Source organism: Novosphingobium sp. CF614 (assembly GCF_900113255.1).
Taxonomy (GTDB): Bacteria; Pseudomonadota; Alphaproteobacteria; order Sphingomonadales; family Sphingomonadaceae; genus Novosphingobium.
The window spans coordinates 57,672-115,342 of sequence record NZ_FOOR01000001.1; the positions used below are offsets into that span (position 1 = coordinate 57,672).

Below are 57,671 nucleotides of genomic sequence, written 5' to 3' on the forward strand. Positions count from 1 at the left end.
GATCCCGTCTCCGGGGCGCAGGAACAACAGCTCCTTAGCCTCGGCCGCCGACTTGGAGACCGTCGCGGTCGAGACGGTCTCGAACACCTTGGCGACGGCGGGCATCGGTCCCTTGGGCATCATCGGCGCCTTGCGGGCGCGATCGAGCATCTCGCCGTTGCCACCCCAGCCGGGGATCAGCCCGACACCGCATTCGACAAGGCCGGTATAAAGCTCGGCATGGGCCTGGATAGCATCGCAGTGGAGCAGGATCTCGCAGCCGCCGCCAACCGCGAGGCCGGCCGGCGCGCCGACCACCGGGAAAGGTGCGTACTTGAGGCCCTTGTAGGCCATCTGCCCGCCCGCCACGAGCTTTTCGATCTCGCCCCAGGCGGCGATGTTGAGCGCGAACAGCGCAAGGCCAAGGTTCGCGCCGGCAGAGAAGCCATCGGCGTCGTTGTAGACGACCAGCGCCTTGTACTGGACCGAGACCAGCGGGATGGCCTGCACGATCAGCTTCATCACCTCGCCGTCAAGCGCGTTCATCTTGCCGGTGAATTCCAGGCAGGCCACCCCGTCCCCGATATCCCAGAGCGCGGCCGAGGCGTTCTTGAGGATCGGCTTGGAGGCGAGCTTGACGTCGCCGAGGCGCAGCACGCCCGCGGGACAAACCATGTCGCGATATTCGCCGTCGAGCCCCAGGAACTGGCGCTTGCCGTTCTCGATCCGGTAGAACGTGCGATCGCCCGCCAGTCTGAGCATTTCGGGCACCGGGCGGCCTTCGGCTTCCAGGCGTTCCGCCAGGTAGCGCGCGCCGAGCCGGTCGATCATCTCGAAAGGCCCGGCCTTCCAGTTGTAGCCGAGCTTCATCGCATCGTCGATGGCCACCACGTCGGCCGCCGCCGCAGGCACCAGCCCGGCGGCATAGGCGAGCGTCTCGCCCATGACCGCCCAGGCATATTCGCCGATCGGCCCCTTGGTCTCGACCAGCGCCCTGAGATCGCCCTTGGCGGCCGGGCCGGTGGGGCCAAGCGGCTTGGCCGCGGCGCGGTATTCGCCGGTGGTAAGCTCGATCGCCTCCTTGCGGCGGCCCATCTCCTTGTTGATGCGATAGAAACCGCCCTTGCCCTTGCGGCCCGTGTACCCCTCGGCAATCATCCTGCGGATCAGCGGGTGGTCGATCGCGATGGCGTGATAGGAATCGTCCTTTGGCAGCGTCGCGGTCAGGCTCACTTGCAAGTGCGGCATGATGTCTATGCCGACAAGGTCGACGAGCCCGAAGATGGCCGTCTTGGGCACCCCCATCGGCGGTCCGGCGATGGCGTCGGCCAGTTCCACGCTCAAGCCCATGTCAAAGGCGGCGTTGAGGCCGAGCTGGATCCAGTAAGTGCCGATGCGATTGGCGATGAAGCCAGGCGTGTCCTTGCCATGGACCACCGATTTGCCCATCGCCACGTCGGCGAAAGCCTCCACCTTCGCGGCGACTTCGGCATCCGTATCGGGGCCGGTGACGATCTCCAGCAGGCGCATGTAGCGCGGCGGATTGAAGAAGTGGGTAATCAGGAAATCGCGCTTGAACGCCTCTGATCGCCCCTCGACGAGATTGACGAGCGGGATCGTCGACGTGTTCGAGGAAACCGCCGTGCCCGGGCGCTTCACCGCTTCGAGCCTGGCGTAGAGGTTCTGCTTGATGTCGAGCCGCTCGATCACCGCCTCGATCACCCAGTCGCATGTCGCGATCTTGTCGAGGTGGTCGTCGATATTGCCGGTTTCGACCAGCTTCGCCGCCGCCTTGCTCATGAAAGGTGCCGGCTCGGTCTTGAGCATCCGCGCGACGGCGCCTTCGGCGATGGCATTGCGGTTCGCCCCGTCCTTCGGAACGATGTCGAGCAGCAGCACCGGCACGCCGGCATTGGCGACTTGCGCGGCGATGCCGGCGCCCATGGTGCCGGCGCCGATCACGCAGACCTTGTTGATGGACTGGCTCATTCCACCGCCTCCAGCACGGTGGCTATGCCCTGCCCGCCGCCGATGCACTGCGTGGCCAGCGCATACTTGCCGCCTTCGCGCTTGAGCAACGCAGCCGCCTTGCCGACGATTCGCGCGCCGGTTGCGCCGAGCGGGTGGCCGATGGCGATCCCTCCCCCGTCGATGTTGGTCTTCGCGGCATCGAGGCCGAGATCCTTCATGCAGGCGAGCGCCTGCGATGCGAAAGCCTCGTTGAGTTCGACGACATCGAGATCGCCGGCAGTGATGCCCGCCCGCGCCATCGCCTTCTGGCTCGAGATGATCGGGCCGAGGCCCATGGTTTCCGGCGCACAGCCGGAAATGCTGACCGCCTTGATCCGGGCGAGGATCGGCAGGCCATGCTTGCGGGCATAGTCCTCGGTGGTGACGAGCACCGCGCTCGCGCCGTCGGTGAGCGGCGAGGACGTGCCGGCGGTGACGGTGCCCCTGGCATCGAAGGCGGGCTTGAGGCCGGCCAGGTCCTGGGCGGTGGTGCCGGGACGGATCGTGCCGTCCTCGCTCACGGTGCCGGCCTTGGTTTCGATCGGCACGATCTCGTCGACGAACTTGCCCGCCTCGCGCGCGGCGGCGGCGCGCCTCTGGCTCTCGACAGCCAGGGCCTCCTGCGCCTCGCGGCCGATCTGGTATTTTTCGGCGACGTTCTCGGCCGTCTCGCCCATCGACATATAGGCGGCGCTCTTCTCCGCCAGGGCGCGGTTGGGAAGCGGGTTGAAGCCCATCATCGGCACCCGGCTCATCGATTCGACACCGGCGCAGATGAAGACTTCACCGGCGCCGACGGCGATCTGGCCCATGGCGATGTGGATCGCGCTCATCGAAGATCCGCAGAACCGGTTCACCGTCATGCCGCCGACCGAGATCGGCAGATCCGCCAGCAGGCCGATCAGGCGCGCGACGTTGAGCCCCTGCTCCCCCTCGGGAAAGGCACAGCCGACGATCACGTCCTCGATGTCCGCCGGCTCGACTCCGGTCTTGCCGATCAGGCCGCGAATCACTTGCGCAGCGAGATCATCCGGCCGGACCCGGGCGAGCGCGCCCTTGCCGGCCAGGTGGAACGGGGAACGGGCGAAACCCGCGATCACGACGCTTTGCATGCATTCTCTCCATCGGACGAAACCGGCCCATAGCAGATCAGGGCGGATCGATCATCTTCCCTAAAGGTGCAATTCTTTCCCTATACGTCAAGCAATTTTTGCGTTAACGAAGGTGCGTCAGTCCCAAACCGGATCCTTCGCCGCGAAGGTTCCGGGCCAGAAAAGGCGGAGGCGACGGAGAAGGATGAAAGGTCGCACATGAAGGTATTGAAACACGCCGGCGTGGCTGCGGTTGCCGCGGTCCTGCTTGCAAATCCGGCGCTCGCGGCGGGACCGGACTCGGTCCTGGGCAAATGGCGGACGCCGTCGCGCCACGGGGTCATCGAAATCGCGCGATGCGGCGAATCGCTCTGCGGTCGCCTGCTCGAATCGGACGGCCTGCGCGCCAACCCGGACCTGCGCGACGTGCACAACAAGGACACGGCCAAGCGTTCCCGCCGCGTCGACGGGCTGCAAATGCTCGGCGGGTTCACCCGCGAGGCGGACAAATGGTCCGGCGGCTGGATCTACAACCCCGAGGACGGGGGCACCTACAAGGCGACGATAACCCCCGCCGGTGCCCAGGCCCTCAAGCTGAAGGGCTGCATCGCGTGGCCCCTGTGCAAGACGCAGACATGGACCCGCCTGCCCTGACCGCGCGTTGCACCAAGTACGAATAAGATGGGAGATACCTGAAAATGAAAAATACATTCGGTCGCATCATCCTTGCCGGAACGGCTTCGGCCGGGGCCCTCGGTCTTGCCGGCGCGGCACAGGCCCAGGCCTTCTACCTCCAGGAACAGTCGGTCCGCGCGCAGGGCCGCGCCTTCTCCGGCGAGGCGGCGGACACCGGCGTCGATTCGATGTGGTGGAACCCGGCGTCGATTGGCGGCATGGAAGGCGGCGAAGCCGCGGTCCATGCCAGCGCCATCCTGCCGCGCGGCAAAGTGACGGACCAGGGCACGGTGATCGTGCGCCCGGCGCAGTCCCCCGCATCGGTGGGCGGCGTCGCCGTCGCGAAGAACCCGATCAGCAACGGCCTGCTGCCCTCCGGCGCCGTCGCCTACGGATTCGGCAAGGTCGCGCTGGGGCTGACGGTAACCGCGCCCTATTCGTTCACCACCAACTACGCCGCCGACAGCTGGGCGCGCTATACCGCCGACAAGACCAAGCTGCGCACGATCGACATCCAGCCCACCGTCGCCGTGGAGCTGACGCCGGGATTGAACCTTGGCGCCGGCCTCAACATCGAGCATGCCGATGCGAGCCTGAGCAATTACCTGCCCAACCTTTCGCCGCTGCTGGCCGATGGCCACCAGAGCCTTTCCGGCAAGGGCTGGGACGTGGGCTGGTCCGTCGGCGCGCAGTACCACACCGGCCCGCTGTCGCTGGGCCTGGCCTACAAGTCCAGCATCAAGCACACGCTCAAGGGCACGGTGACGACCGAGGGGCTGCTCGGCCCGCTGGCCGCGCAGAACGGCACCATCGCCACCACGGCCAGCTTCTCCACTCCGTGGCAGGCGGTCGGCAGCCTGCGCTACCGGGCCACCGACAAGCTGACGCTTAACGCCCAGGTCGTGCGTTACGGCTGGAGCGAGTTCGACACCATCGACCTCGGCGATCCGCTGAACGTCTCGATCCCGGAACACTACCAGGACAGCTGGAGCTACGCGGTCGGCGCGGACTATGCCGTCAGCCCCAAGTGGACCGTGCGCGCCGGCGTGCAGTTCGGCGAAACCCCGACCCAGGACGGCCAGCGCGACGCGCGCGTGCCCGATTCGGATCGCTGGAATTTCTCGGCCGGCACCAGCTACGCCGTGACCGACAAGTTCACCATCGACGCGGCGGCGTCCTACATCGCATTCAAGGACGCCTCGATCGACCGGACCACCGCGGCCTATCCGGGCACCGCGGTGCAAACGCCGATCCTGGTCGATGGCACGCTCACGGACGCCTCCGCCCTCGTGCTTTCCCTCGGCGCGCGGGTGGCGTTCTGATGAGCGGCGCGGCGACGATCGGCGGACCTCCGGCACATCCCTCCTCCCCCCAGCCGGAAGAGATGCCGCCGATCGCGCCGCGTTTGCTCACCGACCTGCTCGACCACGCCGTGCGATTCCACGGCGCGTGGCCGGCGATCGACTTCATGGGCCGGCGCTGGACTTACGCCGAGATCGGCGATCTCGCGCGCAAGGCGGCGCGGGGATTGCAGGATCTGGGCGTATCCAAGGGCACGCGCGTCGGGCTGTGCCTGCCGAACACGCCCTACTACGTGATCTGCTACTTCGCGATCCTGCGGATCGGCGGCGTGGTGGTGAACTTCAACCCGCTCTATACCGAGCGCGAGATGACGCAGCTGGTCGAGGATTCGGGGGCCGAACTGATGATCGCCTCGGACCTGGCGCTCTCGCTGCCGAAGATCACGCCGCTGGTGGGCACCGGGCCGCTCAGGCGGTTAGTCGTCTGCCCCTTCGCGGATGTGCTGCCCGCCTTCAAGCGCCGCGCGTTCCGGTTCTTCAAGCGGCGGGAGATCGCCCACGAACCGCATGACCTGCGCTTCGTGCGCTTCGCCGACCTGATCGCGCGCGACGCCGATCCCGACCCGGTCGAACGCAGCCCGCAGGACCTGGCCGTGCTGCAATATACCGGCGGCACCACCGGCGTGCCCAAGGGCGCGATGCTCAGCCACGCGAACCTGGCCGCGAACTCGGCGCAGATGATCGCCCATGTCGGCCACATGCCCGACCAGCAGGAGCGCACGCTGGGCGTGTTGCCGCTGTTCCATGTCTTCGCGCTTACCACGGTGCTCAACTATTCGGTCGATACCGCGGCCGAGATGATCCTGCTTCCCCGCTTCGACATGAAGTCCTTCCTCGCCACCGCGAAGCGCACCAGGCCCACCCAGTTCTTCGGCGTGCCGACGCTCTACACCGCGCTCAACGGCCAGAGCCTGCACGGCGCGTTCGACCAGGTGCGCGTATGCATCTCGGGCGGCGCGCCGCTGCCGCTGGAAGTGCGCAAGACCTTCGAGGCCAGGACCGGTGTGCGCGTGGTCGAAGGCTACGGCCTGTCGGAAGCCAGCCCGATCATCGCCTGCAACCCGCTGGAAGGCCTGGTCAAGGACAACTCATGCGGCCCCGCCTTCCCCGGCACCGCGCTGGAAATCCGCGATCCCGACCAGCCGAACCGCCTGTGCGCGCCCGGCGAGAAGGGCGAAGTCTGCGCGCGCGGGCCGCAAGTCATGGCCGGCTACTGGAACCGTCCCGAGGAATCGGAACGGACCTTCATCTACGGGGCACTGCGGACGGGGGACATTGGCTATCTCGACGAGGACGGCTATCTGTTCCTGGTCGACAGGATCAAGGACATGATCCTGTGCGGGGGCTACAACGTCTATCCCAGGATCATCGAGGAAGCGATCTACGAGCATCCGATGGTGGCCGAGGCGGCGGTGATCGGCGTGCCCGACGAATACCGGGGCCAATCCCCCAAGGCATTCGTGGCGCTTCACGAGGGGGATATTCTGGATGAAGAGACCTTGCTGACATTCCTGCGCGAGCGGCTGAACAAGATCGAGATGCCCAGCGCGATCGAATTTCGCGCCAGCTTGCCCAAGACCATGGTCGGCAAGCTCTCCAAGAAGGAACTGGTCGCAGAGGAAGCCGCGCGCCGGGCGGCGGGGCAGACGGCGTGAACCACGGCGGCGTGAACCGCGGCGGCGGCGGATCTCGGGATCGTCTCGAAATGCTGGGAATCCAGGAAGCGGCCGGCCTGCTGGGCGTTACCATGCGCACCTTGCGCTTCTACGAGGACAAAGGCCTCATCGCCCCGCAGCGGGTTGGCACCACGCGCATCTATTCCAAGCGCGAGATCGGGCGCATGCAGCTGATCCTGCGCGGCAAGCGGCTCGGCTTTTCGATCCGCGAGATCAAGGAATTCCTGGATCTCTACGATGTCGACCGCCAGCATGTCGAACAAGTGCGCCAACTCCTGGTCAAGGTTGGCGAGCGCGTGGGCGAACTGCGCAAGCAGAAGCGGGCAATCGAGCAGACGCTTGAAGAACTGCTTTCGATCGAACAACAGGCGCACAGTTGGATACGGGCGGCGCGGGCGGTCGAAAGCAAGGACGATGGCGATGAATGATGCACGCGGGGCAGCGGTCGGGGAACTGCTGGAACTGCTCACGATAGAGGAACTCGATACCGATCTCTATCGCGGCGCTCCCGTCGCCGAAGGGCCCAGCCGGGTGTTCGGCGGCCAGGTCGTGGCGCAGGCGCTTGCCGCCGCCGCGCGCTCGATCGCGACGAACCAGCAGGCCCATTCGCTGCATGCCTATTTCCTGCGCGCGGGCGATACCACGCGGCCGATCATCTACCGCGTGCTGCGCGATTTCGATGGCGGCAGCTTCGCCAACCGGCGGGTGGTGGCGATGCAGGGCGGCAAGCCGATCCTGAATCTTGCCGCCTCGTTCCATCGGCCCGAGCAGGGCTTCGCCCATACCGCCGCAATGCCCGATCTGCCGCCGCCAGAGGCCTGCTTCGATCTCGCCAGTGCGTCGGCCGGTTCCGGCCCGTCGGTGCCGCGGGCCATTCTCGACCGCCTCGTCGCCTTCGATCTGCGCGCCGGCCCGCCCTCGCCCCTGGGCACCGCCGGTTCCGGCATGCCCAGCCAGTTCCTGTGGTTTCGCCTGGCCAAACCGCTGGACCTGGACCTGACGATGCAGCGCGTGGTGCTTGCCTATGCCAGCGACTTCGCATTGGTCACCACCGCCGTGCTGCCGCATCCCTACGACTTCTTTTCCCCGCAGCTGCAAGTGGCGAGCCTTGACCACGCAGTGTGGTTCCACGCGACCCCCTCGGTCGACGACTGGCTGCTCTACGTCATGGAAAGTCCATGGTCGGGCCACGCGCGTGGATTTTCCCGCGGCGCGATCTTCGATCGTTCGGGCACGCTCGTCGCCAGCGTCGCCCAGGAAGGCCTGTGCCGCATCCGGGATATCTGATACTCCCGGCCGCGCGTCATACCGGAAGGCCCACGTAATTTTCGGCGATGCTGGTCTGCGCCGCGCGGCTGCCGGCGATGTAGTCTAGTTCAGCCACCTGCATCGCGCGTTCGAAAGCACCGTCCTCGGGAAAGCGGTGCATCAACCGTGTCAGCGACCAACTGAACCGCTCTGACTTCCACACCCGGGCGAGTGCCTTGTCGGAATAGCCGGAGATCCCGTCGGGGTCTTTCGCCTTGAAGAACCGGACCAATGCCTCCGCCGCATAGTGCACGTCGCTGGCGGCAAGGTTGAGCCCCTTGGCGCCGGTCGGAGGCACGATATGCGCGCTGTCGCCGCAGAGCATCAGGCTGCCGTGCCGCATCGGCGCGAAGACGTAGGAACGCAGCGGCGCGATCGACTTCTCGATCGCAGGGCCGCGCGTGATATGCGCCGCCGCTTCGGGGCCGAGGCGGATCGCCAGTTCGTCCCAGATGCGATCGTCGGGCCAATCCTCGATGCGCTCGGCCAGCGGAACGTCCACGTAGTAGCGGCTGCGCGCATGCGAGCGCATCGAGGCCAGGGCGAAACCCCGTTCGTGGTTGGCATAGATCAGTTCGTGGTTGCACGGCGGCACATCGGCCAGGATACCCAGCCAGCCGAACGGATAGACCCGCTCATACTCCCGGCCGGCGCTCGCCGGGATCGCCTTGCGCGAGGGACCATGAAAACCGTCGCAGCCGACGATCAGGCGCGCGTCCAGGCGGCACGCGGCGCCATCCTTGCGAAAGGTGACGAACGGCGCGTCGCTCTCGATGTCATGCAGGGCGACGTCGGCGGCTTCGTGGATCACTTCCAGCCCGCGCCCGGCGGTCGCTTCCATGAGGTCGCGGGTCAACTCGGTCTGGCCGTAGACCATGACCTGCTTGCCGGTCAGCCCGGCAATGTCGATGCGGATGAGCCGCTTGCCGTCGGCAAGATGGAAGCCGTCGTGCGCCAGCCCCTCGGCCTTCATGCGCGCGTCGAGGCCGAGGCGTTCCATCAGGCCGACCGTTACCTGTTCCAGCACGCCGGCGCGGATGCGCGACAGGACATAGGGCCCGGTCTGGCGTTCCAGGACGACGCACTCGATCCCTTCCGCCCGCAGCAAGTGGCCCAGCAGCAACCCGGCCGGGCCCGCGCCGATAATCGCGACTTGTGTTTGCATCTGCGCTCTCCCCGCGCCGCGCCCTCGCGGCGCGTCCACCGGGTAGCAGATTGACAAATGCGGGCTCCGGCCGGAAGGGACGGCAGGACCATATTGCAGGTACTTTCAGGACACACATCGTGCCGTCCAGCCCGATTCCAAGCTTTGTCCTCTATGGCGAGGATTTGACGGAAACTTCCGCGGAATTCGCGCATATCGAAACGATCGCGGCGCGCAGTGCCTTGCACGACTGGGAGATCACGCCGCATCGCCATGCCCGCAGCGTGCAGGTTCTGCTGGTATCAAGCGGACAAGTGGAATTCCGCTGCGATGAACTGGCGCGCCGGCTCGATGCGCCGTGCAGCATCGTCGTTCCGATAGGCAGCGTCCACGGCTTCCGCTTCACGCCCGAAACTTCGGGCCATGTTCTCACGCTCTCGGCCGGGTTCGCGGCACGCGGCGGCGATCCTGCCGACCCCATGCTGCGGATGCTGGCGCATGGCTCCAGCGGATCGATCCCGCCCGGGATCGAAGGACGCGTGGCCTGGCTCTGCGCCGAGATGCTGGCGGTCCAGTCCGACTGGCGCGCACCGCCGCCGCTGTTCCTCGCGCTGGCGGAAGCGCTCGTCAGGTCGCTCCAGGCCGAGCCGCGCGAGGGCGAAGCCCCGCCGCTCGACAGCCGCCAGCTCTCGGGCTTTCGCCACCTCGTCGAACTGCACATGCGCGAACACCGCCCGGTAAGCTGGTATGCGCAAAGGATCGGGACCACCAGCAAGACCCTGACCCGGATCTGCCGCCGCCGGCTGGATTGCACGCCCGCGCAAGTGATCCATGCCAGGCTGGTGCTGGAAGCCCGGCGGCTGCTGCATTTTACCAACGCCAGCATCGTGCAGGTGGCCGACGAGCTGGGGTTTTCCGATCCTTCCTACTTTTCGCGCTTCTACCTGCGAATGACCGGGCACCGGCCGCGCCAGGACAAGGACAATCGCGCCGGTACACGGAAATAGGATCGCACCTTCCACGGGAGGCGCCCGCGACCCAGACTTCGGGCCAGTTTCCGGTTGTCACCAAACGCCGCGCATGGCCTATATGCCGCGATGCAAAACTTGCGGAGAAAGGCCATGCGCCGCCTGTTCCTGACCCTCGGCGCGGCGGCGCTTGCGGTTGCCGCCACACCCGACGCGGCGCCGAACGCAGCCTGGGCTTCGCCGTCCGCCGGGACCGAGACGACCAGCGCCGTCCGCCAGTCCGGCCAGGCCCGTCATGCCATGGTCGCCGCGGCCAATCCGCTGGCGACAAGCGTGGGTGTCGAAGTGCTCAGGGCGGGCGGTTCGGCGGTTGACGCGGCAGTGGCGATCCAGGCGGTGCTGGGCCTGGTCGAGCCGCAGAGCTCCGGCCTGGGGGGCGGGGCCTTCATGGTCTATTACGACGCGAAGACCCGCAAGGTCACTGCCTACGACGGGCGTGAAAAGGCCCCGATGGGTGCGACGGAGCGTCTCTTCATCGATGATGAGGGAAAGCCTCTGCCGTTTTTCGACGCCGTGCTGGGCGGTGTCTCCACCGGCGTGCCGGGCGCCGTCGCCATGCTCGACATGGCGCACCGCGATCACGGCCACCTGCCCTGGGCGAACCTGTTCGAACCCGCCCGGAAACTTGCCGAGGAAGGCTTCATCGTCAGCCCCCGGCTTGCCGGGATGATCGCGCTCAAGCAGGTGCCGCAGCCTTCGGCCCCCGATGCCAAGCGCTATTTCACCAAGCCCGACGGCACGCCCTACGGCGCCGGCGACCGGCTCAGGAATCCCGCCTACGCGCGCACGCTGCAGCGCATCGCAAGATATGGCGCCTCGGGCCTGCTGACCGGGCCGGTGGCCCAGGACATCGTCGACCGCGTGCGGGAAGGGCCGCGCCCCGGCACGCTGACGCTGGCCGATCTCGCCGCCTACCGGCCCACGTCGGGACCGGCGCTGTGCAGGCCTTATCGCATTTATATCGTGTGCACGCCCCAGGCGCCCTCGGGTGGCCCCGGCCTGCAGATCGCGCTCGGCATTCTCGGCCGGACCGACATCGCCAGGCGGGATGCCGGCGACGAGAAAGCCTGGTTCGAATTCGCCCAGGCCAGCCGCCTTGCCTATGCCGACCGGGACCGCTACGTCGGCGACCCGGCCTTCGTGGACGTGCCGATCGAGGGTCTGCTCGCGCCCGAATACTTGCGCAGGCGCGCGGACCTGATCGGCGACAAGGCCGGCCCGGTGACTTTCGGCCTGCCCCGGGGCGCACCGCGATCCGGACCGGATGCCACGGCGGAGCCGGGCGGCACCAGCCACATGGTCATCGTCGATGCCCAGGGAAATGTCGTGTCGATGACGACGACGGTCGAAAGCATCTTCGGCTCGGGCCGCATGGTGGACGGGTTCTTCCTCAACAACCAGCTGACCGACTTCTCCTTCTCGCCCACCGACCGTGACGGCACCCCGGCCGCGAACGCGCCCGCCCCCGGCAAGCGCCCGCGATCGAGCATGGCGCCCGCGATCGTGCTGACCCCGGAAGGGCGCTTCGTCGCGGCGGCGGGCTCCCCGGGCGGCAGTTCGATCCAGGCCTATAACCTCAAGGCACTGGTCGCGGTGCTCGACTGGGAAATGAGCCCGCAGGAGGCCGCCGCCCTGCCCAACCTGGTCGCCAAGGGCGACCAGTTCACCGCCGACCCCTTTCCGGAGGCGATCATGCGGGGGCTGGCGGCGCGCGGCATGTCGCTCTTGACCGCGCGCGGGGAGGCATCGGGCATCCAGGCCATCGTCGCCCGGAACGGCCGCTACGAGGGCGGCGCCGACCCCCGCAGGGAGGGCCGGGCACGCGGTTTCTGAACCAGTATCGGGTTTCGTCCTCCGGAACCCAGAACGTTACCGCCGGGTTCCGAAACAAGTCAGAAACTGACGCCGAGCGTCCCGCGCACCCTGCGCGGGGCGCCGTAGTAGCCCTGGGCCCACTGCAAGCTCGTCCAGTACTTCACATTGGTCACGTTATCGACGTTGACGGCCAGCGAGACGTTTTTCGTCACCTGATACCGCGCCATCAGATCGACGATGGCATAGCCTTTCTGCTCGGTGTAAGCGTTGTAGATGCGGCTCTGGAAGCGCGCCGAAGCCCCGAACCGCAGCGCGTCGAGAGACGGCGGCGAATAGACGGCGCTCACCCGCAGCGTGTGGCGGGGAATGAAAGTACGCGCGGCGTCGCCGTTTTCGTCCTCCACATCGACATAGGCATACCCGCCCGAAACCTGGAGCCCGGGCAGCGGCTCGCCGGCCAGATCCACCTCGACGCCCTGCGACCGGGCATTGACCCCGGTGTAGAGCGTTTGGCCGATCGTCAGATCAAAACCGATCGACTCGGCGACATTGTCTTCCCTGGTCTTGAACACCGCGATCGCGGCCGTCAGGCGGCCCTCGTTCCATTCGCCCTTGAGGCCGGCCTCGAAGGTTTCGCCATCGATCGGCGGCAGGATCGAAAGGTCGGCATCCATTTCCACCTGCGGATTGAAGATCGTGGCATAGCTTGCATAGGCGGTGAGATGGCCGGTCACGTCGAACGTCAGGCCGGCGAAAGGCAGGAACTTGGTCTGCTCGAACGCATAAGGCACGGAATAGGATATTCCCGTCCGCTTGGCCTTGGTCACGTTCCCGCCCAACATCAGCTTGAGGGGATCGGCCAGCGAAAGCCGCACGAGGCCGTAGACGCTGCCGATTTCGGTGTCGAAATCGGCAGCGAGCGCATAGTCGGTGAAGTCGGGATAGGCAAAGCTGCCGTCAAAGGCGCTATTGCCGGCAAGCGAAACACCAGTGTCGCCTGGGGCCGTTGCCTGCCACTCCTTCGTCAGCGCCCTGCCATAGTTGACGCCCAGGACCACGTCGTGTTCACGGCCGGCAACATTGACCTTGCCCTCGACGTGCGCATCGATCGTCGTCTCGCGCAGCTTGTCGAGGTAAGCGCCGGGCCAGGAATAGAGCCCCTCGCCGGTTTCCGGATCCTGGGCGCCGTAGACGTAGAACAGCCGCGAATCCTGATCGCGCGCGCGGCGCAGGATCGAGACCTTTCCGGTCCAGTCGCCGCCGAAATCATGGACGATATCGGCAAAAAGATTGCGGTCGACGGTGTTCCAGCGCGTCCAGGGCTGCGCGGTGGTGGCCGACCGGGCATAGCTTGCGGGAGAACCGTCGGCATAGGCGAACGGCAGCGCCCCCCAGTTCACGCCGCGCGGGTCGCTTTCCTGCCACGAATAGCCCGCGGTCACCACCGTGTCCGGGCCCAGATCGGCGGCGACGACGCCATAGAGCGTCAGGCGCGAGGTGTGGTAGAAATCCAGGTAGGAATCGCCGCCCTCGTAAGCGCCGACGAAGCGGGCGCGGATGCTGCCGTCCCCGGTCAGCGGGGTATTGACGTCGACATCGCCGCGCACCGTATCGAAGGATCCGTAGCTCAGGCTGGCAAAGCCCCCAAGCTCCCTGGCCGGGCGCTTGCGCACGAAGTTGATCGCGGCGGAGGGATTGCCGGTCTGCGAGAGCAGGCCCGTCGAGCCGCGCACGATCTCCACCCGGTCGTACAGCGCGGTATCGATCTGGCCGGTCTGGAGGCCGTAGCTCAAGGGCTGGCCGATGCCGTCGAACTGGAAGTTGACGATGTCGAAGCCGCGCGCGTTGTAATACGTGCGGTCCGTTTCCGGCCGATCGACATTGATGCCGGTCACGCGGGAAAGCAGGTCGTCCACCGTATCCAGGTTGAAGTCCTCGATCTGCGCACGGGTGACCACGCTGACCGCCTGGGGCGTCTCGCGCAGCGAAAGGTTGAGGCGGGTCGATGCCCCCTGGTCGCCAACGACGTAGTCGTCGGGCAACGCGCCGATCACGATGATGTCGTCGGGCCGCTCCGCATCGGCATCGGCGTCCGCCGCGCGGGCTCCGCCGACAAGAAGGCCGTTCGCCGTCAACGCGATCATGGCGACCGACACCCCCCGAATGCCGAACGATGGGAACCGCCGATTGCCAGACTCCGATTTGCTCACTGCTCACCTCATATATTGATAACGACTTGCATTAGCTCGATTCGCCGATAGCAGGTCGAACCGGCATGTCAATCTGGGGAAAGGCGCGGCGGAAGACGGCGAACGCGCGATGGAAATCGCCGTCCGTCATAAAGGACGGGCGATCCTCCCTGTCGCGAAGCGATGGGGAGGATTTGGGCTGATATCGGAACGCTTGTTTCGTCATGCGAGCCGCCGAAGGCGGTGCGGCAATCCAGGGGCTTGGCCAGGGCGGTTTTGCTCTGCCCCGGATTGCTTCAGCGCCTTCGCCGCCTCGCGGGCGGCGAAGGAGGAAGAAAGGGGGAAGACCTGTCTCGCGCCAAGGGACCTGGCCTCAGTCGAAGCTGATCTTGCCGCGTCCGGCCTTGACCGTGCCGCGCAGTTTCTTGCCTTTCAGCCGCTGCTCCTTGCCGACCCGGTTCAGGCGGCTCTTGGCCCGCTTCTCGGGGAGCTTGTGCGCCTCTTCAAGCAAGCTCGCGAGTCGTTCGCGGGCGTCGGCGCGGTTGGCTTCCTGGGTGCGGAACTTGCGCGCGGTCAGGACCAGTTCTCCGCGTGAGGTCATGCGGCTGCCGGCCAGTTCCTTCAGCCGCGCGAAAACCGGCGGCGCCAGGCGCAGGGCATAGACGTCGAGCCGCAGCTGCACCGCCGTCGCCACTTTGTTGACGTTCTGCCCGCCGGGCCCCGAGGAGGCGATGAAGCTCTCCGTCGCAAGGGCCTGAGCGCGGCTGAGGGTGTCTTCAACCGGGGTCATTCATCCGCGAAGCCGAGCGCGGCGAAGTCCGCCGGCAGCGGGCTGGCGGCAACGATCGGCGCCTTTTCCCCGCGCGGCACGACAAGCCCGGCGGCATGGAGCATGGTGCGCGCCGCGCCCCTACCCAAATCATGGACGCCCGAACCATAGACCGGATCGCCCAGCAGCGGCGTGCCGAGGCCGGCGGCGGCGTGGATGCGGATCTGGTGGGTGCGGCCGGTCTCGGGCCGGAATTCCACCAATGTAAGGCCGCCGCGGCTGTCCAGCTTGCGCCAATGCGTGACCGCCGGCTTGCCCTTGCGCGCCGGAATCATGCGCCAGCCGTCCTTCGCGGTGCTGACTTTCGAGAGCGCGAGCGTGATCGTCCCCTCGCCCTCGGCCAGTTCGCCGGTGACGATCCCGAGATAGCGCTTTTCCACCAGCCGCTCCTCGAAAGCGGCGGCGAAGCGCTTGAGCGCCTTGGGATTGCGCGCCAGCAGGAGGCAACCCGAAGTATCGCGGTCGAGCCGGTGGACCGGCACCGGCGCGCGCTGGAAGCCCAGCTTGAGGTGTTCGAGACTATCCTCCAGGCTGGCACCGCCGGCACGCGGCGGGTCGAGCGGCAGGCCGGCCGGCTTGTCGATGACCAGGGCTTCGGCGTCCTCGAAGAGAATCTCCGGTTGCATCACCGCGGCTTGCGTTCGCGTCGAGCGCGTTTCGATTCGGATTTCAGGCGCTTTACTCCAACGCGAGCGGATATCGAGAAAGCGGGGCGCATCACGTCACCGCCCCGGCGATGCGGCGGCACGCTTCCTCCAGCTTCACCTCGTCGGCCGCGAAGCTGATGCGGAAGCCGCCGCTGCCGCCGAAGGCCGATGCCGGCACGATGGCAACGCCATGTTCGAGCAGGTGCAGCGCCAGTTTCCGGTCGTCACCGAAGCGCGCCATCAGCGGGGTGGCATCGACCATGCAGTAAAAGGCGCCGTCGGGCGTCGGCGTCCGCAGGCCGGGGATCGCGTTGATCGCCGCGACCACCAGGTCGCGCCGCGCGCGGAAACGCTCGCACCAGCCGGCCAGGAAATCCTGGGGACCCTCGAACGCGGCGACGGCGGCGGCCTGGCTGATCGAGCAGGGATTGCCCGAGGAATGCGATTGCAGCCGCTCCATCGCCTGGATCAGCCATTCGGGCCCGGCGGCCACGCCGATGCGGAAACCGGTCATCGCATGGCTCTTGGATACGCCCGAGACGGTCAGGATGCGGTCCGCAAGGTCAGGGCACAAGTTGGCCAGCGTCACGTGCGGCGCGCCGGTGTAGTTGATCGGCGCGTAGATATCGTCGGAAAGCACCAGGACGCGCGGATGGCGGCGCAGCACTTCGCCCAGCCCCAGCAGCAGGTCGGCGGGATAGCACGCCCCCGTGGGATTGCCGGGACTGTTGAGCAGCAGCCACTGCGTGCGCGGGCCGATCTGGGCTTCGAGATCGGCGGCGGTGAAGCGGAAATTGTTCTTGGCGTGCGTCAGCAGCGGCACCACTTCGCCGCCGGCGAAGCGGATGATCTCCGGATAGCTCACCCACCACGGCGCCGGTACGATCACTTCCGCACCCTCGCTGACAGTGGCGAGCATGGCGTGGAAGATCGCCTGCTTGCCGCCGGCGCTCACGGTCACCCGCGAGGGCGGCACCGCGATCCCGAGGTCGCGCGCGAAGTGCAGCGCGGCGGCCTGCTTGAGCCGCGAGGTGCCGCCGACCGGCGTGTACTTCGTGTCGCCCGCATCGAGCGCCGCCTTCGCGGCGGCGATGACATGCGGCGGCGTCGCGAAGTCAGGCTCGCCCACCGAGAGCGAGATGATGTCACGCCCCTCCTCGCGCAGCTGGGTGGCGCGGTCGGTCATGGCCGTGGTCTGCGAAGGGGCGATGCGCGAAAGAGCGGCGGATAGGTGCATCACGCGAGCAGTCGGGCGGGCATCAGCCCGCGCAGGGCGTTGCCGATCAGAAAGCCGCCGGCAAGATCATCCAGCGTCAGCTCGGCCTCTACGGCGCGGCCTTGCTCGATCAGCGAACGGCGCAGCACGCCGGGCAGCAGGCCCAGGCGCGCGGGCGGGGTCAGCAGCACGGCGCCGCGTTCGACGAACAGGTTGGTGAAGCAGCCTTCGGTGACGAGGCCATCGTCGCGCAGGAACAAGGCTTCCTGCGCGCCCGCCGCCTTTGCGGCGGCCAGGCCGGTCTCGTAGAAACCGCGGTCGCTGGTCTTGTGGGCAAGCCGCCAGTCACCGGCGTCGACCGGCATGCGCAGGACCGCGACGGTCACGGGCGCGGGCAGGCTTTCGGGCATTTCCGTCAGTTCGAGCGCATAGGCGCCGCTGCGCGCGGCGACCAGGCGCAGCCTGGACGGGCGCTCGGCATCGAAGCACAGCGCCTGGATCGCGTTGCGCACGGCATGGCGATCAAAGCCGAAGCCGAGCGCGGCGGCGCTCGCCCTGATCCGTTCGAGATGGAATTCGAGCAGGGCAATCCCCTCTTCCGGGGTGAAGCGCATGGTTTCGACCAGATCGAAACTGGCGGGCGAGGCGGGCTTTCCCGGCACTCGCGCTTCCGACTCTCGCACGAAACCCCCCTTGACCAGGCATTCCCGCCATTCGGGAAGTGCCTCAGAATCCGCGACGATCGCCGATCCCACCCCCAGGACCGCCCGGCCGCCGTTACCGCCTCCGCCATTCCTGTCGGGCGACAGGCGCAAGGTGCGGATTGCCACATTAAACGCAGCATCGCCAGAGGGTTCGATATGGCCGATCGATCCGCAGTAGATACCGCGCGGCCAGGATTCGATCCCGGCGATCAGTTCCATCGCGCGTATCTTCGGCGCGCCGGTGATCGATCCGCAGGGGAACAAGGCGCGCAGCAGGTCGACCGCGCCCCTGCCGGGCGTGAGCGTGGCGCGAACCGACGAGACCATCTGGTGGACGGTGGGATAGGTTTCGATGCTGAAGGGATTTTCCACCCGCACCGAACCCGTCTCGGCCACGCGCGAGAGATCGTTGCGCATGAGATCGAGGATCATCAGGTTCTCCGCGCGATCCTTGGCGCAAGTCGCGAGTTCCTGACGCAGGAACGCATCCTCGGCCGGGTCGCGTCCGCGCGGGCGGGTGCCCTTCATCGGCCTGACCCGGGCCGAGCGGCCCCGCAGCGCGAAGAACAGCTCGGGCGAGAAGCTGAGGTGCCAGTGCGACCCGTCATGGATCACGCCGCCATGGCCGGCGGCCGCGCTCGGCCGGATCGCCGCATAGAGCGCCAGCGGATCGCCGCGCCACGATCCCGCGAGCGGGAAGGTCAGGTTGGCCTGGTAGATGTCGCCCGCCTCGATCGCGGCGTGCAGCGCATCGAAGGCGCGCACGTAATCGCCCAGGGACACTTGCGGTTCGAGCGGCCCGATTGCCGGCACGCCCGGACCGGCTTCGGCGGCGAGCCATCGCGGCACCTGTGCGGCGGGGATGCGTTCGCAGCCGGGAAAGGCCCCGAACCAGACCAGCGGCCCCGCCGCTCCGGCGCGGGCGGGCAGCAGCCCGGCCAGCCGCGGTTCCAGTGCGAGACCCGCTTCGTAGGCGACATATCCCGCCAGGTGGTGCCCGCCGCGCGCGAGCGCCTCGATCCGTTCCAGCGCGGGCAGCACGTCGCGCGCGCGCGCGGCGGTGACGATCTCTGACGGGTGCCGGTAGAGCCGGGCGTCGGCGGCGCCCTGGACGCGGGCGTCATCAAGAAGGACGAAGGGTTCTGGCATGCGGGGTCGGTTCGAAGCTGTGCTCTCTGGACTTTGTTTGTTCTACTGGACCCTTCCGCCTGTTCGGGGCCCTGGTTCGGGCCCCTGGTTCCGGACGAATGGCGGGTGGTTCCATCTGTTTCGAATGAGCCCTCTAGACGCCCGGGCGGCGGCTGGCAAAAACACTCTCGCGCTGGCGTGCCGCCGGTTCTATCAACGATTGCGACGGCATGCGGCGTGAGCATGGTAGGGGGCTTGATGAGCGAGATTTTCCTGGGGCTTGGCGGCAATGGCGAGAAGCAGGTGCTGCTGCTCGGGCGGGCCAACCGTCACGGGCTGATCGCAGGGGCGACCGGCACCGGCAAGACCGTCACTCTCCAGACCATCGCCGAACAGTTTTCCGCCGCCGGCGTCGCGGTTTTCCTTGCCGACGTGAAGGGCGACCTGTCGGGCATCGCGATGGCGGGCAGCCCGCAGTTCAAGAACGCCGACAAGCTGGAGAGCCGGGCCAGGGAAATCGGCCTCCAGGACTATGCCTATGCCGACAATCCGGCGGTGTTCTGGGATATCTACGGCGAGCAGGGCCATCCGGTGCGCACCACCATCTCCGAGATGGGGCCGCTGCTGCTGGCGCGGCTGATGGATCTGAACGAGACCCAGGAAGGCGTGCTCAACATCGTCTTCCGCCTGGCCGACGAGCAGGGCCTGCTGCTGCTCGACCTGGAGGACCTGCAGGCGATGCTGGCCTACGCGGCCGAGAACGCTTCCGCGCTTTCGGCGAAATACGGCAACGTGACCAAGGCCAGCGTCGGCACCATCCAGCGCCAGCTGCTGACGCTGGACAGCCAGGGCGCCGCGCGGTTCTTCGGCGAACCCGCGCTGGAGATCCAGGACTTCATCAAGTGCGACGATCAAGGGCGCGGCTACATCAACGTGCTCGCCGCCGACCGGCTGATGCGCAGCCCCAAGCTCTACGCCACCTTCCTGCTCTGGCTGCTCTCCGAACTGTTCGAGGCATTGCCCGAAGTCGGCGATCCGGAAAAACCCAGGCTGGTCTTCTTCTTCGACGAGGCGCACCTGCTGTTCGACGATGCCCCCAAGGCCTTGCAGGACAAAGTGGAACAGGTGGTGCGCCTGATCCGTTCCAAGGGCGTGGGCGTCTATTTCGTGACCCAGAACCCGATCGACATTCCGGAGGACATCGCCGGGCAGCTCGGCAACCGCGTCCAGCATGCGCTGCGGGCCTTCACCCCGCGCGACCAGAAGGCGATCAGGGCGGCGGCGGAAACGTTCCGGATCAATCCCGCGCTCGACGTCGCGGCCGCGATCACCGAGCTGAAAGTCGGCGAGGCGCTGGTCTCCACGCTGGACGGGGAAGGCGCGCCGGGCGTGGTCGAACGCACGCTGATCGCGCCGCCACGTTCGCGGCTTGGGCCGGTCACGCCCAAGGAACGGGCGATCATCCAGTCGATCAGCCCGTGCCAGGGCAAGTACGATACGCCGGTCGATCGCGAGAGCGCCGGGGAAGTGCTCGCCGTCAAGGCGGTCGACGCCGCCGCCACGGCCCGGGAAGTGGCCGAAAAGGGCAGCGAGGAAGTCGGCAAGCGCGAACGCAGGAGCCCCAGCCTGTGGGACGGCATCGGCGGCAAGGTCGCCAAGGCGGCGGCCGGCGCGGCGGCAGGCAGCGCCGGCGCGATCCTGGCGCAGACCATCCAGGGCAAGACGAGCCGGGCCAACCCCAAGGCCTCCGCCGCGAGCGCCGCCGCCGGCACCATCGGGGACACGCTGGGCCGCGCCATCGGCATACCCGGACTCGGCCGCTTCGCTCGCAACCTCATCGGGGGGCTGATGCGCTAAGGCCTGTGGGGTTCCTGCGCCGCCTGATCCTCTCGGCCGCAATCGTCGCGGCGCTTCCCGGAATGGCCCGCGCCCAAGCCGGACCGGAGGGCGACGCCGCGCCCGAGACGGTCATTACCGTCTCGCCCGCCGGTTCCGTTCCGCTCGGCCGTCTCGGGGATGAGGTCCGGCCGCTTGCCTATCGCCTGGACGTGACGATCGATCCCGCGCGGCCGCGATTTTCCGGCCATGCCGAGATCGACGTGACGCTCGCCCAGCCGGCCTCGATCATCCACATGCACGGCCGCGACCTGACGGTCGCCCGCGCCGTCGCGATCTTCGCCGGACGCAGGCTCATCGGCCACTGGCGCCAGCGCGATGCCAGCGGCGTCGCCCGGCTTTCCTTCGATGAACCGCTGCCGGCCGGCGCGGTCACCCTGACGTTCGATTACGACGCCGCCTTCGCGAACGGCCCTGCGGGAATGTTCCACGTCGAAGTCGAGCATCAGTGGTACAGCTGGACGCAGTTCCAGTCGATCGATGCCCGCGCGGCCTTCCCGTGCTTCGACCAGCCCGGCTTCAAGACGCCGTTCACCCTCACGCTGCGCACGCCGCCCGGGCTCACGGCGATCGGCAACGCGCCCGAGCAAGGGGTGCCGGCTATCGAGAACGGCCTTGCGGTCCACCGCTTCGCGCCGACGCTGCCGCTGCCGACCTACCTGGTGGCGATGATGGTCGGCCCTTTCGCCAGCCTGGAGGGCCAGGCCCCGCCCAATGCCGCGCGCAAGGATCCGCTGCCGGTGGGAATCCATTCCACCCGCCAGAACGCCGGCCAGCTCGGCTTCGCGCTGGACGGTTCGCGGCAGATCCTGGGCCTGCTCGAAGACTATTTCGGCGAGCCGTTTCCCTTTCCCAAGCTCGATCAGGTGACCACGCCGGTGCTGCCCGGGGCGATGGAGAATGCCGGCGCCGATCTCTATCGCGACGATATCCTCGTGCTCGATGCCCAGTCGCCGGTGGTCCAGCAGCGCGACTTCGGGATGATCGTGGCGCACGAACTGGGGCACCAGTGGTTCGGAGACCTGGTGACGCCGGCCTGGTGGGACGACATCTGGCTGAACGAGAGCTTCGCCAACTGGATCGGCTATCGCATCGGGGACGCCTGGCGTCCGGACCTGGGGATCATGGGCGACGCGCTGAGCAAGGGCTACCAGGCCATGGAGACCGACGCGCTGCTCGCCGGCCGGCCGGTGCACCAGCCGATCGCGGCGAGTACCCAGGTGGATTCCGCTTTTGATTCCATTACTTACGGCAAGGGCGGTCATGTGGTGGGGATGATCGCGGCCTGGCTGGGCGACGAGAAATTCCGTGAGGGGGTGCGCAGCTACATCGCCGCGCACCGTTTCGGCAACGCGACCAGCGAGGACTTCTTCGCCGCGCTGGCGGATGTCGCCGGGGATCCCCGGCTGGTTCCGGCGATGCGCAGCTTCGTGGACCAGCAGGGGGTGCCCCTGCTGGCGATGCGGCAGAAGGGCGACAGGGTGACCGTCACCCAGCTGCGCTACACCACGGCCGGCGTCGCGCCGCCAGAATCGCACTGGGTCATCCCGCTGTGCCTGCGGCGGGAGGCGATCCGCCGATGCTACATGATGGACCAGCATACCCAGGCCTTCACCATCGAGGGAAAGGGGCCGGTGTTCCCGAACGCGGGCGGAACCGGCTATTATCGCTTCGAGCTGACCGCGGGGCACTGGAATGAACTGATCGCGGGCGCGGACCGGCTGTCCGGCGGCGAGGCGCAGGCACTGGTCGATTCGCTATGGGCTTCGATCCGGGGCGGGCGCGGCAACATCGGCGAAATGGCGCGGCTGGAGCGCAAGCTGATCCGGCACCCGGACCCGCATGCGGCCGACGCGCCGGACAAGGCGCTGAGCCGGCTGGTGCGCGAGGGCATCGTCAGCGCGCAGGGCCGGCGCGGTTTCCGCCTGTTTCGCGAACGGCTCTACATGCCGCTGCTCAAGCAATACGGCTTCGATCCGCGCGCCGGCGCCTATGCCCGCGAAGCTCCGGCGCGCGCGCAGCGCCGGGTCCAGATCGTTTCCGCGCTGATCGGCACCGGCGAGGGGAAGGACCTGCGCAAGCGGATGGACCAGGCGACCGGGGCTTACCTGGCCGGAGATTCCACCGCGCTCGATCCGGCCTGGTTCGACTATGCGTTCGACCTCTACCTGTTCGAGGGTGGGCCGGACGCGGCGCGGGGGCTCGTCGAACGGGCACTCGCATCGGAAGATCCGGTGTTCCGCCCGGCCGCGTTGGTGGCGGCCGCGCGCACCGGCGACAAGACGATGGCGACCTGGCTGCTCTCGCTGGACGATCCGCGCCTGCGCGAGACCGAAAAGCGGGAGTTTCTCGACGGCATCATGTCGCGCAGCGCCACGCGGGAGATCGGCTACGACTGGGCCGCCGCGCATGTCGACCGGCTGCTGGCCAGCAATGACGGCCAATTCTTCGCGACCCGTTTGCCGCAAGTGCTCGGCTCGTTCTGCTCGGTCGCCTGGGCCAACCGCATCGCGCGCGATTTCGCCGGCAAGCTGGCGGGCACGTCCGGTGCCCTGGAACTCGATCGCGCGATCGAGCGCGTGCGCAATTGCGGCCTGCTCGACGACATGATGGGCGAGCAGATAGACGCCGAGTTCATCAAGCTGCGGTAGCCGATACCAGGTCTCTCGGACGGAGACTCGTTTTCCCCTTTCGACAATTGCGAGATGGCGAAGGGAAGGGAAACGAGAGTTCCGATCAAAGAGACTTGGTATCAGATCGGTATCTCCAGCCTCGCCGTCAGGCCCTCGACCTCGCCCGTCGCCGAAAGGCGGTTCGCCAGCTTCAGCGCGCCGCCGTGCTGGTCGGCGATCGCGCGGGCCAGCGCCAGGCCGAGGCCGGCGCCGCCGGTGGCCGAATTGCGCGAAGGATCGCCCCGGGTGAAGGGGTTCATCATGTCGTCGATGGTGTCTTCGTGGATGCCCGGTCCGTCGTCGTCGATCAGCACCACGGCGCGCTGGCCTTCGCGCACCAGCGAAACGCGGGCGCGGCAGCCGTAGCGCAAGGCATTGCCGATCAGGTTGCGCAGCGCGCGCCGCAGCCAGGTGGACCGCAGTTCCAGCACGATCCGCACCGTATCCCCCAGCTCGACCGGCTCCTCCATGTCCTCGTATTCCTCGACCACCGAGGCGACCAGGGCGGAAAGCTCGGTGCGTTCGCGCGGATCGCTGGGTCGGCCGACGCGGGCCAGCGAGAGGATGTCGTCCAGCGTGCGCACGATATCCTCGATGGTGGCGGCCATGCGGGCGCGTTCGGTTTCGTCCTGCACCGATTCGATGCGGACCCGCAGCGCCGCCAGCGGCGTCTTGAGATCGTGGCCGATGGCGCCGAGCATGACGTTCTTCTCGTCAAGCATGGCGGTTATGCGGGCCTCCATCGCATTGTGGGCGACGATCAGGCGGTGCATGTCGTCGGGCCCGGAAGGCGTGAGCTGGCCTTCGGCGTCCGGCATGACCGCGAAACGCTCGACCCGCCGGGTCAGCGCCGCCAGCGGCCGGGTGATGCGGCGCAGGATCAGCGCGACGGCGCCGACCAGGACGATGTAGATGAGCAGCGTCTGCAGCACGAGCGGGGTCAGCAGGATGTTCATCGCCCGCGGCGAACGCACGCGCGCGATCAGCCAGCCCGAATCGGGCTGCGGCCGCACGGCCACCACCAGCAGGTGGCCGTTCATCATGTCGTCGATTTCATACGCGTTCAATCCGCGCGCCTTCGCCCGCTGTTCCACCCCCCGCCGCGCGACCGGGTCGGTGCCGACGGCGCGATGGACGATGGCGATTTCCGATTGCGGGAAGTTCTGGTCGGCCAGGATGCCTTTCAGGCGGGCTTCCGCATGGGTATCGCGCCGTTCGCTCTGGCCGACGGGCGACCGGGTGCTGAATTCGAGCGGAAAGGCGCGCGCCGGCGGACCGCCGATCGGGCCTCCCGGCGGGCGGCCCGCCGGGGAGAATGTGCCGGGGCCGCGGGTATCGGTGATAAGCCGGAAGGCCGCGACGTTGAGCATCCCGTTCTCATAGGCCTCGCGCTGGGCCTGGTAGACGAGGAACGAGCCGAGCCCCTGGACGAGCAGGAGCGCCGCCGCCACCGCCAGCAGCATCTGGCCCATCAGGCTGCGGGGTCGCGGTATCCTCATCCGGCGTCGAGCAGGACCCGCTGCACATCCGCGGCCAGCATGTAGCCGCCGCCCCAGACGGTCTGGATGAGCTGCGGATTGCGGCTGTCGACCTCGATCTTGCGGCGCAGGCGGCTGACCTGGTTGTCGACGGCGCGGTCGAACAGGTGCGCCTCGCGGCCCTGCACCATGTCGAGCAGCCGGTCGCGGTTGAGCACCTGGCGCGGGTGTTCGAGAAAGGCCATGAGCAGGCGAAATTCGACCGAGGAGATGGCGATGACCGCGCCTTCGGCGTCGGTCAGGCGCCGCCGCAGCGGATCGAGTTGCCAGCCTTCGAACATGAAAGCCTCGTTTTCGGCCGGAGCGGCGGCGCTGCGCGCGGCGCGGCGCAGCACGCTGCGGATGCGGGCGACCAGTTCGCGGGGCTCGAAGGGCTTCACCACATAGTCGTCGGCGCCGATCTCGAGCCCGACGATGCGATCGGTGGCCTCGCCGCGCGCGGTGAGGAAGATCACCGGCAGCTCCTGCGTCTCGACAAGGTGGCGGCACAGCGACAGGCCGTCCTCGCCCGGCATCATGATGTCGAGCAGCACGAGGTCGAACCGGGTCTCGCGCAAGCGGCTGCGGGCCTCGGCGGCGCTGGACGACTGGACGACGTCGAACCCCTGGCGGGAGAGGTAATCCGCCAGGGGTTCGCGCAGCGCCGCTTCGTCATCGACCAGAAGCAGATGGGGACGCGCGATATCGTTCATTCAGTTCCGTTCCCGCGCCTCTGGTTCGCATGCCATCGCGTCACGCCGTGTCGAGTTACTTGGCCGCCGGCTTGTCGGCCTGCCCCTGCGGCTTCATCTGCGCTTTCATCTGGGCCTTCATCTTTTCGCGCGCGGCCTGGTGCTCTTCCTTGGTGACCTGTCCGTCGTGGTTGGCGTCCATCATGTCGAAGTGCTTCGCCGCCGCCGCCGTGAATTCGGCCTGGGAGACGGCGCCGTCGTTGTTGGTGTCCGCCATCCTGGCCATCATCATCATGCCACCGCCGCGGCCATGCATGCCGTGCCGGCCGGGACCGCCCTTGCCGGGTCGGTCCGGACCAGCCATGTCGGGACCAGCCATGCCGGGACCAGCCATGTCCGGACCGCCCGGGCCATCCATGCCGGGGCCATCCATGCCGGGACCGTCCGGAGCTTCGCCGCCATGCTGGTGGCCGTCGCCCTCGGGACCACCCATACGACCGCCCATGGGACCCTTGCCGGCCATCATGTCTCCGGCCATGAATTCGGTCTTGGAGATCGAGCCGTCCTTGTCGGCATCGAGTTTGTCGAACATCTTGCCGCGCATTTCATTGCGGTGCGCGTCGCGGTCGGCCTGGTCGAGCTTTCCGTCCTTGTTGACGTCGAGCCTGGCGAACATCGCCGAAGCCGATTGCTGCGCTTCGGCGCGGGTAATCACGCCGTTGCCGTCCGCGTCCATGTCCGGCTTGCCGCCGGGCATGCCCGGCATGCCGGCGGGGCCTTGTGCATAGGCGATCCCGCCGATCGCGAGTGCAGCGGCCGAAAGGCCGAGCATCAGTTTTTTCGTTGCAGTCATCATGGTTATCTCCGCTCCCGGAAGAAAGGAATGAGAGCCGCAGGGAACGAGGGAAGGGAGGGGGAAGAACGTGCCCTGCGGCTCTCCGTGATTCGTTCTAGTCTTGTCTTGTCGCTCAGGTATGCCGCAAGACGGCGTTATTGTCGCCAATTGTCACAAGTGGGAGAGGGCATTCATGGCCGTGCAATTTGTATGAACGCCGTATTCAGCGCTGGCGGCCCCGGGTCCCTTCGCCGACGGTGACGAACAGCGCGGTGGCCGCCTGCGGGATATTCGCGGTGTGCTATACGCCGGCCGGGTTGACCAGGTACTGCCCCGCGCCGATCGTCTCGGAATGCAGGACGCCATCGGGCAGTTCCTGGATCAGCGTCATCTCCCCGGCCAGGCAGACCACCAGTTCGTCGCCGGCCGGATGCATTTCCCAGCCATCCCAGTCGCCGGTGAACTCATGCATGCTGACCAGCCTGCCTTCCGTGCCGTCGGCGGCGACGCGGCGGGCATAGTCTTCGTACCATTCCATTCCCGTGAAAGCGGGCTGCGCTTCGACCCGGCCGCCCATGCCGAGGTGGACGGGATAGGTCCCGAGATCGCGGGCGCGGCTCGTCATGGCACGCCGAGAGTACAGAAGGCGTTCAGCTTGTTGCCGTCCAGATCGCGGAAATAGGCGGCGTAGAAATCATCCCCGCGCGGCCCCGGCAGCCCTTCGCAAGTGCCGCCATGGGCGAGCGCCAGGGCGTGGAGGCGCTTCACTTGTTCCTCGTCCCGGGCTTCGAGCGCGACCATCACCCCGTTGCCCACCGTCGCGGCGTTGCCGTCGAAAGGCTTGGTCAGGGCGATCCCCGGCGCGCCGCCCAGTTCCCCCCAGGCGACGAAGCTGTCGAACTCCATCATCCGGCCGACGCCGAGTTCGGCGGCTATCGCGTCGTAGAACTTCACGCCGCGCTCCAGATCGTTGGTGCCGAGTGTGACATAGCCGATCATCTTCCCATACTCCTCGCGAATCGCTTCGAATAACGGAACATTACAGGAACAAAAGCGTTCTCACAAGGGTGCGCACTGGGCCTCCAGCCAGGCTTTCGCCGCGCCTTCGAGCTGCGGCCCGACGACTTCGAGCACGCGCGCGTGATAGGCGTTCCACCATTCCACCTCGCCGCGCGTGAGCAGGCCGCAATCGAGCAGGCGGCGCTCGATCGGCACGTGGGTCAGTGTCTCGAAGCCGAAATATTCGCCCTCGGCCCCGGCGATCGCGCGCGGTTCGACCAGGATCAGGTTCTCGATCCGGATGCCGTATTCGCCCGTCTTGTAATAGCCCGGCTCGTCCGACAGGAACATGCCGGGCAGCAGCGCCTGGTCGGTGCCGCCCTGCCCGCCGGCCGACTTGGCGATGCGCTGCGGGCCTTCGTGGACCGAGAGGAACGAGCCGACGCCGTGGCCGGTGCCGTGGGCATAGTCGAGCCCGGCCTGCCACAGGGCATAGCGCGCCAGCACGTCGAGCTGGCTGCCGGCGGTGCCCTTGGGAAACACCGCCATGGCTATGGCGATGTGGCCCTTGAGAACGCGGGTGAAGCGGTCCTTCAGCTCGGCGCCCGGCTCGCCCGGGCCGATCCAGACCGTGCGGGTGATGTCGGTGGTGCCGTCCGGATACTGGCCGCCCGAATCGACGAGATAGACCGAGTTCGGCTCCAGCGCGCGGTTGGTTTCCTCGGTCACGCGGTAGTGGACCACCGCGCCGTTGGCGCCGGCGCCCGAGATCGTGTCGAACGAGAGGTCGCGCAGGTCCCCCGCTTCCCGGCGGCAGGCGTGCAGCTTGTCGGCGGCGGAAATCTCCGTAACCCCGCCCTTCGGCGCTTCCACCGAGATCCAGTGCAGGAAGCGGGTGACGGCGGCGCCGTCGCGCAGCTGGGCGTTGCGGTGGCCCTGCTGCTCGACCGGGTTCTTGACGGCCTTGGGCAGCACCGTCGGGTCGCGCTCCTCGACGATCACCGCGCCGGCGCGGCGCAGCGCCGCGAAGACGGCGCTTACCGCGCGCTCGGGATCGACCGCGACACGCTTGCCGGCAAGCCCTTCCAGGCCGGGCACGAACCGCTCGCGCGGCACGATGTTCACGGAATTGCCCAGGTGCTGGCGCAGCGCGGGCGTGACTTTCTCCTCGGCGATGAACAAGTCGGCGGTGCCGTCCGCCCGGGCGATCACATAGGACAGCGCGACCGGCGTGCGTTCGACGTCGGTGCCCCGGATGTTGAGCAGCCAGGCGATCGAATCGAGCGCGGTAATCACCGCCGCGTCCAGGCCGTTGCGCGCCAGCCATTCGGAGATCGCGGCGCGCTTGGCCTCGCTCGCCTCGCCGGTGAAGGCATCGGGATGGACCAGCGCCGGGGCGGCCGAAGGCGCGGGACGATCCGGCCACACGGCGTCGACGGGATTGCCTTCCACCGCCACCAGCCTGCCGCCCTTGCCGGCCAGCGCCTTGTCCACGCTTTCGGCCCAGTTCGCGCCGTGCAGCCAGGCGTCGTAGCCGATCGCCGCGCCTTGCGGGGCATGCTCGCCCAGCCATCCGGCGACGCTGGTCTGCGGCACGCTTTCGTAGGCATAGAGCCGCCCGTCGACCTGGTCGCGCACTTGCAGGGTATAGCGCCCGTCGACCAGGATCGCCGCCGCCGGTTCGAGCGTGGGATCGGTCAGCACGATCGCGGTGCCGGCCGATCCGCCGAAGCCGGTGAGCCAGGCCAGGCGCTGGGCATAGGCGCCGACATATTCGCTCATGTGCTCGTCCGAAATCGGGATCACGAAGCCATCGAGGCTGCGCGTCTTCAGTTCCTTGCGCAGGGCATCCAGGCGCGCTTCATGGGTATTCATCAGCATGTTGGCAGTATCCGGCTTGCGGGGGTCATCGTGTGAACATAGATGCTAGGGATGGCAGATTCCACCCAGACCCTGATCGCTCCCCCGCTCGCGGCGAAGAAACCGCATTCGTTTTCGCATCATGGCACGTCGGTCAGCGACGATTACGCCTGGTTGCGCGACCCCGGCTATCCCCAGGTGACGGACCGGGAAGTGCTGGCCCACCTGGAAGCGGAAAACCGCTGGTTCGAAGCGCGCATGGCGCCGCACCAGGACCGGATCGAAGCGCTGTTCAAGGAAATGCGCGGCCGGATCAAGGAAGCCGACACGTCGGTGCCGCAGAAGGACGGCGACTGGCTCTACTGGATCGAGTTCGAGGAAGGGGCGCAGTACAAGAAGTGGTGGCGCCGGCCCGTCGCCGGCGGGCCGGACGAGCTGATGCTCGATGAAGTCGCGCTGGCCGAAGGGCAGGAATACTTCCGGCTCGGCGCGGTCTCGGTCAGCCCCAGCGGACGCTACCTTGCCTATTCGACCGATCTCAACGGATCGGAACGCTACACGATTCGTTTCCGCCAGTTGATTGGTCCGGGCGGCATCGCCGATGAAGTCCCCGGGGCTGCGGGCAAGTGGGGCGACAGCGAAGTAGAAGGCACGATCGGCAACATCGTTTGGAGCGCGGCCGAGGACGCCGTGCTCTATTCGTTGAGCGATGAGAACTGGCGGCATCGCACCATCCGCCTGCATCGGATCGGCAGCGATTCTGCCGAGGATGTGACGATCTATCACGATCCGGACGAGGCATTTTCCTGCGGCGTGGCGCTCGGCGCGCAGGAGAAGTGGATCATTCTCCATGCAGGAGACCACGAGACCAGCGAGGTCCGGCTGATTCCCGCACACGATCCGCTTGCCGAGCCCCTGCTGGTGCGGCCCAGGCAGAAGGGCGTCGAATACGACGTCGACATAAGGGGCACCGAACCGGGCCGGGAGGTGGTCTACATCCACACGAACGACACCCACGAGAACTTCCGCCTGGCCACCGCGCCGCTCACCGATCCCGGTGCGTGGACCACGCTGATCGCGGGTTCGAACGACTTCTACCTGACCGGCTTCGACCTGTTCCGCGATTTCTACGTGATCGAGGGGCGCCGCGCCGGGCTCGACCAGATCGAGGTGCGCTATTACGACGATCCGGCCCGCGTGGAGCCGATCGTGTTTCCCGAGGCGAGCTATTCGGCGGGGCTTTCGGGCAATCCCGAATGGCACACGGAAAAGCTGCGGCTCTCCTACGAATCGATGGTCAGCCCGGCGACCGTCTACGACTACGACGTTGCCGCCAGGAGCCTCGATACGCTCAAGGTCCAGGTGATTCCCTCGGGCTACGATGCCACGCTCTATGCCACCGAGCGGCTGGAGATCACCGCGCGTGACGGCACCGCGATCCCGGTCAGCCTGGTCTACCGGCGCGATCGCCGGGGGCCGGGGCCGCTGCACCTCTACGCCTACGGCGCCTACGGCATCGCGGTAGATCCCGGCTTTTCGACCACCCGCCTCAGCCTGGTGGACCGGGGCTTCGCTTATGCCATCGCCCATATCCGTGGCGGCGACGACCTGGGCCGCGCCTGGTACAAGGCCGGCAAGCTGGAGCGGCGCACCAATACCTTCAACGATTTCGTCGACGTCGCGAAAGGCCTGATCGAGCGCGGCTATACCGCGGCGGGCAGGATCAGCATCTCCGGCGGATCGGCGGGCGGCGAGCTGATGGGCGCGGTCGCCAACTCCGACCCCGGCTTGTGGGGCGCGGTGGTGGCGCACGTGCCGTTCGTCGACGTGCTGTGCACCATGCTGGACGAGAGCCTGCCGCTGACCCCCGGCGAGTGGCCCGAATGGGGCAATCCGATCGAGGACAAGGCCGCCTTCGACCTGATCCGCAGCTACAGCCCCTACGACCAGGTCAAGGCCCAGGCCTATCCGCCGCTGATGGTCACCGCCGGCCTCAACGACCCGCGCGTCACCTACTGGGAACCGGCCAAGTGGGTCGCCCGGCTGCGCGAGCTGAAGACCGACGGCAACGAGCTGATTTTCAAGACCAACATGGGCGCCGGCCACGGCGGCAAATCCGGCCGCTTCGAAAGCCTGAAGGAAGCGGCGGAGGAATTCGCGTTCATCCTGTGGCAGCTTGGCGTGGAGGGGTGAGCGCGCCCGCGCATTCCTCCCTGTCCCCGCAGGGGATGGGGAGGTGGCAGCCCCATCAGGGGCTGACGGAGGGGTTTCCCCCTCCACCGTCCGCTTCGCGGCCGGTCCCCCTCCCCATCCCCTGCGGGGACAGGGAGGATCGTTCCAACCCCGCTCCCCCGAAAGGTCCCTGATGGAATCACACGCCCAGGCATTTCCCTTGCAGGACGGGTTCCTGCTGCTGGGGACCGCGCTGGCCTTCGTGCTGCTGTTCCGGCGGCTGGGGCTGGGCGCGACGCTGGGTTTCCTGCTGGCGGGGGCGGTGCTGGGGCCTTACGTGCTCGGGCTGGTCGGCGATCCGGAAGGCAAGATCGGCGTCGCCGAGCTGGGAATCACGCTGCTGCTGTTCATCGTCGGGCTGGAGCTGGCGCCGCGCCGGCTGTGGCGGATGCGGCATGAGATCTTCGGGCTGGGCCTGCTGCAAGTGGCGCTGTGCGGCCTTGCCGTGGCGGCGGTGATCCATTTCGCCGCGGGTTTCAGCGTCGAGGCGGCGCTGGCGCTGGGCCTGCCGCTGGGCCTGTCCTCCACCGCGCAGGTCCTGCCGATGCTGCAAAGCGCCGGGCGCCTGCACACCCCGTTCGGAGAACGGTCCTTCGCGATCCTGCTGTTCCAGGACCTGTCGATCATCCCGCTGATAACCATCATCGCGGCGATGAACCGCAATCCGCACTTGCCCGATGGGCCGCCGGGCTGGCAGCTGGCCCTGATTACCCTTGCCGCGGTGGCCGGCCTGATCGCCGCCGGGCGTTTCGCGATCCGCCCGCTGTTCCGCCTGATCGGCAACCTGGGCGAGCGCGAGATGTTCGTCTTCGCCGCGCTGTTCACGGTGATCGCCGCCGCCGCGCTGATGCAGGCGCTGGGGCTTTCGACCGCGCTGGGCGCCTTCGTGGCCGGCGTCATGCTGGCGGACAGCCCCTATCGCCACGAGCTGGAGGCCGATGTCGAGCCGTTCCGCTCGATCCTGCTGGGTCTGTTCTTCATGACGGTGGGCATGATGCTGGACCTTTCGGCGATTGCCGAGCGGCCACTGTTCGTCGTCGGCATGGCGCTGGCGCTGATCGCGGTGAAGGCGGCGGTGATCTTCGGGCTGGGCCTGATCTTCCGGATGGACTGGCGCGGCGCGCTGGCGCTGGGCCTGCTGCTCAGCCAGGGCGGCGAATTCGGCTTCGTGCTGTTCGCCCAGGCCAGCCAGGCCTGGCTGGTCCAGCCCGAGGCGGCGAGCCTGTTCGGGGCCATCGTCACGCTCTCGATGGTGACCACGCCGTTCCTGATGATGGCGACCCAGCGCATCCGCGAGACGCCGGCCGCGACCGGCGAGCGCGAGGGCCCGAGCGAGGACGGGGCTAACGCGCTGGTCGTCGGCTATGGCCGCTTCGGCCAGACCGTGGCGCAGATGCTGATCGCCGCCGATATCGAAGTGACGCTGATCGACAACGATATCGAGATGATCGACGTGGCCGGCAGTTTCGGCGCCAAGGTCTACTTCGGCGACGGCACCCGCATCGACCTGCTGCGCCAGGCCGGCGCGGGCGAGGCCGAGCTGATCGCCTTCTGCATCGACGGGGACCAGCTGACCGAAGCGTTCCTCCACGCCGTCCACACCGCCTTCCCCAATGCCGAGATTCACGCGCGGGTGTTCGACCGGATTGCCCTGCTCCGGCTCAAGGACGCACCGGTGAAGTCGATCTCGCGCGAGGTGCTGGAATCGGCGGTGGCGCTGGCGCGCGGCGCGCTGGAGGGACTGGGCGTCTCGCTGGAGGACATCGACAAGGCCGAGGGCACTTATCGCACGCGCGACAAGGAGCGGCTCTCGCTGCAGTACGCGGCGGGAGACCCGCGCGCCGCGCGCGACCGCATCCTGACCCAGCCGGCACGCGCCACCCGTCAGCCCGGCACCGAATAACCGTCGAAGCGCTTGATCCGGCGCAGCGAAAAGCTGCTCTTCATCGCCGAGACCCCCGGCAGCCGCGCCAGGCAGTCGCGGTGGACGCGGTCGTAGTGGTCCAGGTCGGCGGCGGCGACGCGCAGCAGGTAGTCCGCCGCGCCCGACATCAGGTGGCATTCGAGGATATCGTCGAAGTCGCCGACGGCGCGCTCGAACCGGTCCATCGCCTCGCGGCTCTGGCTGGTGAGCGTGATTTCCACGAAGACCTCCACCGAAAGGCCCAGCCTGCGGGCATCGACCCGCGCCGCGTAGCCCAGGATCAGGCCCTGTTCCTCCAGCGCCCTAATCCGCCGGTGGCAGGCCGAGGGCGAGAGGTGCACCAGCGCGGCAAGATCGGCGATCGAGCGCGACGAATCGGCTTGCAGCGCCTCAAGCAGCGCGCGGTCTGTACGGTTCATGGGATTTTTTCCCGTTGATAGCGGTGGATCGTGGGAAATATTACAACAGGTCGCCGATGCAAGCTTCATTTTGGTGAAACTTTGCGGCCCATCCGGTGTATTTTCCCCGCAGCCCATTCCCGCCATCCGGAGACCAGCCATGCGTGTCGGCACCGTCAAGGAAATCAAGAACCACGAATACCGCGTCGGCCTGACGCCCGAGAGCGTGTGCGAACTCGCCGCGCATGGGCACGAGGTCTGGGTCGAGAGCGGCGCCGGCCTGGGCATCGGCTGCAGCGACGAGGACTATGCCCGCGCCGGCGCCCGGCTGGTGGCCGCCGCCGCCGAAATCTTCGCCGGCTGCGAGATGGTGGTGAAAGTCAAGGAACCGCAGGCGGCCGAGCGCGCGATGCTGCGCGCGGGGCAGATCCTCTACACCTACCTTCACCTCGCCCCCGATCCCGAGCAGACCGCCGACCTCGTGCGGTCGGGCGTCACCGCCGTGGCCTATGAGACCGTCACCGGGCCGGGCGGCTCGCTGCCGCTGCTCAAGCCGATGAGCCAGGTCGCCGGGCGCATGTCGATCCAGGCCGGCGCGACCGCGCTGGAAAAGGCGCACGGCGGGCGCGGGGTGCTGCTGGGCGGGGTGCCGGGCGTGATGCCGGGCAAGGTCGCGGTGATCGGCGGCGGCGTGGTCGGCTTCAACGCCGCGCAGATGGCGGTGGGGCTGGGGGCGGACGTGACCATCCTCGATCGCAGCCCCGACGTGCTCGAACGCCTTGGCATCCACTTCGAGGCGCGCGCCAAGACGCGATTCTCCAGCACCGCCAACCTGGCGGAAAGCGTGGCCGAGGCCGACCTGGTGATCGGCGCGGTGCTGATCCCCGGCGCCGCCGCGCCCAAGCTCGTCACCCGGGCGATGCTTGCCACGATGAAGCCCGGCGCGGTGCTCGTCGATGTCGCGATCGACCAGGGCGGCTGTTTCGAGACCAGCCATGCGACCACGCATGCGGAGCCGACGTTCGTGGTCGACGGGATCGTCCACTACTGCGTGGCCAACATGCCCGGCGCCGTCGCGCGCACCAGCACATACGCGCTCAACAACGTGACCCTGCCGCACGCCCTCGCCATCGCCGATGCCTTCGACGGACCGGGCGGCTGGAAGGCGGCGCTGAGGGCGAACCCCTATCTTGCCGAGGGCCTCAACGTCCATGCCGGCAAAGTGACCTGCGAGGCGGTCGCGCGCGAACTGGGCTACGACTACACACCGGTGGCCGAAGTGCTGGGGTAGCATCCTCCCCGCAAGCGGGGAGGATGCCTGCGTGCTCAGGCCGCCAGCTTGCGCAGCACGTATTGCAGGATGCCGCCGTTCATGAAGTATTCCACTTCGTTGGCGGTATCGATGCGGCACAGCGCGGTGAAGGTGAACTTCGAGCCATCGGCCCTGGTCACTTCCACTTCAACGTCCTGGCGCGGCTTGAGATCGGCGACGCCCAGGATGGTGAAGGCGTCGTCACCGGTCAGGCCGAGCGAGGTGCGGGTGTCGCCTTCCTTGAACTGCAACGGCAGCACGCCCATGCCGACCAGGTTCGAACGGTGGATGCGCTCGAAGCTTTCGACGATCACCGCGCGCACGCCCAGCAGGTTGGTGCCCTTGGCCGCCCAGTCGCGCGAGGAGCCGGTGCCGTATTCCTTGCCGGCCACGACCACCATCGGCGTGCCTTGCGCCTTGTAGCGCATCGCCGCGTCGTAGACCGGCAGCACCTCGTCGCCGATACGGCTCATGCCGCCTTCGATGCCGGGGACCATCTCGTTCCGGATTCGGATGTTGGCGAAAGTGCCGCGCATCATCACTTCGTGGTGGCCACGGCGCGATCCGTAGGAGTTGAAGTCCGCCTTGGCGACCTGGTGCTCCATCAGCCACTGCCCCGCCGGGCTGTCCGCCTTGATCGAGCCGGCCGGGCTGATGTGGTCGGTGGTGATCGAATCGCCCAGGATCAGCAGCGGCTTGGCTTCGACGATGTCGGAGACCGGCGCCGGGGTCATCTCCATGCCCTCGAAATAGGGCGGGTTGGCGACATAAGTCGAACCGGCGCGCCACTGGTAGGTTTCCGAACCGACCACGTTGATCGCCTGCCAGTGCTTGTCGCCCTTGTAGACATCGGCATAGCGGGCCTGGAACATCGCGCGGTCGACGCAGGCGGCCATGGTCTCGGCGACTTCGAGGTTGGTCGGCCAGATGTCCTTGAGGTAGACGTCGTGCCCGTCGGTGGCCTGGCCGATCGGGGTGGTGGTGAAGTCCTCCACCACCGTGCCCTTGAGCGCGTAGGCGACCACCAGCGGCGGCGAGGCCAGGAAGTTGGCGCGCACGTCGGGGCTGACGCGGCCTTCGAAGTTGCGGTTGCCCGATATCACGGCGGCGGCGACCAGGCCGTTCTCGTTGATCGCCTTGCTGATCGGCTCGGCGAGCGGGCCGGAATTGCCGATGCAGGTGGTGCAGCCGTAGCCGACCAGATTGAAGCCGATATTGTCGAGGTGCGATTGCAGGCCGGCCTTGTTCAGGTAGTCGGTGACGACCTGCGAGCCGGGGGCGAGGCTGGTCTTGACCCAGGGCTTGGGCTTGAGGCCGAATTCGTCCGCCTTCTTGGCGACCAGCCCGGCGGCGACCAGCACGCCCGGGTTCGAGGTGTTGGTGCACGAAGTGATCGCGGCGATCATCACGTCGCCGTCACCGATGTCGAAGTCCTTGCCTTCCACCGCCACGCGCGCCGGGGCCTTCTTGTAGGTCTGCGCCATGTCGGCGTTGAACACGTCGTCGACTTCGGGCAACGCGACCCAGTCCTGCGGGCGCTTGGGGCCGGCGAGCGAAGGGACGACGGTCGCCATGTCGAGTTCCAGCGTGCTCGAGAACACCGGCTCGGCCGCGGCGGGATCGATCCAGAAGCCCTGCTCCCTGGCATAGGCTTCCACCAGCGCGATCTGCTCTTCCTCGCGCCCGGTCAGGCGCAAGTAGTCGAGCGTCTTGTCGTCGATGCCGAAGAAGCCGCAAGTCGCGCCGTATTCGGGCGCCATGTTGGCCAGCGTCGCGCGGTCGGCCAAGCTCAGCGAGGCGAGGCCGGGGCCGTAGTATTCGACGAAGCGGCCAACCACGCCGTGCTTGCGCAGCATCGCGGTGCAGGTCAGCACCAAGTCGGTGGCGGTGACGCCTTCCTTGAGCTCGCCGGTCAGCTTGAAGCCGACGACTTCGGGGATCAGCATCGAGACCGGCTGGCCGAGCATCGCCGCTTCCGCCTCGATCCCACCCACGCCCCAGCCCAGCACGCCCAGGCCGTTGACCATCGTGGTGTGGCTGTCGGTGCCGACGCAGGTATCGGGATAGGCGACCAGTTCGCCGTTCTGGTCGGTCGAGGACCATACCGCCCGGGCGATGTTCTCCAGGTTGACCTGGTGGCAGATGCCGGTGCCCGGCGGCACGGCATAGAAGTTGGCGAGCGACTTGGAGCCCCACTTGAGGAAGTCGTAGCGTTCCAGGTTGCGCTGGTATTCGATCTCGACGTTCTGCTCGAAGGCCTTGGGGTGGCCGAACTCGTCGACCATGACCGAGTGGTCGATCACCAGGTTCACCGGCACCAGCGGATTGATCTTGCTGGTGTCTCCGCCCAGCTTGGCGATCGCGTCGCGCATGGCGGCCAGATCGACCACGCAGGGAACGCCGGTGAAGTCCTGCAGCAGCACGCGGGCCGGGCGGTACTGGATTTCCTCGCCGGTGACCGGGTTCTTCTGCCAGTCGGCGATCGCCTGGACGTCATCGGTGGAAACGGTGAAGCCGCCATCCTCGAAGCGGAGCAGGTTCTCGAGCAGGACTTTCATCGAGAAGGGCAGGCGCGAGATGTCGCCGATCTTCTCCGAAGCCTTCTTCAGCGAGTAGTAGGCGACGGACTTGCCGCCGACGGTCATGGTGCTGCGGGTGCCGAGCGTATCCTGTCCGACCTGAGTCATGGTGGGCAATTTCCCCTTCTTTGTGGAGCTTGCCTCCCGGGCTCGGCGATCCTTGGCGGTCTGGCCGTGCTGCGGTGCGACAAGCGGATTCGTCGGCCCCGCCGATGCGCGCTAAGCACCGCGAGGTCAAGGGGGGCGGGGCTAGCCGAGGGCAGGATGTTCGCGCTTTTTCGCGGCGATCCAGCAGCCCAGCACGATCAGCGCGGCGCCGCCCAGCGTCGCGGCGCTGACGCTTTCGCCGAACATCAGCCAGCCGAACAGCGCGGCCCAGAGGAAGCCGGTATATTCGACCGGCACCAGCACTTGCGCCTCGGCCCGGGCATAGCCCCAGGACAGGAACAGCAGCGCGCACGTCGCCAGCGCCGCGCCGGCCAGGATCATGCGCAGGCTCGCGGCATCGGGCCAGACCGCGAACCACGGGGCGAAGACCAGGAAGATCAGCGCCACGATGCCGCTCTGGAACAAGGTGATCTCCACCGGGCCGGCCAGCAGCGCCTGCTTGCGCTGGAGCACCAGGTTGATCGCGTAGAACATCGCCGAACACAGGATCGCCGCCGTGCCCGCGATCGCCTCGTCGGAATACGTGCCCGCGCCGAAACGCCCCGCCCCGATCACCAGCACGCCCGCCACGCCCAGCAGCGAAGCCGCGATAGCCTGGGGGCGGACCTTTTCGCCCAGCATCACCGCGGCGAAATAGAGCGCCGCGATCGGCGCGATGAACGAAATGGCGATGCCTTCCGCCAGCGGGATGCGCACCAGTCCATAGAAGAACAGCACCGCCATCGCGGCGGTGATCGCCGAGCGCTGGGCGTGGACCCGCAGCACCGCGCGGCCGGGCAGGGGCCGCCCGGCGGCCAACCACAGCGGCAGGATCAGCACGGTGCCGAAGAGGTTGCGCAGCAGCAGCGCGGTGAACACGCCCACCGCGATCGATGCACCCTTGATCGCGGCGTCCATTGCGCTGAACGCGCCGATCCCCAGAACCACCGAGAGCACCGGGCGATACCCGGGGGAAAGCGTGAACGATCGGGCGCGCATCATGCCATGCGTCTCGCCCCGGTGGATGTTGTGCGCAAGCAATTCATCGCAGCGACAGGACGAATCCTTGAAGAGTGGGCGCCGAAGGGGCAAATCGGGGCTCGATCGCCGCCGATCCGTTCGTTCGCGGCACCGTTTCCACGCACGCAGGCAATCTGGCAGGTCTAAGAGAATGGCGAGTATCAAGCGTTTCGGTCCCGCCGTCGTGTCGGCCTTCACGGCTCTTGGCCTGACGGCGCAGCCGGTGCTGGCGCAGAAGATCAAGGCCGAGATGCCCGAGGACATTCTGCCGCAAGCCCAACGCACGCCCCAGCCGGCATCTCCGCCGAATCCCGTGCCGAATGCCGCCCCCCAGGGCTCGCCCACCCCGATCACGATCCCCACGGCCATTCCGCCGATGGTCCAGCCGGTGGTCGTTCCAGAGCCGGTGATGAGCTGGTCGCTCGCCGATGCGAAGGCGCTGCTTTCCACCATCGAATATATCGGCAAGGAGGGGCTGGTCCCGGCGGATTACCAGCCCGCCGCGCTCAAGGCGGCGATCGCGAAAGGCGAAGGCGACGCGCTCGACGCGCTGGCCAGCAGGGTGTTCGGCTGGCTGATCGAAGACCTGCGCGACGGGCGCACGCCGATGGATGCGCGGGTGCAGTGGTTCGCGGTCGATCCCGACCAGGACGTGATGCCTACCGCGCAGGTCATGGCCCAGGCTCTGTCGGAACACGACGTGGCCGGCGTGGTGGACCGGCTCGCCCCGACCAATCCGGACTATGCCGCGCTCAAGGCCGAGCTTGCCGCCACGCCGATGGCCAGCAAGACCAGGCGCGCGCTGATCCAGGCCAACATGGACCGCTGGCGCTGGCTCGCCCGCGATCTGGGCGACGTCTACCTGATGACCAACGTGCCCGAGTTCCAGCTGCGCCTGGTGGTCAAGAACAAGATCATCCGCACCTATCGCACGGTCGTCGGCAAGCCGGGCCGCACCGCCACCCCGCAGCTGGCCGAGACGGTCTCGGCGGTGGTCTTCAACCCGACCTGGACGGTGCCGCAGTCGATCGTCAAGGGCGAGGGACTGGGGGCCAAGGTGCTTGCCAATCCTGCCTGGGCCAAGACGGCGGGCTACAAGGCCACCAAGGGGACGGACGGGACGATCTACGTCGTCCAGCAGCCGGGGCCGGGCAACGCGCTGGGCCTGATGAAGATAGACATGCCCAACCCGCACGCGATCTACCTGCACGACACGCCGTCCAAGGAATACTTCAACGCCGACGTGCGCGCCTTCAGCCACGGCTGCATCCGCACCGAGCGCGCGGTGGAGCTGGGCATGACGATGGCGATCCTGGGCGCCAGGATGCCGTCGGCGGAAGCGGCCGACATTTCCCGCTCGGGCGAATATACCAAGGTGGAAATGACGCGGACTTTCCCGGTCTACATCGCCTACTTCACTTATGCCCGCTCGATCGACGGCCAGCTCAAGGCGTTCGGCGACATCTATGGCCGGGACCAGCCGGTGCTCGCCAGCTTCACCGCCCCGCGCCAGCTCAAGACCACCCAGCGCGCCAGCGACGAGGCGATCATCCAGCTCGACAATCCGCTGTGATACCAAGTATCACTGATCGAAACTCCTGTTCCCTTCCCTTCGCCCGAGCAAGGCGGTGAGGTCTGCGACGCGATCCAGGGTGACAACGAAGGACAAGATCAGCGCATAGGCGATTCCCGCCCTTCAAGAGAAGGGTGAAGAGCGGCGATCGAGAACATCTGCCTAAAACCGCCGGATGACCGCCAGGAACGCATCGCCATAGGCATCAAGCTTGCGGGTGCCGACGCCGCCGATCGTGCCCAGTTCGGCCAGGGTGGCGGGGCGGGCCGTAGCCATTTCGCGCAAGGTCGAATCGTGGAACACGACGTAGGGGGGCACGCCGGCCGCCTGCGCCAGCTCGCGGCGCAGTTCGCGCAGCGCCTCGAACAGCGGGTCGCCGACCGGATTGGCGATCCCCTCGCGGCCGCCCCGCCGCTTCTTTTCCTGCTTGGGCGGCACCACGATCATCACGCTGGCCTCGCCCTTCAGGATCAGGCGGGCATCGCCGCCGAGCGCCAGGCCGCCGTGCTCGGTCGGCGTCAGGGCGCCGCGGGCCTGGAGCGCGCGCGACAGGGCCTTGAGCAGCGGCTTCTCGTCCTCGGCCAGGATCCCGAAGACCGAGAGCTGGTCATGCCCGCGCTGGCGCACGCGGTCGTCGGCGATGCCGGCGAGCACTTTTTCCAGATGCCCCATGCCATAGCTCTGCCCGGTGCGGAACACCGCCGAGAGCAGCTTCTGCGCCAGCCGGGTGACATCGACCACGTTCGCGGGATCGAGGCAGTTGTCGCAGTTTCCGCAGCGTTCGGGCGGCTGTTCGCCGAAGTGGCGCAGCAGCACGGCGCGGCGGCACTCGGCCGTTTCGACGAGCACGGCAAGCGCGTCGAGCCGCTGGCGCTCGCTTTGCAGGCGGTGCGGCTCGATCTCGGACAGGCGCTGGCGGGCCCGCGCGAAGTCGTCGGCACCCCACAGCATCACCGCCACCGCGGGATCGCCGTCGCGCCCGGCGCGGCCGGTCTCCTGGTAATAGGCCTCGATCGACTTGGGGATGCCGGCATGGGCGACGAAGCGCACGTCGGGCTTGTCGATCCCCATGCCGAAGGCGACCGTCGCCACCATGACCATGTCCTCGGAAGCGACGAACATGGCCTGGTTGCTGGCGCGCACTTCGGACGGGAGGCCGGCGTGATAGGGCAGCACCCGGCGCCCGGTGGCCGACGCGAGGCTTGCGGCAAGCTGCTCGACCCGGGCGCGAGTGGGGGCATAGACGATGCCGGGCCCCGGGTTCTCGTCGATCACCGCCTGGATCTGGCGTATCGCGTTGTCGCGCGGGCGGATCGTGTAGCGGATGTTCGGGCGGTCGAATCCGGCCACGATCAGCCCGTCTTCCGGGATGCCGAGCTGGGCCAGGATGTCGGTGCGGGTATGATGGTCGGCGGTGGCGGTCAGCGCCAGGCGCGGGACTTGCGGGAAAGCGTCGAGCAGGGGCCGCAGCAACCGGTAGTCGGGGCGGAAATCGTGCCCCCATTCGGAAACGCAGTGCGCTTCGTCGATGGCGAACAGGGCTATCCGCGCGCGCGCCAGCAGCTCGCGGAAATGCGCCTGGCTGGCGCGTTCGGGCGCGACATAGAGCAAGTCCAGCCGGCCCGCGCGGAACGCCTCGATGGTCGCTTCGCGGTCATTGTCGGCGCTGGTGAGCGCGGCCGCGCGGATGCCGTTGGCGCGGGCCGAGCGAAGCTGGTCGTGCATCAGCGCGATTAGCGGCGAGACGACCACGCAGGTCCCTTCCAGCAGCACCGCCGGAAGCTGGTAGGTCAGCGACTTGCCGGCGCCGGTGGGCATGACCGCCAGCGTCGAGCGGCCATGCAGCACCCGGTCGACGACCTGGTCCTGCACGCCGCGAAAGGCGGTGAAACCGAAGACGTCATGCAGCGCGCGGCCCACCTGCTCCGCCGAGGGCGGCTCCGCCGGCGCGAAATCGAAGGCGGACGCCGGGGCGTCCATCCCCTCGTCGTCGCCGTAGAAAGTCGTCTCGAAAGGCCAGTCGTCTTCGTTCACGGGCATGTTATGGCAGAGCCTTGGAGCACAGGCAAAGGCCGGGGCCCAAATCCCGGCACACCCTAAGGCACCAGCACCGTATCCACCGCCCCGGCATCGGTGCCGGGATAGTCGAGCGTGTAGTGCAAGCCCCGGCTTTCGTGCCGCCTGAGCGCGGAGCGCACGATCAGTTCGGCGCTCTGCAGCAGGTTGCGCAGCTCGATCAGGTCGGTGGAAACGCGGAAGTGGTGGTAATATTCCTCCACTTCGGTGTTGAGCAACTGGATGCGGTGCATCGCGCGCTCAAGCCGCTTGGTGGTGCGCACGATGCCCACGTAGTTCCACATGAAGCGGCGGATTTCGGTCCAGTTCTGCTTGATGACGACTTCCTCGTCCGAATCGGTCACGCGGCTCTCGTCCCAGGGCATGACCGGGGGAGGCGCCTCGAAACCGTTCCAGTTCGCCAGGATGTGCGCGGCGGCCGCGTCGCCGAACACGAAGCATTCGAGCAGCGAGTTGGAAGCCAGGCGGTTGGCGCCGTGAAGCCCGCTCTCGGTGCATTCGCCGGCGGCATAGAGCCCGGGCAGGTCGGTCCGCCCGTCGAGATCGATCAGCACGCCGCCGCAGGTATAGTGCTGCGCCGGCACCACCGGGATCGGCTCCCGGGTCATGTCGATGCCCAGCGTCAGCAGCTTCTCGTGGATGTTCGGGAAGTGCTCCTTCACGAAGGCGGCGGGCTGATGGCTGATATCGAGGTGGACGTAGTCCAGGCCGTAGCGCTTGATCTGGTCGTCGATGGCGCGCGCGACGACATCGCGCGGGGCCAGTTCGGCACGGGCGTCGTAGTCGGGCATGAAGCGGTGGCCGGTGACCGGGTGCTTCAGCCGCCCCCCTTCCCCGCGCACCGCCTCGGTAATCAGGAAGTTCTTGACGTCCAGATTGTAGAGGCAGGTCGGGTGGAACTGCATCATCTCCATGTTGGAGACCCGCGCGCCGGCGCGCCAGGCCATCGAGATGCCGTCCCCGGTGGCGCCGCGCGGGGCGGTGCTGAACTGATAGACGCGCCCCGCCCCGCCGGTCGCCAGCACCGTCGCGCGGGCGGTGAACGTCTCCACATCGCCGCTCTGCTCGTTGAGCGCGTAGACGCCCCAGACCCGGCCGGAAGGGCAATAGCGCAGTTCATGCCGGCCGGTGATGAAATCGATGCACGATCGGCCGGACAGCAGCGTGATGTTCGGGTTCGCCTCGGCCGCGCGCAGCAGTGCCTGCTGAACCGCCTGGCCGGTGGCGTCGTCGACGTGGACGATGCGGCGGTGGGAATGGCCGCCCTCGCGGGTCAGGTGGAGCGTGTTGCCATCCATGTTGAAGGGAACGCCGAGATCGATCAGGCGGCCGATCGCGCCGGGCGCGCGCGCGATCACGAACTCCACCGTCTCGCGCCGGTTCAGGCCGGCGCCGGCGACCATGGTATCGCGCACGTGATCCTCGAAAGTGTCGCCTTCGTCGAGCACCGCCGCGATCCCGCCCTGCGCCCAGGCGGTCGATCCGCCGGCCAGCCCGCCCTTGGCGAGAACCGCGACCTTGAGCCGGCCGGCCAGCGCCAGCGCCGCGGTCAGGCCGGCGGCTCCGGAGCCGATCACGATGACGTCGAAAGTACCGGTCGGCGGGGTTTCTTGCGGTTCCATGACGCCCCCATGCCGAGTGCGATCGAAGCCCGCAAGAAGTTACATCTGGCGACATTATGTGCATTGCAGCACACGGATCGGTCGAGTATTATGGAGTCATACGTAGATACGGGCGAAACGGGCTTGCTGCACTGCAAGGGGCCGTGCCATTTTCAGCAGAGTCGGAAACAATTGGGCATCGGGTGAACGCATGCTTTCAGTGATCCCATTGTGCCTGATGAACAGGCACAGTCCAGACCGGCGCCAGGTGACTTGGAACGGCATGCATTATGTCGGTCAATGCCGCCATTGCGGCACGTCGATCTGGCGCAAGTCCCACAACATCTGGAAAAAGCGGACCGACGACGGTTGAGCGGCGACGGTTGAGCGGGCGGTCTTTGCAGCGAAGAGCCCGAAATCCGCGCCCTCTCCCCGCTCGTCCTGAGCCTGTCGAAGGGTGTTGGCCCCGCGCCAGCGTCCTTCGACAAGCTCAGGACGAGCGGGCTTTGATCCTGATTCCGGGTACTGCGCTGCGAAGACAGCGGTCCGGGGGGCGAGCCCGGAGAGTCGCGATCAACACATTGATATCACGCTTGGGGTATCACCCCCGGGATATCACCCCCGGCAGCGCCTTTCAGGCCGCCGCATGCGCCTGGCTGGTGAGCGACACGAAAACGTCCTCCAGGTCGGCCTCGCGGGTGGTCACGTCGACGATCGCGAAACCCTGGGCCTGCACCGCCGAGAGGATCTCGCCGGCGTTGCTGCGGTCCTTGTCATAGGTGATCTCCAGGCTGCGTTCCCCGGTCCGGTCGCACTTCACGAAACCGGGATGGCTGGGCAGCTGCGCCATGTCGCGGTCGAGTGTCAGGACCAGGATCTTCTCGCGCGCCATGCCCACCAGTTCGCGGGTCGGTTTGTTGGCGATCAGCTCGCCGTGATTGATGATGGCGATGCGGTCGCACAGTTGCTCGGCTTCCTCGAGGTAGTGCGTGGTCAGCACCACGGTCACGCCCTCGCGGTTCATTTCGGAGACGAGTTCCCACAGCTGGCGGCGCAGTTCCACGTCCACGCCGGCGGTCGGCTCGTCCAGCACCAGCACCGGGGGCTGGTGCACCAGCGCCTTGGCGATCAGCAGGCGCCGCTTCATGCCCCCCGAAAGCGTGCGGGCATAGGCGTTGCGCTTGTCGGAGAGGTGGACCGCGCGCAGCAGGTCCTCCGACCGCCGCAAGTGCTTCGCGACGCCATAGAGCCCGCCCTGGATTTCCAGCACTTCGAACGGGGTGAAGAAGGGATCGAAGACGATCTCCTGCGGGACGATGCCGATCGAGCGCTTGGCGTTGCGCTGGTCGCGGTCGATGTCGAAGCCCCAGATGTCGACGCTGCCCGAAGTCTTCATCACCATCCCCGCCAGGATGTTGATAAGCGTAGACTTGCCCGCGCCGTTGGGGCCCAGCAGGCCGAAGATGCCGCCCTCGGGCACGTCGAAGGACACCCCTTTGAGCGCCAGCTTGCCTTCTCCATCGCCCGTCGGCGCGTAACGCTTGACGAGACCGCGGATCGAGATGGCGCCGGCGGGCTGGGAGGGGGCGGGCTGGGAGGGGCTGGTCATGCCCCGCATTTGGGGCAGGTTCGCGCCGGCGTAAAGGGCCGGCGTAAAGGGGCGCCGAAGGCCGAATGCCCCGGGCGCCGCGCTCAGCCGCTCCGGAAGGCATGGGTGATCGGGTAGCGGCGGTCCCGGCCGAAGTTCCTGGCCGTCAGCTTCACCCCCGGGGGGGCCTGGCGGCGCTTGTACTCGGCAAGGTGGAGCAGGCGTTCGATGCGCTGGACCGTCCCGCGCTCGAAGCCCTCGTTGACGAGCTGCTCGACGCTCTTGTCGTGCTCCACCAGGCCGAGCAGGATCGGGTCGAGCACCTCGTAAGGCGGCAGGCTGTCCGAATCGCGCTGGTTGTCGCGCAGCTCGGCGGTGGGCGGCTTGCTCAGGATGCGCTCCGGGATCACCGGCCGCTCGGGCCCCAGGCCGATGCGGGGGCGGTGCCGGTTGCGCCAGCCGGCGATGGCGAAGACGGTCATCTTGTAGGCGTCCTTGAGCGGGTTGTAGCCGCCCGCCATGTCACCGTAGATGGTGGCGTAGCCCACGCTCATCTCGCTCTTGTTGCCGGTGGTCATCAGCATCGGCCCGAACTTGTTCGACAGAGCCATGAGCGCGGCGCCCCGGATGCGCGATTGCAGGTTCTCCTCGGTGATGTCGCGGGCCTGGCCTTCGAAGCTTTCGCCGAGCATGGCGTCGAAACCGTCGACCGCCGCGCCGATCGGCATGATCGTGTGGCGAATGCCGAGCGCGGCGGCGCAGGCGGCGGCGTCCTCCAGGCTCTCGGCACTGGTGAAGCGCGAAGGCATCATCACCCCCCAGACCCGCTCGGCGCCCAGCGCGTCGACCGCGATGGCGGCGCAGGCGGCCGAATCGATCCCGCCCGAGAGGCCGAGCACGACGCCGGGGAACTTGTTGCGGTTGACGTAGTCCCGAAGGCTCAGGACCATGGCGCAGTAGATGTCCTCGGGGTGGGTGGCGAGCGTTTCCACCTGCCCGCGATCGCAGCGCCAGCCCTGCGCGGTCTTGGTCCAGCCGGTCTGGACGACCTGCTCCTCCCAGTCGCGGAGCTGGACCGCCAGGGTGCCGTCGCCGTTGACGACGAAGCTGGCGCCGTCGAAGACCAGTTCGTCCTGGCCGCCGACGCGGTTGAGATAGGCGAGCGGCAGGCCGGTATCGACCGCCCGGCGCTTCGCCACGCCTTCGATGCGCAGCGCGTCCTTGTTGATCTCATAGGGCGATCCGTTGATGCAGACGAACATCTCCGCCCCGAAATCGGCGAGGTGCCGGCAGACTTCGGGGCGCCAGATATCCTCGCAGATCGGCACGCCGATCATGGTGCCGCGCAAGATCACCGGTTCGGGCAGCGGGCCGGGCTGGAACAGCCGCATCTCGTCGAAAGTGCCGTAATTCGGCAGTTCGTGCTTCAGGCGCACGGCGGCGATCTTGCCCTGGTCCAGCAGCGCCACGCCGTTGTGCAGCGCGCCGTCGAGGACGAAGGCCGAGCCGACCAGCATCGCCGGACCGTCCGACGCACTGGCCTGCGCGAGCTGCTGGAGCTGATGGGCGGCGCGCTCGATCAGCGAGGGTTTGAGGATCAGGTCCTCGGGCGGGTAGCCGATCAGGTGGAGTTCGGGAAAGACGATGAGGTCGCTGCCCTTGGCCTTCTCCCGCGCATCGAGCACCCCCTGCGCGTTGCCGGAAATGTCTCCCACCGATTGGTTGAGCTGGGCGAGGGCGATCTTCAGCGTGTCCGGCATGGCCGGGTTGATGCCCCGCGGCAACCCGCAGTGCAAACGAAAACCCTCCGGCCGGAAGGGTCAATCGACGCGCGGAGCACAAACAAAAAACCCTCCCGCAGGGGAGGGCTTTCGTCCGCCCGGAGACGGACTTTCCGTTTGCCCCGCAGGCCTGCGGGACGGAAAGCGGCGGGGGCCGGCGTGCCGGGTGCGGCGGACGCCAGCCCCCAAAGCCGGATTACATCGCCTCGGACGGAGCGTCGGTCGGCACGTCGGTGGCATCACCGGTCATCATCTCTTCCGGAGCAGTCTCGACCGACTCGGTCTCCGTGGGAGCGGGTTCGCTGTTACAAGCAGCGAGCGACAGAGCAGCGGCCGACGCGAACGCGGCGAAAGCAATCTTCTTCATGCGAATCCCCTTGCATTGTTTGGCCCACAGGCCAACGCTTGCAGGCAAGCCTGCGGTGCCAATCTTTAGACGAGACGATGGTGCAACGCAAATAGGAAGTGGAGAGGTGGAAATCCGCTGATTCCCTGGGGGTTGCGAACATATAAAGATATCTTTATATGATTTCCCATGCGGATCGACCCCCTCCTGAGAGCGCTTTCGGAGCCGACGCGCCTGCGCATCATGCGCCTTTTGGCGCACATGGAGCTTGCCGTCGGCGAATTGGCGCAAGTGCTCGGGCAGAGCCAGCCGCGCGTCTCGCGCCACATCCGCATCCTGTGCGACGCCGGCCTTGCCGAGCGGCGCAAGGAAGGCAGCTGGGTGTTCCTGCGGAGCGCGGTGAACGAGCGCGACGGCCTTCCGCTCGGCGTCGCCGCCGCCCGCCTGCTGGCCGCGGCCGAGCGCGCCGATGCCACTTTCGCGGCCCGCTGCGCCGAGGATCGCCGCCACCTTGCCGCGATTCGCGCCGGTCGCGAGGCGAGCGCCCAGGCCTATTTCGCCCGCCATGCCGAGGAATGGGACACGCTGCGCCTGCTCCACGGCGCCGACGAGCCGGTGGAGGCGGCGCTGCTGCAAGCGCTCGACGGGCGCGACCTGGGGGCGCTGCTGGATGTCGGCACCGGCACCGGGCGGATGGCCGAGCTGCTCGCCGGGCGCGCCGGCAACGTCACCGCGCTCGACAAGAGCCCGGAGATGCTCCGAATCGCGCGGGCGCGGTTGCAGACGCTGCCGGCGGACAAAGTCGGCCTGGTGCAGGGGGACTTCACCGCGCTGCCTTTCGCCGCCGGGACTTTCGACACCGTGCTGTTCCACCAGGTGCTGCACTATGCGCAGGATCCCGGCGCCGTGCTGGGCGAGGCGGCGCGGGTGCTGCGGCCGGGCGGCCGCATCGCCGTGGTCGATCTCGCCGCGCACCAGCGGGAGGAGCTGCGCGAACGCCACGCCCACGCCCGCCTCGGCTTCTCCGACGAGCAGATGCTGGCGCTGCTGACCGGGGCCGGGCTCTTTCCCGACGCGCCCGTGGCGCTGCCGGGCGATCCGCTCACCGTGAAGATCTGGACGGCGCGGCGAGAATCCGCCACCGCGCCAGCCGCGCCGGACAACACTCCGCAAGACCCCGACGAACGAAAGACGACATGCCCATGACCGCCGCCGACCGACCGGCCGAACGCCCCCTTTTCGCGGGGTTGCCGGGCGATATTTCCGTTTCCTTCGAATTCTTCCCGCCCAAGACGGAGAAGATGGAGGAACAGCTGTGGGATGCGATCACCCAGCTTGCGCCGCTGGGCCCGGGCTTCGTCTCGGTGACATACGGCGCCGGCGGCTCGACTCGCGAACGCACCCACGCCACCGTCGCGCGGCTGGTGCGCGAGACCGATCTGGTGCCCGCCGCGCATCTTACCTGCGTGGGCGCCAGCAAGGAAGAGATCGCCGAGATCGCCGACCAGTACTGGGAAGCGGGCGTGCGCCACCTCGTCGCCCTGCGCGGCGATCCGCCGCCGGCGGACGGCGGCTTCGTGCCCCACCCGCAAGGCTACGCCAGCGCCGCCGCGCTGGTGGCGGGCCTCAAGGCGCGGCATGATTTCGACATCTCGGTGGCCGCCTATCCCGAAGTCCATCCCGAAGCGGTGAGCGCCGAGGCCGATCTCGACAATCTCAAGCGCAAGATCGACGCCGGCGCCGCGCGCGCGATCACGCAGTTCTTCTTCTCGACCGATGCCTACTTCCGCTTCCTGGACAAAGTGCTCGCGGCCGGCATCGCCGCGCCGGTGCTGCCGGGCATCATGCCGGTGACGAGCTTCGCGGCGATTCGCCGCATGTCGGGCAACACCGCGATCCCCGGCTGGCTGGAAACGATGTTCGAGGGCCTCGACGAGCGCCCCGGCCCGCGCGCGCTGGTCGCGGCGGTCGCCGCCGCCGACTTGTGCAAGCGCCTCTACGAGGGCGGCGTGCGCGATTTCCATTTCTATACCCTCAACCGCGCCGAACAGGCCTATGCGATCTGCCAGCTGCTGGGGCTCAGGCCGAAGGGTTGAAACGCGCCCGCTGCTTTTTCAGATCTTTTCCTTTTCCGATTTCCTTCAATTGATGGACTAGCCATGACCACCAGAGAAACCTTCCTCGCCGAGGCCGCCAGGCGCATCCTTATCACCGACGGGGCGTTCGGCACCGAGATCCAGAACTGGAAGCTGGCCGAGGCGGACTATGCCGGCGACCTGGGCCTGGGCCATGAGCAGAAGGGCAACAACGACATCCTGGCGCTGACCAGGCCCGAAGTGCCCGAGGCGATCCACCGCGCCTATTTCGAGGCCGGGGCCGACATTGCCGAGACCAACACCTTCTCGGCCAACCGCATCAGCCAGGCCGACTATGGCGCCGAGCATCTCGTACGCGCGATCAATGTCGAATCGGCGAAACTGGCACGCCGCGTCGCCGACGAGTTCCAGGCCCGGGACGCCGAGAACGGCATTCGCCGCCCGCGCTTCGTCGCCGGCGCGATCGGCCCGACCAACAAGACGCTTTCGCTCAGCCCCGACGTCAACGATCCCGGCTATCGCGAGATCGACTGGGACACGCTGGTCGACGTCTACAAGGAACAGGCCGCCGCCCTCGTCGAAGGCGGGGTGGACTTCATCCTGATCGAGACGGTGTTCGACACGCTCAACGCCAAGGCCGGGATCATGGCGGTCAAGCAGCTTGAGGCGGAGATCGGCCGCGAAGTGCCGATCATGCTCTCGATGACGCTGACCGACCTTTCCGGCCGCAACCTGTCCGGCCACACGGTAGAGGCGTTCTGGCACGCGGTGCGGCATGCCAGGCCGCTGACGGTGGGTCTCAACTGCTCGTTCGGCGCGACCCAGCTGCGCCCCCACGTGAAGACCCTGTCGGAGATCGCCGATACGCTCATCATGGTCTATCCCAACGCGGGGCTGCCCAACGAACTGGGCGCCTACGACGAGATGCCGGGCACCACCGCCGGCTTCGTCCAGGAATGGGCCCTCGCCGGGCAGGTCAACGTGCTGGGCGGATGCTGCGGATCGACGCCCGCGCATATCGCCGCCATCGCCAAGGCCGTCGCCGGCCTGCCGCCGCGCAAGCTGCCGGTGCTCGAACCGGTGACGCGCCTTGCCGGGCTTGAGCCCTTCATCATGGCGGCGTGATATCCCTATTTCATGATGCCCGCGCCGTTCGTGTCGAACAAAGTCGAGACACGTCCGCGCCGGCCCCCGATCAACGTGTCTCGAATTCGCCCGGCACGAACGGAGTTTTCCAAGTGAACACCCAGTCCTCCGCCCGTTTCGTCAATATCGGCGAGCGCACCAACGTCACCGGCTCGGCGAAGTTCAAGAAGCTGGTCATGGCCGGCGATTATCCCGCCGCCGTCGAAGTGGCGCGCCAGCAGGTCGAGAACGGCGCGCAGGTGATCGACGTCAACATGGACGAAGGCCTGCTCGACGCGGTCGAGGCCATGACCACCTACCTCAAGCTGATCGCCGCCGAGCCCGATATCGCGCGGGTGCCGGTGATGATCGATTCTTCGAAGTGGGAAGTGATCGAAGCGGGCCTGAAATGCGTTTCGGGCAAGCCGATCGTCAATTCGATCTCGATGAAGGAGGGCGAGGCGCCGTTCCTCGAACAGGCGCGCAAGTGCATGGCCTATGGCGCCGCCGTGGTCGTGATGGCCTTCGACGAGACCGGGCAGGCCGATACCAAGCAGCGCAAGGTCGAAATCTGCAAGCGCGCCTACAAGCTGCTGACCGGCATCGGCTTTCCGCCCGAGGACATCATTTTCGATCCCAATGTCTTCGCGGTCGCCACCGGCATCGAGGAGCATGACCGCTACGCGCTCGATTTCATCGAGGCGGTGGAGGAAATCCGCGCGGCCTGCCCGCACGTCCACTTCTCCGGCGGCCTGTCCAACCTCTCGTTCTCGTTCCGCGGCAACGAGACGGTACGGCGGGCGATGCATTCGGTGTTCCTCTACCACGCGATTCCCGCCGGGCTCGACATGGCGATCGTCAACGCCGGCCAGCTCGACGTCTACGACCAGATCGATCCGGCCTTGCGCGAAGCCTGCGAGGACGTGATCCTGATGCGCCGGCCCGGCCTGGGCGAGGATGGCAAGACCGCCACCGAACGCCTGATCGAGCTCGCCGAAAGCTACAAGGGCAAGGATGCCGTGGCCGAGAAGGCCGCCGAGGAATGGCGCGGCTGGGAAGTCACCAAGCGGCTCGAACATGCGCTGGTCAAGGGCATCGACGCCTTCGTGGTGGAGGATACCGAGGAAGCGCGCCAGGCCGCGTTCGATCGCGGCGGGCGGCCGATCGAGGTCATCGAGGGCCCGCTGATGGACGGCATGAACGTCGTCGGCGACCTGTTCGGCTCGGGCAAGATGTTCCTGCCGCAAGTGGTCAAGTCCGCGCGCGTGATGAAGAAGGCGGTCGCCCACCTGATCCCGTTCATCGAGGCGGAGAAACAGGCGGGCGCGAAGGCCAAGGGCCGGATCATCATGGCGACCGTCAAGGGCGACGTGCACGACATCGGCAAGAACATCGTCGGCGTGGTCCTGCAGTGCAATGGCTACGAAGTGATCGACCTGGGCGTGATGGTGCCCTGGACCCGCATCCTCGAATCCGCGAACGAGCACCAGGCCGACATCATCGGCCTGTCCGGCCTCATCACGCCTTCGCTCGACGAGATGGTGACGGTGGCCGAGGAAATGCAGCGCGCGCAGATGCACATCCCGCTGCTGATCGGCGGCGCGACCACCAGCAAGGTCCACACCGCGCTGCGCATCGACCAGGCCTACAAGGGCCCGGTGATCCACGTGCTCGATGCCAGCCGCGCGGTCGGCGTCGCCTCGCAGCTGCTGTCCGATACGCAGGCCGAAGGCTTCAAGTCCTCGGTCGCGCTCGATTACCAGAAAGTGCGCGAGGCGCGCGCCGGCAAGGGCCAGTCGGACCTGCTGCCGATCGCCGAGGCGCGGGCGAACGGCTACCAGCCGGACTTCGCGGACAAGCCGCCGGCGCCGGCGCGGCCGGGCCGGCACGTCTTCGCGGACTGGGACCTTGCCGACCTGGTCGAGATCTTCGACTGGACGCCGTTCTTCCGCGCCTGGGAACTGGCGGGCACTTATCCCGGTATCCTCCAAGACGAAGTGGTCGGCGAAAGCGCCCGTTCGCTGTTCGTTGATGCGAAGGCGATGCTGGACAGGATCGTCTCGGAAAAGTGGCTGACGGCCAAGGCGGTCTGCGCCTTCTGGCCCTGCCGGCGCGATGGCGACGACGTGATCCTGTCCCCCGGTTTCCCGGCGGGGGAGGAAATCCGCCTTCCGTTCCTGCGCCAGCAGTTCAAGAAATCGCGCGGGCGCGCAAATTTTTGCCTGGCCGATTTCATCGACACGCAGGATGACTGGCTGGGCGGCTTCGCGGTGGGCATCCACGGCATCGAACCGCATCTCGAACGCTTCAAGGCGGCGCATGACGATTATTCGGACATCCTGCTCAAGGCCCTGGCCGATCGCTTCGCCGAAGCTTTCGCCGAGCGGCTGCACCAGCACGTGCGCACCGCCCTGTGGGGCTATGCGCCCGGCGAGCAGCTCACCAACGAAGCGCTGATCCGCGAGGAGTATCGCGGCATCCGCCCGGCGCCCGGCTATCCCGCTTGCCCGGACCACTCGCTCAAGCCGATCCTGTTCGATCTGCTCAAGGCGCAGGAAAATGCCGGCATCATCCTGACCGAAAGCCAGGCGATGCTGCCCACGGCGGCGGTTTCGGGCTTCTACTTCGCCCATCCGGAAAGCCAGTACTTCGGCGTCGCGCGCATCGGCCGGGATCAGCTGGAGGACTATGCCGGGCGGCGCGGCATGGAACTCGCCGTGGCCGAGCGCTGGCTGCGCCCGAACCTGGACTGACCTGGACTGACCTGGACTGGCCCGGACTGGCCGCTTCCTTTCGCACTTGCAACATGGCGCGCGACGGGTAATCCAGGCCCATGACCACCGCGCGCATCGCCGCCAGGACGCTTGTCTACGACGGCTGGTACAAGTTCTTCCAGCTCGAACTGGACATGCCCGACGGCAGCCGCGCCCAGCGGCACCTGCTCGACAACGGCTCGGCGGTGGCGGTGCTGCCTTACGATCCGGTGCGGCGCGTCTGCACGCTGATCGACCAGCCTCGCGCCGGCGTGCTCGCGGCGGGCGAGCCGCCGCTGCTCGAAGTGATCGCCGGCAACCTCGATGGCGCCAGCCCGGAGGAGCGGATCGTCGAAGAGGCCATGGAGGAAGGCGGGCTGCGCCTTTCGCGGATCGAACACGTCACCCGGATATGGTCGCTGCCCCCGGTCTCGACCGAGCGGATCACGCTCTATCTCGCCCGCTACTCCAGCGCGGATCGGGTCGGGGGCGGCGGCGGCGCGCACGACGAGAACGAATGCATCCGCGTGCACGAGATCGGCCTGGACGACTTGCGCGGCATGGTCCTGTCCGGCGCGCTGACCGACGCCAAGACGCTGATCCTGGCCCAGGCGCTGCTGCTGCGCCGGCCGGAGCTATGGGCTGATCCCGACATGGGGTGATGGAAACGCAGCCAGGCCTCGCTCCAGAAGAGCCGGCATTGGCGCAATGAACCCCAAATCCAAATCGAGACCCGCTCGTCACCCTTCGACAAGCTCCGGACGAGCGGGGCGATTCAGATTTTCGGTTCGAAGTTCTAAATCTTGCGGAGCGTCGTCCCGCCGGAATGGTGCGCCTGATGATTGCGCGTGAAGCGCGGTGCGGGATCCTCTCCCACCCCGACCGGCGCGCGGGCGAGCTTGGGATCGATATCCTCGCGAAAGGCCACGCCGAACCGGTTGTCCTGCACCCAGGCCACCGAGCCTTTGACCCAGCCGACATTGCGGATGTTCACTTCGACGATGGAGCCGCGCACGATGCGCACCGGGCCTTCGCCCATCATGCCGCCGGCGGACAGATTGCGGACCTTGATGCGGTATTCGCCTTCAAGACCGTCGATGCGCAGATCCGCCATGAGGAACAGGCTGTCGCGCGCGATCTGCCGATTGTCACCTTCGTTCATGAGCTTCCGTCCGGTGTTCGAACCCACCCGCCCCGCGTTCACGCACGCCGCGTGACTGCGCGAGAACGCGCCACCACATCGGGATATATGCGATAATGGCAAACAAACACTTAACGGGCGCGGCAACGCCGGTGCGTTCCGGCCCGGAACCGGGCCGTCCGGCGTCAATCGTCGCGCGAAACCTTTTCCCGGCGCTCGTGCGCTTCCTGCGCTTCGACCGTCATCGTCGCGATCGGACGCGCTTCGAGCCGGCCGAGGCCGATCGGTTCGCCCGTCACCTCGCAATAACCGTATTCGCCTTCCTCGATCCGCCGCAGCGCCGAATCGATCTTGGCGATCAGCTTGCGCTGGCGATCGCGCGTGCGCAGTTCGATGCCCCAGTCGGTCTCGCTGGAGGCGCGATCGTTGAGATCCGGCTCGCGGATCGGGCCGTCCTGAAGCTGCTGCAGCGTGCCGGCCGCCGCGTCCAGGATGGATCGCTTCCAGGCCATCAGCAATTTGCGGAAATAGTCTTGCTGAGCCTCGCTCATATAAGGCTCGTCGTCGGCGGGAACATAGGCGCCGCCGATCGCGCGCCTCGCCTTGGCGAGTACATCAATTTCGTCAGTCAGGGTCGTTGCCATCCAGAGAAACTCCGCACGTGTCCTCCGCGGACCGCCAACGCCCTGCAGCCCCGGATTTTTCCGGCAACCGAACAACGATCCGTGGTTGCCGCGCCTATAGGTCCGCACTTTTCCGGGCACAAGCTTATATGCTCGGCCGTCCACAAAATTCCCCGGCGCGGTTTCGTTTCGGCGCATCCGGGCCGTGGTTTCGCAAACATTCCTAGACAGCGTTAACTGATTCTTGACTACCCCTGGCCCAGCGTGGCCGCATCGGAAGACCGATTAGGTGGTCGGAAGAGGGGGCAATACGACAAAGTAACACCACAAGGGGGTAACGAGAGATGGAAACTGCCTGGATCAAGGAATATCGATTCACACCCGCCACCGCGGCCGATTTCGCCGCCGAGGACCTGCTGGTCGCCGAATGCCTCGCTGCCGCCGCGCAGGGGGACTGTTCGGCCTACTTCGACCTCGGCGTCGCGTATTCGACCGGCAGCCACGGCGCCGGCTGTGACCTGATCGAAGCCCACAAGTGGTTCAACCTCGCTGCCGTCGCCGGCCACGAGGAGGCAGCCATCTGCCGCGCCGAAGTCGCCGACGAGATGACCGCCCGCGAAATCGCCGAAGCCCAACGCCGCGCCCGCGAATGGCTCGCCGCATCGAGCCGCAAGGCCGCCTGAACGCATAACCCGCCATCCCGGCGAACGTCGGGACCATCGGCGGTCTCCACGCGCAGAGATGCGAATCTGGATTGGGACCCCGCTCGTCCTGAGCTTGTCGAAGGCATGGTGCCAGCACCGCGCATGGGCTTCGACGAGCTCAGCCTGAGCGGGTTCGGTGGCATACCCTCCGGCGCGCCACTAAACTGTTGTCATCTCACAGGAAATTGCTTAGGCCAGAACAAGTCCACATAGCCTGCGAGTTGACCTTCTCCATGCATCAAAAATTCACGCTGGCAATGCTTTGCTCTGGCCTATGTCTTATCACGACCGGATGCGGAGGTGGCGGATCTTCGGGAACCAGCACTCCACCGACAGCGGGTGGGGGCGGCGGAACGCCAACACCTGCGCCTACAGGTGATGCAGGCACTACGGTTTTCGCAGCTTCCGCGATGGGGCCGCTGCTCGCTCGCATCAATTTTGACGCCAATGGCAACGGCACCTTCGGCGATGCCGGAGATGCGCTAAGCAGCACGGCGATAGACGGGCGCTTCGGTCGCTCGATCAGCGCGCTTGCTCCCGCAATCCATACAGGGACAATTCCCGCAAAAGCCACGGTCCGCATGGAGGCGACCGGGATCGACGCTTCGACCGCGCTTTTTTTCGCTCAGATGCGCGCACCCGCCGGCGCCACGGTAATCTCGCCGCTGACCGCACTGATTGATGCCGCCGGCTCCGAAGCGAACGTTCGCAGTGCGCTTGGCCTTGATATAGGCGCGAACGCCCTTCGCGGATCTATCGGGCTGACCACGTTCAACCCGGCGCTCGGACTTGTCAGCAGCGATGCTGATGCGCGCCACAACGCCATGCAATTGACCCGGCTCAATCTGCAGCTGTTAGCGATGGCCGCCGTTCTCAAGGATACAAATGGTGATCCGGTCGATTTCAACGTCACCCTTCTCGATAGTTCCCGTTACATGGCGCAGCAGATCGCCGCGACCGGCCGACTCGATCTGACCGACCCTGCAGCGATCCGCGCCCTGTTCGACCGAAGCCGATATCAGTTCGGAAGTCCTCCGGCTCAGCTCGACGCGATGGCTGGCCTGATGGCGCGCTACAATGCGGCGGTCCCCACCGATCTTGCCAATGCCGATACGGTGCGCGGTTGGGCGTGGGGCTTCCGTTTCGATATCATGGTCGACTTCAGAACTCTTGCCAGCAGTTGGCCTAATCCCAATGCATCGCGCATTGCCGTGATCGATGCGGCGCAAATGCGCCAGATCGCCGCCGGTTTTGCCGCCTTGCAAGCTCCCGTTCCCGCGCCCTTTATGGCTGCCCCCGATTATGCTGAAGTGCTCGTGCCCGACGATTCGACCATTCTGACAGGATGTAACAGTGCTTCTCGTCGTTATCCCAGCTGCAA

Annotated in this window: 44 protein-coding genes (2 of these 44 cut by a window edge); 20 read left to right on the forward strand and 24 right to left on the reverse strand. The window is 67.2% G+C overall.

Annotation, left to right across the window (positions count from 1 at the left end):
- On the reverse strand, window positions 1-1,968 hold the 5' portion of the coding sequence (locus BM052_RS00240; protein ID WP_091141941.1) for a 3-hydroxyacyl-CoA dehydrogenase/enoyl-CoA hydratase family protein. Its footprint begins 357 nt before the window's first position; the window shows 1,968 of its 2,325 coding nt (coding positions 1-1,968); the start codon lies at window positions 1,966-1,968; its stop codon lies off the left edge, out of view.
- Entirely contained in the window at window positions 1,965-3,101 is a 1,137-nt protein-coding gene (locus BM052_RS00245; RefSeq protein ID WP_091141942.1) for a thiolase family protein, read from the reverse strand. Before BM052_RS00245 ends, BM052_RS00240 begins: the two co-directional genes overlap by 4 nt.
- Window positions 3,102-3,299: 198 nt before the next feature.
- On the opposite strand from BM052_RS00245, the gene BM052_RS00250 reads away from it, so the two are divergent.
- The 5 genes from BM052_RS00250 to BM052_RS00270 are packed head-to-tail and all read left to right on the forward strand — an operon-like array spanning window position 3,300 to window position 8,079.
- Window positions 3,300-3,734 (forward strand): DUF2147 domain-containing protein, encoded by a 435-nt coding sequence (locus BM052_RS00250; RefSeq protein WP_091141944.1) that lies wholly within the window; start codon window positions 3,300-3,302, stop codon window positions 3,732-3,734.
- 44 nt (window positions 3,735-3,778) lie between these two features.
- Window positions 3,779-5,077, forward strand: coding sequence for an OmpP1/FadL family transporter (locus BM052_RS00255; RefSeq protein WP_091141946.1), 1,299 nt, complete (start codon window positions 3,779-3,781; stop codon window positions 5,075-5,077).
- Entirely contained in the window at window positions 5,077-6,771 is a 1,695-nt protein-coding gene (locus BM052_RS00260; protein ID WP_091141948.1) for a long-chain-fatty-acid--CoA ligase, read from the forward strand. Before BM052_RS00255 ends, BM052_RS00260 begins: the two co-directional genes overlap by 1 nt.
- 50 nt (window positions 6,772-6,821) lie before the next feature.
- Window positions 6,822-7,220, forward strand: a complete 399-nt coding sequence (locus BM052_RS00265; RefSeq protein ID WP_091141949.1) for a MerR family transcriptional regulator — start codon at window positions 6,822-6,824, stop codon at window positions 7,218-7,220.
- A complete protein-coding gene (locus tag BM052_RS00270) occupies window positions 7,213-8,079 on the forward strand; it encodes an acyl-CoA thioesterase (RefSeq protein ID WP_091142951.1) in 867 nt (288 codons plus the stop codon). The genes BM052_RS00265 and BM052_RS00270 overlap by 8 nt, the downstream gene beginning before the upstream one ends.
- A gap of 16 nt (window positions 8,080-8,095) precedes the next feature.
- On the opposite strand, the gene pobA is transcribed toward BM052_RS00270, so the two are convergent.
- Window positions 8,096-9,265: a 4-hydroxybenzoate 3-monooxygenase gene (gene pobA / locus BM052_RS00275; protein WP_091142953.1), complete on the reverse strand. Its 1,170-nt coding sequence runs from the start codon at window positions 9,263-9,265 to the stop codon at window positions 8,096-8,098.
- Window positions 9,266-9,429: 164 nt separating this feature from the next.
- On the opposite strand from pobA, the gene BM052_RS00280 reads away from it, so the two are divergent.
- Both BM052_RS00280 and ggt read left to right on the forward strand, forming a co-directional pair.
- Window positions 9,430-10,251, forward strand: a complete 822-nt coding sequence (locus BM052_RS00280; RefSeq protein WP_255405862.1) for a helix-turn-helix domain-containing protein — start codon at window positions 9,430-9,432, stop codon at window positions 10,249-10,251.
- Between the two features lie 114 nt (window positions 10,252-10,365).
- A complete protein-coding gene (gene ggt, locus BM052_RS00285; protein ID WP_091141953.1) occupies window positions 10,366-12,105 on the forward strand; it encodes a gamma-glutamyltransferase in 1,740 nt (579 codons plus the stop codon).
- A gap of 59 nt (window positions 12,106-12,164) precedes the next feature.
- Here ggt and BM052_RS00290 read toward each other — a convergent pair whose 3' ends face one another.
- The 5 genes from BM052_RS00290 to pabB form a co-directional block, all read right to left on the reverse strand.
- Complete coding sequence (locus BM052_RS00290) at window positions 12,165-14,231, reverse strand: TonB-dependent siderophore receptor (RefSeq protein ID WP_091141955.1); 2,067 nt, start codon at window positions 14,229-14,231, stop codon at window positions 12,165-12,167.
- A 418-nt stretch (window positions 14,232-14,649) separates the two neighbouring features.
- Entirely contained in the window at window positions 14,650-15,066 is a 417-nt protein-coding gene (gene arfB / locus BM052_RS00295; RefSeq protein WP_091141956.1) for an alternative ribosome rescue aminoacyl-tRNA hydrolase ArfB, read from the reverse strand.
- Window positions 15,063-15,731, reverse strand: coding sequence for an RluA family pseudouridine synthase (locus BM052_RS00300; RefSeq protein ID WP_177198260.1), 669 nt, complete (start codon window positions 15,729-15,731; stop codon window positions 15,063-15,065). Before BM052_RS00300 ends, arfB begins: the two co-directional genes overlap by 4 nt.
- Window positions 15,732-15,822: 91 nt before the next feature.
- Window positions 15,823-16,989: a pyridoxal phosphate-dependent aminotransferase gene (locus tag BM052_RS00305; RefSeq protein ID WP_091141960.1), complete on the reverse strand. Its 1,167-nt coding sequence runs from the start codon at window positions 16,987-16,989 to the stop codon at window positions 15,823-15,825.
- A complete protein-coding gene (gene pabB, locus BM052_RS00310) occupies window positions 16,989-18,821 on the reverse strand; it encodes an aminodeoxychorismate synthase component I (protein ID WP_091141961.1) in 1,833 nt (610 codons plus the stop codon). The genes BM052_RS00305 and pabB overlap by 1 nt, the downstream gene beginning before the upstream one ends.
- Before the next feature lie 237 nt (window positions 18,822-19,058).
- Here pabB and BM052_RS00315 point away from each other — a divergent pair, with 237 nt between their 5' ends.
- The gene (locus BM052_RS00315; protein ID WP_091141963.1) at window positions 19,059-20,657 is read left to right on the forward strand and encodes a helicase HerA-like domain-containing protein; all 1,599 of its coding nucleotides are present in this window, start codon (window positions 19,059-19,061) and stop codon (window positions 20,655-20,657) included.
- Between the two features lie 62 nt (window positions 20,658-20,719).
- A complete protein-coding gene (locus tag BM052_RS00320; protein ID WP_091142956.1) occupies window positions 20,720-23,347 on the forward strand; it encodes a M1 family metallopeptidase in 2,628 nt (875 codons plus the stop codon).
- 101 nt (window positions 23,348-23,448) lie between these two features.
- Here BM052_RS00320 and BM052_RS00325 read toward each other — a convergent pair whose 3' ends face one another.
- The 6 genes from BM052_RS00325 to BM052_RS00350 form a co-directional block, all read right to left on the reverse strand.
- The gene (locus BM052_RS00325; RefSeq protein ID WP_091141965.1) at window positions 23,449-24,867 is read right to left on the reverse strand and encodes an ATP-binding protein; all 1,419 of its coding nucleotides are present in this window, start codon (window positions 24,865-24,867) and stop codon (window positions 23,449-23,451) included.
- Window positions 24,864-25,598, reverse strand: a complete 735-nt coding sequence (locus tag BM052_RS00330; RefSeq protein WP_091141967.1) for a response regulator — start codon at window positions 25,596-25,598, stop codon at window positions 24,864-24,866. The genes BM052_RS00325 and BM052_RS00330 overlap by 4 nt, the downstream gene beginning before the upstream one ends.
- A 55-nt stretch (window positions 25,599-25,653) precedes the next feature.
- Window positions 25,654-26,430 (reverse strand): EF-hand domain-containing protein, encoded by a 777-nt coding sequence (locus BM052_RS00335; RefSeq protein ID WP_091142958.1) that lies wholly within the window; start codon window positions 26,428-26,430, stop codon window positions 25,654-25,656.
- A 283-nt stretch (window positions 26,431-26,713) separates the two neighbouring features.
- The gene (locus BM052_RS00340) at window positions 26,714-27,037 is read right to left on the reverse strand and encodes a cupin domain-containing protein (RefSeq protein WP_369821481.1); all 324 of its coding nucleotides are present in this window, start codon (window positions 27,035-27,037) and stop codon (window positions 26,714-26,716) included.
- Window positions 27,034-27,411: a VOC family protein gene (locus BM052_RS00345; RefSeq protein WP_091141969.1), complete on the reverse strand. Its 378-nt coding sequence runs from the start codon at window positions 27,409-27,411 to the stop codon at window positions 27,034-27,036. Before BM052_RS00345 ends, BM052_RS00340 begins: the two co-directional genes overlap by 4 nt.
- Before the next feature lie 60 nt (window positions 27,412-27,471).
- Window positions 27,472-29,292, reverse strand: coding sequence for an aminopeptidase P family protein (locus tag BM052_RS00350; RefSeq protein ID WP_091141971.1), 1,821 nt, complete (start codon window positions 29,290-29,292; stop codon window positions 27,472-27,474).
- A gap of 51 nt (window positions 29,293-29,343) precedes the next feature.
- On the opposite strand from BM052_RS00350, the gene BM052_RS00355 reads away from it, so the two are divergent.
- Together BM052_RS00355 and BM052_RS00360 are read left to right on the forward strand one after the other, a co-directional pair.
- Window positions 29,344-31,464 carry a S9 family peptidase gene (locus tag BM052_RS00355; RefSeq protein ID WP_369821482.1) on the forward strand — a complete coding sequence of 707 codons (2,121 nt, stop codon included), beginning with the start codon at window positions 29,344-29,346 and terminating at the stop codon, window positions 31,462-31,464.
- A gap of 172 nt (window positions 31,465-31,636) precedes the next feature.
- Window positions 31,637-33,406, forward strand: a complete 1,770-nt coding sequence (locus tag BM052_RS00360; RefSeq protein ID WP_091141974.1) for a cation:proton antiporter domain-containing protein — start codon at window positions 31,637-31,639, stop codon at window positions 33,404-33,406.
- Here BM052_RS00360 and BM052_RS00365 read toward each other — a convergent pair.
- Window positions 33,388-33,846 carry an Lrp/AsnC family transcriptional regulator gene (locus BM052_RS00365; protein ID WP_091141976.1) on the reverse strand — a complete coding sequence of 153 codons (459 nt, stop codon included), beginning with the start codon at window positions 33,844-33,846 and terminating at the stop codon, window positions 33,388-33,390. The two genes, BM052_RS00360 and BM052_RS00365, sit on opposite strands and share 19 nt — an antisense overlap.
- Window positions 33,847-33,985: 139 nt before the next feature.
- Between BM052_RS00365 and ald the strand changes: the two genes are divergently transcribed.
- Window positions 33,986-35,116 (forward strand): alanine dehydrogenase, encoded by a 1,131-nt coding sequence (ald, locus tag BM052_RS00370; RefSeq protein ID WP_091141978.1) that lies wholly within the window; start codon window positions 33,986-33,988, stop codon window positions 35,114-35,116.
- Window positions 35,117-35,151: 35 nt separating this feature from the next.
- On the opposite strand, the gene acnA is transcribed toward ald, so the two are convergent.
- Window positions 35,152-37,824, reverse strand: a complete 2,673-nt coding sequence (gene acnA, locus BM052_RS00375; protein ID WP_091141980.1) for an aconitate hydratase AcnA — start codon at window positions 37,822-37,824, stop codon at window positions 35,152-35,154.
- Window positions 37,825-37,965: 141 nt separating this feature from the next.
- A complete protein-coding gene (locus tag BM052_RS00380) occupies window positions 37,966-38,862 on the reverse strand; it encodes a DMT family transporter (protein WP_091142960.1) in 897 nt (298 codons plus the stop codon).
- 172 nt (window positions 38,863-39,034) lie between these two features.
- Between BM052_RS00380 and BM052_RS00385 the strand changes: the two genes are divergently transcribed.
- Entirely contained in the window at window positions 39,035-40,456 is a 1,422-nt protein-coding gene (locus BM052_RS00385; RefSeq protein ID WP_091141981.1) for a L,D-transpeptidase family protein, read from the forward strand.
- A 162-nt stretch (window positions 40,457-40,618) separates the two neighbouring features.
- Here BM052_RS00385 and recQ read toward each other — a convergent pair whose 3' ends face one another.
- The 5 genes from recQ to BM052_RS19765 form a co-directional block, all read right to left on the reverse strand.
- Window positions 40,619-42,490: a DNA helicase RecQ gene (gene recQ / locus BM052_RS00390; protein ID WP_255405905.1), complete on the reverse strand. Its 1,872-nt coding sequence runs from the start codon at window positions 42,488-42,490 to the stop codon at window positions 40,619-40,621.
- Between the two features lie 62 nt (window positions 42,491-42,552).
- Window positions 42,553-44,154, reverse strand: coding sequence for an L-aspartate oxidase (gene nadB, locus BM052_RS00395; RefSeq protein WP_091141983.1), 1,602 nt, complete (start codon window positions 44,152-44,154; stop codon window positions 42,553-42,555).
- A gap of 613 nt (window positions 44,155-44,767) precedes the next feature.
- The gene (locus tag BM052_RS00400; RefSeq protein WP_091142964.1) at window positions 44,768-45,742 is read right to left on the reverse strand and encodes an ABC transporter ATP-binding protein; all 975 of its coding nucleotides are present in this window, start codon (window positions 45,740-45,742) and stop codon (window positions 44,768-44,770) included.
- An 83-nt stretch (window positions 45,743-45,825) separates the two neighbouring features.
- On the reverse strand, window positions 45,826-47,481 hold the full coding sequence (locus tag BM052_RS00405) for an NAD+ synthase (RefSeq protein ID WP_091141984.1): 1,656 nt from the start codon (window positions 47,479-47,481) through the stop codon (window positions 45,826-45,828).
- Window positions 47,482-47,698: 217 nt separating this feature from the next.
- On the reverse strand, window positions 47,699-47,869 hold the full coding sequence (locus tag BM052_RS19765; RefSeq protein ID WP_177198261.1) for a hypothetical protein: 171 nt from the start codon (window positions 47,867-47,869) through the stop codon (window positions 47,699-47,701).
- 168 nt (window positions 47,870-48,037) lie between these two features.
- On the opposite strand from BM052_RS19765, the gene BM052_RS00410 reads away from it, so the two are divergent.
- The 5 genes from BM052_RS00410 to BM052_RS00430 all read left to right on the forward strand — a co-directional run bounded on the left by BM052_RS00410 (window position 48,038) and on the right by BM052_RS00430 (window position 54,484).
- Complete coding sequence (locus BM052_RS00410) at window positions 48,038-49,054, forward strand: ArsR/SmtB family transcription factor (RefSeq protein WP_091141986.1); 1,017 nt, start codon at window positions 48,038-48,040, stop codon at window positions 49,052-49,054.
- Window positions 49,051-49,944, forward strand: a complete 894-nt coding sequence (metF, locus tag BM052_RS00415; protein ID WP_091141987.1) for a methylenetetrahydrofolate reductase [NAD(P)H] — start codon at window positions 49,051-49,053, stop codon at window positions 49,942-49,944. The genes BM052_RS00410 and metF overlap by 4 nt, the downstream gene beginning before the upstream one ends.
- Window positions 49,945-50,007: 63 nt before the next feature.
- Entirely contained in the window at window positions 50,008-51,069 is a 1,062-nt protein-coding gene (locus BM052_RS00420; protein WP_091141989.1) for a homocysteine S-methyltransferase family protein, read from the forward strand.
- A gap of 113 nt (window positions 51,070-51,182) precedes the next feature.
- The gene (metH, locus tag BM052_RS00425) at window positions 51,183-53,822 is read left to right on the forward strand and encodes a methionine synthase (RefSeq protein ID WP_091141990.1); all 2,640 of its coding nucleotides are present in this window, start codon (window positions 51,183-51,185) and stop codon (window positions 53,820-53,822) included.
- Between the two features lie 80 nt (window positions 53,823-53,902).
- Window positions 53,903-54,484, forward strand: coding sequence for an NUDIX hydrolase (locus BM052_RS00430; RefSeq protein WP_091141992.1), 582 nt, complete (start codon window positions 53,903-53,905; stop codon window positions 54,482-54,484).
- Between the two features lie 134 nt (window positions 54,485-54,618).
- Here BM052_RS00430 and BM052_RS00435 read toward each other — a convergent pair whose 3' ends face one another.
- Both BM052_RS00435 and dksA read right to left on the reverse strand, forming a co-directional pair.
- Window positions 54,619-54,984, reverse strand: coding sequence for a PilZ domain-containing protein (locus BM052_RS00435; RefSeq protein WP_091141994.1), 366 nt, complete (start codon window positions 54,982-54,984; stop codon window positions 54,619-54,621).
- A gap of 164 nt (window positions 54,985-55,148) precedes the next feature.
- Window positions 55,149-55,607, reverse strand: a complete 459-nt coding sequence (gene dksA / locus BM052_RS00440) for an RNA polymerase-binding protein DksA (protein WP_091141995.1) — start codon at window positions 55,605-55,607, stop codon at window positions 55,149-55,151.
- A gap of 323 nt (window positions 55,608-55,930) precedes the next feature.
- Between dksA and BM052_RS00445 the strand changes: the two genes are divergently transcribed.
- The gene (locus tag BM052_RS00445; RefSeq protein WP_091141997.1) at window positions 55,931-56,269 is read left to right on the forward strand and encodes a hypothetical protein; all 339 of its coding nucleotides are present in this window, start codon (window positions 55,931-55,933) and stop codon (window positions 56,267-56,269) included.
- A gap of 431 nt (window positions 56,270-56,700) precedes the next feature.
- Window positions 56,701-57,671, forward strand: partial view of a hypothetical protein gene (locus BM052_RS00450; RefSeq protein WP_091141998.1) — the 5' portion only. It continues 247 nt past the right edge of the window; 971 of the gene's 1,218 nt are visible here — the first part of the coding sequence; the start codon lies at window positions 56,701-56,703; its stop codon lies beyond the right edge, outside the window.

Bases quoted from the DNA above. Each gene is read 5' to 3' on its own strand.
- BM052_RS00410 (WP_091141986.1), top strand. From the start codon at position 48,038: ATGCGGATCGACCCCCTCCTGAGAGCGCTTTCGGAGCCGACGCGCCTG.
- BM052_RS00400 (WP_091142964.1), bottom strand. From the start codon at position 45,742: ATGACCAGCCCCTCCCAGCCCGCCCCCTCCCAGCCCGCCGGCGCCATC.
- arfB (WP_091141956.1), bottom strand. From the start codon at position 15,066: ATGACCCCGGTTGAAGACACCCTCAGCCGCGCTCAGGCCCTTGCGACG.
- BM052_RS00270 (WP_091142951.1), top strand. From the start codon at position 7,213: ATGAATGATGCACGCGGGGCAGCGGTCGGGGAACTGCTGGAACTGCTC.
- BM052_RS00350 (WP_091141971.1), bottom strand. From the start codon at position 29,292: ATGCTGATGAATACCCATGAAGCGCGCCTGGATGCCCTGCGCAAGGAA.
- BM052_RS00355 (WP_369821482.1), top strand. From the start codon at position 29,344: ATGGCAGATTCCACCCAGACCCTGATCGCTCCCCCGCTCGCGGCGAAG.
- BM052_RS00380 (WP_091142960.1), bottom strand. From the start codon at position 38,862: ATGCGCGCCCGATCGTTCACGCTTTCCCCCGGGTATCGCCCGGTGCTC.
- BM052_RS00245 (WP_091141942.1), bottom strand. From the start codon at position 3,101: ATGCAAAGCGTCGTGATCGCGGGTTTCGCCCGTTCCCCGTTCCACCTG.
- BM052_RS00445 (WP_091141997.1), top strand. From the start codon at position 55,931: ATGGAAACTGCCTGGATCAAGGAATATCGATTCACACCCGCCACCGCG.
- BM052_RS00330 (WP_091141967.1), bottom strand. From the start codon at position 25,598: ATGAACGATATCGCGCGTCCCCATCTGCTTCTGGTCGATGACGAAGCG.
- BM052_RS00305 (WP_091141960.1), bottom strand. From the start codon at position 16,989: ATGCACCTATCCGCCGCTCTTTCGCGCATCGCCCCTTCGCAGACCACG.
- BM052_RS00335 (WP_091142958.1), bottom strand. From the start codon at position 26,430: ATGACTGCAACGAAAAAACTGATGCTCGGCCTTTCGGCCGCTGCACTC.
- pobA (WP_091142953.1), bottom strand. From the start codon at position 9,265: ATGCAAACACAAGTCGCGATTATCGGCGCGGGCCCGGCCGGGTTGCTG.
- BM052_RS00385 (WP_091141981.1), top strand. From the start codon at position 39,035: ATGGCGAGTATCAAGCGTTTCGGTCCCGCCGTCGTGTCGGCCTTCACG.
- BM052_RS19765 (WP_177198261.1), bottom strand. From the start codon at position 47,869: ATGAAGAAGATTGCTTTCGCCGCGTTCGCGTCGGCCGCTGCTCTGTCG.
- BM052_RS00250 (WP_091141944.1), top strand. From the start codon at position 3,300: ATGAAGGTATTGAAACACGCCGGCGTGGCTGCGGTTGCCGCGGTCCTG.
- BM052_RS00260 (WP_091141948.1), top strand. From the start codon at position 5,077: ATGAGCGGCGCGGCGACGATCGGCGGACCTCCGGCACATCCCTCCTCC.
- BM052_RS00345 (WP_091141969.1), bottom strand. From the start codon at position 27,411: ATGATCGGCTATGTCACACTCGGCACCAACGATCTGGAGCGCGGCGTG.
- BM052_RS00325 (WP_091141965.1), bottom strand. From the start codon at position 24,867: ATGAGGATACCGCGACCCCGCAGCCTGATGGGCCAGATGCTGCTGGCG.
- pabB (WP_091141961.1), bottom strand. From the start codon at position 18,821: ATGCCAGAACCCTTCGTCCTTCTTGATGACGCCCGCGTCCAGGGCGCC.
- BM052_RS00360 (WP_091141974.1), top strand. From the start codon at position 31,637: ATGGAATCACACGCCCAGGCATTTCCCTTGCAGGACGGGTTCCTGCTG.
- BM052_RS00290 (WP_091141955.1), bottom strand. From the start codon at position 14,231: ATGATCGCGTTGACGGCGAACGGCCTTCTTGTCGGCGGAGCCCGCGCG.
- BM052_RS00430 (WP_091141992.1), top strand. From the start codon at position 53,903: ATGACCACCGCGCGCATCGCCGCCAGGACGCTTGTCTACGACGGCTGG.
- BM052_RS00315 (WP_091141963.1), top strand. From the start codon at position 19,059: ATGAGCGAGATTTTCCTGGGGCTTGGCGGCAATGGCGAGAAGCAGGTG.
- BM052_RS00300 (WP_177198260.1), bottom strand. From the start codon at position 15,731: ATGCAACCGGAGATTCTCTTCGAGGACGCCGAAGCCCTGGTCATCGAC.
- BM052_RS00320 (WP_091142956.1), top strand. From the start codon at position 20,720: ATGGCCCGCGCCCAAGCCGGACCGGAGGGCGACGCCGCGCCCGAGACG.
- BM052_RS00435 (WP_091141994.1), bottom strand. From the start codon at position 54,984: ATGAACGAAGGTGACAATCGGCAGATCGCGCGCGACAGCCTGTTCCTC.
- BM052_RS00265 (WP_091141949.1), top strand. From the start codon at position 6,822: ATGCTGGGAATCCAGGAAGCGGCCGGCCTGCTGGGCGTTACCATGCGC.
- BM052_RS00255 (WP_091141946.1), top strand. From the start codon at position 3,779: ATGAAAAATACATTCGGTCGCATCATCCTTGCCGGAACGGCTTCGGCC.
- BM052_RS00365 (WP_091141976.1), bottom strand. From the start codon at position 33,846: ATGAACCGTACAGACCGCGCGCTGCTTGAGGCGCTGCAAGCCGATTCG.
- metF (WP_091141987.1), top strand. From the start codon at position 49,051: ATGACCGCCGCCGACCGACCGGCCGAACGCCCCCTTTTCGCGGGGTTG.
- ggt (WP_091141953.1), top strand. From the start codon at position 10,366: ATGCGCCGCCTGTTCCTGACCCTCGGCGCGGCGGCGCTTGCGGTTGCC.
- dksA (WP_091141995.1), bottom strand. From the start codon at position 55,607: ATGGCAACGACCCTGACTGACGAAATTGATGTACTCGCCAAGGCGAGG.
- BM052_RS00405 (WP_091141984.1), bottom strand. From the start codon at position 47,481: ATGCCGGACACGCTGAAGATCGCCCTCGCCCAGCTCAACCAATCGGTG.
- ald (WP_091141978.1), top strand. From the start codon at position 33,986: ATGCGTGTCGGCACCGTCAAGGAAATCAAGAACCACGAATACCGCGTC.
- BM052_RS00420 (WP_091141989.1), top strand. From the start codon at position 50,008: ATGACCACCAGAGAAACCTTCCTCGCCGAGGCCGCCAGGCGCATCCTT.
- acnA (WP_091141980.1), bottom strand. From the start codon at position 37,824: ATGACTCAGGTCGGACAGGATACGCTCGGCACCCGCAGCACCATGACC.
- BM052_RS00340 (WP_369821481.1), bottom strand. From the start codon at position 27,037: ATGACGAGCCGCGCCCGCGATCTCGGGACCTATCCCGTCCACCTCGGC.
- nadB (WP_091141983.1), bottom strand. From the start codon at position 44,154: ATGGAACCGCAAGAAACCCCGCCGACCGGTACTTTCGACGTCATCGTG.